The 57,536-nt window shown below is 66.2% G+C and carries 50 protein-coding genes (1 of these 50 running past the window's edge); 10 read left to right on the top strand and 40 right to left on the bottom strand.

What is annotated here, in order from left to right; genetic code table 11:
• Positions 1–454 carry the 3' portion of an ImmA/IrrE family metallo-endopeptidase gene (locus BFE01S_RS37240; RefSeq protein WP_052420779.1) on the top strand. Its footprint begins 230 nt before the window's first position, so 454 of the gene's 684 nt are visible here — the last part of the coding sequence; the start codon falls outside the window, past its left edge; its stop codon occupies positions 452–454.
• 259 nt (positions 455–713) lie between these two features.
• Here the strand turns inward: BFE01S_RS37240 and BFE01S_RS03835 are convergent, their stop codons facing one another.
• From BFE01S_RS03835 to BFE01S_RS37230, 3 genes are read right to left on the bottom strand one after another with little or no spacing between them, the layout of a single operon-like run.
• The gene (locus BFE01S_RS03835; protein WP_028224471.1) at positions 714–1,052 is read right to left on the bottom strand and encodes a hypothetical protein; all 339 of its coding nucleotides are present in this window, start codon (positions 1,050–1,052) and stop codon (positions 714–716) included.
• Positions 1,053–1,076: 24 nt separating this feature from the next.
• A complete protein-coding gene (locus BFE01S_RS41705) occupies positions 1,077–1,676 on the bottom strand; it encodes a helix-turn-helix domain-containing protein (protein WP_052420778.1) in 600 nt (199 codons plus the stop codon).
• Between the two features lie 33 nt (positions 1,677–1,709).
• Positions 1,710–3,248: a tyrosine-type recombinase/integrase gene (locus BFE01S_RS37230; RefSeq protein WP_156966898.1), complete on the bottom strand. Its 1,539-nt coding sequence runs from the start codon at positions 3,246–3,248 to the stop codon at positions 1,710–1,712.
• A 241-nt stretch (positions 3,249–3,489) separates the two neighbouring features.
• On the opposite strand from BFE01S_RS37230, the gene mutS reads away from it, so the two are divergent.
• Both mutS and BFE01S_RS37225 read left to right on the top strand, forming a co-directional pair.
• On the top strand, positions 3,490–6,207 hold the full coding sequence (mutS, locus tag BFE01S_RS03820) for a DNA mismatch repair protein MutS (protein WP_042337194.1): 2,718 nt from the start codon (positions 3,490–3,492) through the stop codon (positions 6,205–6,207).
• Positions 6,208–6,352: 145 nt separating this feature from the next.
• Entirely contained in the window at positions 6,353–7,594 is a 1,242-nt protein-coding gene (locus BFE01S_RS37225) for a hypothetical protein (protein ID WP_245621023.1), read from the top strand.
• A 90-nt stretch (positions 7,595–7,684) separates the two neighbouring features.
• Here the strand turns inward: BFE01S_RS37225 and BFE01S_RS03810 are convergent, their stop codons facing one another.
• Entirely contained in the window at positions 7,685–8,230 is a 546-nt protein-coding gene (locus BFE01S_RS03810) for an FKBP-type peptidyl-prolyl cis-trans isomerase (RefSeq protein WP_028224469.1), read from the bottom strand.
• A gap of 32 nt (positions 8,231–8,262) precedes the next feature.
• Here BFE01S_RS03810 and BFE01S_RS03805 point away from each other — a divergent pair, with 32 nt between their 5' ends.
• Both BFE01S_RS03805 and BFE01S_RS45300 read left to right on the top strand, forming a co-directional pair.
• On the top strand, positions 8,263–9,501 hold the full coding sequence (locus tag BFE01S_RS03805; protein WP_028224468.1) for a JmjC domain-containing protein: 1,239 nt from the start codon (positions 8,263–8,265) through the stop codon (positions 9,499–9,501).
• Positions 9,502–9,732: 231 nt separating this feature from the next.
• Complete coding sequence (locus tag BFE01S_RS45300; RefSeq protein ID WP_084169523.1) at positions 9,733–10,008, top strand: hypothetical protein; 276 nt, start codon at positions 9,733–9,735, stop codon at positions 10,006–10,008.
• Positions 10,009–10,279: 271 nt separating this feature from the next.
• On the opposite strand, the gene BFE01S_RS03800 is transcribed toward BFE01S_RS45300, so the two are convergent.
• From BFE01S_RS03800 to BFE01S_RS03790, 3 genes are all read right to left on the bottom strand, one after another.
• Positions 10,280–12,541 (bottom strand): ATP-dependent DNA helicase, encoded by a 2,262-nt coding sequence (locus BFE01S_RS03800; RefSeq protein WP_028224467.1) that lies wholly within the window; start codon positions 12,539–12,541, stop codon positions 10,280–10,282.
• A 75-nt stretch (positions 12,542–12,616) separates the two neighbouring features.
• Complete coding sequence (locus BFE01S_RS03795; protein ID WP_028224466.1) at positions 12,617–12,850, bottom strand: DUF465 domain-containing protein; 234 nt, start codon at positions 12,848–12,850, stop codon at positions 12,617–12,619.
• An 81-nt stretch (positions 12,851–12,931) separates the two neighbouring features.
• Entirely contained in the window at positions 12,932–14,020 is a 1,089-nt protein-coding gene (locus BFE01S_RS03790) for a hypothetical protein (RefSeq protein WP_245621021.1), read from the bottom strand.
• Between the two features lie 156 nt (positions 14,021–14,176).
• Between BFE01S_RS03790 and BFE01S_RS03785 the strand changes: the two genes are divergently transcribed.
• The gene (locus tag BFE01S_RS03785) at positions 14,177–16,534 is read left to right on the top strand and encodes a Tex family protein (RefSeq protein WP_028224464.1); all 2,358 of its coding nucleotides are present in this window, start codon (positions 14,177–14,179) and stop codon (positions 16,532–16,534) included.
• Between the two features lie 70 nt (positions 16,535–16,604).
• Here BFE01S_RS03785 and BFE01S_RS03780 read toward each other — a convergent pair whose 3' ends face one another.
• From BFE01S_RS03780 to ndk, 17 genes are all read right to left on the bottom strand, one after another.
• Complete coding sequence (locus BFE01S_RS03780) at positions 16,605–18,491, bottom strand: potassium transporter Kup (RefSeq protein ID WP_028224463.1); 1,887 nt, start codon at positions 18,489–18,491, stop codon at positions 16,605–16,607.
• Between the two features lie 302 nt (positions 18,492–18,793).
• The gene (locus BFE01S_RS03775; protein ID WP_028224462.1) at positions 18,794–19,369 is read right to left on the bottom strand and encodes a phosphoribosyltransferase; all 576 of its coding nucleotides are present in this window, start codon (positions 19,367–19,369) and stop codon (positions 18,794–18,796) included.
• A 27-nt stretch (positions 19,370–19,396) separates the two neighbouring features.
• Positions 19,397–20,743 (bottom strand): adenylosuccinate synthase, encoded by a 1,347-nt coding sequence (locus BFE01S_RS03770; protein WP_028224461.1) that lies wholly within the window; start codon positions 20,741–20,743, stop codon positions 19,397–19,399.
• A 169-nt stretch (positions 20,744–20,912) separates the two neighbouring features.
• Positions 20,913–22,064, bottom strand: a complete 1,152-nt coding sequence (locus tag BFE01S_RS03765) for an ATP phosphoribosyltransferase regulatory subunit (protein WP_028224460.1) — start codon at positions 22,062–22,064, stop codon at positions 20,913–20,915.
• Between the two features lie 108 nt (positions 22,065–22,172).
• Positions 22,173–22,364 (bottom strand): DUF2065 domain-containing protein, encoded by a 192-nt coding sequence (locus BFE01S_RS03760; RefSeq protein ID WP_028210024.1) that lies wholly within the window; start codon positions 22,362–22,364, stop codon positions 22,173–22,175.
• Between the two features lie 42 nt (positions 22,365–22,406).
• Complete coding sequence (gene hflC, locus BFE01S_RS03755; protein ID WP_028224459.1) at positions 22,407–23,309, bottom strand: protease modulator HflC; 903 nt, start codon at positions 23,307–23,309, stop codon at positions 22,407–22,409.
• 12 nt (positions 23,310–23,321) lie between these two features.
• Positions 23,322–24,785 (bottom strand): FtsH protease activity modulator HflK, encoded by a 1,464-nt coding sequence (gene hflK / locus BFE01S_RS03750; RefSeq protein WP_028224458.1) that lies wholly within the window; start codon positions 24,783–24,785, stop codon positions 23,322–23,324.
• A 120-nt stretch (positions 24,786–24,905) separates the two neighbouring features.
• Complete coding sequence (gene hflX / locus BFE01S_RS03745; RefSeq protein ID WP_028224457.1) at positions 24,906–26,078, bottom strand: GTPase HflX; 1,173 nt, start codon at positions 26,076–26,078, stop codon at positions 24,906–24,908.
• 73 nt (positions 26,079–26,151) lie between these two features.
• Positions 26,152–26,388 (bottom strand): RNA chaperone Hfq, encoded by a 237-nt coding sequence (hfq, locus tag BFE01S_RS03740; protein ID WP_028224456.1) that lies wholly within the window; start codon positions 26,386–26,388, stop codon positions 26,152–26,154.
• Positions 26,389–26,549: 161 nt separating this feature from the next.
• Entirely contained in the window at positions 26,550–27,887 is a 1,338-nt protein-coding gene (gene der / locus BFE01S_RS03735; RefSeq protein ID WP_028224455.1) for a ribosome biogenesis GTPase Der, read from the bottom strand.
• Between the two features lie 354 nt (positions 27,888–28,241).
• Positions 28,242–29,390, bottom strand: coding sequence for an outer membrane protein assembly factor BamB (gene bamB, locus BFE01S_RS03730; protein ID WP_028224454.1), 1,149 nt, complete (start codon positions 29,388–29,390; stop codon positions 28,242–28,244).
• 61 nt (positions 29,391–29,451) lie between these two features.
• Positions 29,452–30,081 carry a tetratricopeptide repeat protein gene (locus BFE01S_RS03725; RefSeq protein ID WP_028224453.1) on the bottom strand — a complete coding sequence of 210 codons (630 nt, stop codon included), beginning with the start codon at positions 30,079–30,081 and terminating at the stop codon, positions 29,452–29,454.
• A 101-nt stretch (positions 30,082–30,182) separates the two neighbouring features.
• The gene (hisS, locus tag BFE01S_RS03720; protein WP_028224452.1) at positions 30,183–31,520 is read right to left on the bottom strand and encodes a histidine--tRNA ligase; all 1,338 of its coding nucleotides are present in this window, start codon (positions 31,518–31,520) and stop codon (positions 30,183–30,185) included.
• 49 nt (positions 31,521–31,569) lie between these two features.
• Positions 31,570–32,901, bottom strand: a complete 1,332-nt coding sequence (gene ispG / locus BFE01S_RS03715; protein ID WP_042337184.1) for a flavodoxin-dependent (E)-4-hydroxy-3-methylbut-2-enyl-diphosphate synthase — start codon at positions 32,899–32,901, stop codon at positions 31,570–31,572.
• Positions 32,902–33,005: 104 nt separating this feature from the next.
• Positions 33,006–34,166 (bottom strand): helix-turn-helix domain-containing protein, encoded by a 1,161-nt coding sequence (locus BFE01S_RS03710; RefSeq protein WP_028224450.1) that lies wholly within the window; start codon positions 34,164–34,166, stop codon positions 33,006–33,008.
• Between the two features lie 217 nt (positions 34,167–34,383).
• Entirely contained in the window at positions 34,384–35,538 is a 1,155-nt protein-coding gene (gene rlmN, locus BFE01S_RS03705; protein ID WP_028224449.1) for a 23S rRNA (adenine(2503)-C(2))-methyltransferase RlmN, read from the bottom strand.
• A gap of 151 nt (positions 35,539–35,689) precedes the next feature.
• Positions 35,690–36,115, bottom strand: coding sequence for a nucleoside-diphosphate kinase (gene ndk / locus BFE01S_RS03695; RefSeq protein ID WP_027793532.1), 426 nt, complete (start codon positions 36,113–36,115; stop codon positions 35,690–35,692).
• A 327-nt stretch (positions 36,116–36,442) separates the two neighbouring features.
• Here ndk and BFE01S_RS03690 point away from each other — a divergent pair, with 327 nt between their 5' ends.
• Entirely contained in the window at positions 36,443–37,141 is a 699-nt protein-coding gene (locus BFE01S_RS03690) for a Bax inhibitor-1/YccA family protein (RefSeq protein ID WP_028224448.1), read from the top strand.
• Between the two features lie 138 nt (positions 37,142–37,279).
• Here BFE01S_RS03690 and BFE01S_RS03685 read toward each other — a convergent pair whose 3' ends face one another.
• The 10 genes from BFE01S_RS03685 to BFE01S_RS37205 all read right to left on the bottom strand — a co-directional run bounded on the left by BFE01S_RS03685 (position 37,280) and on the right by BFE01S_RS37205 (position 46,678).
• Positions 37,280–38,053 carry an MBL fold metallo-hydrolase gene (locus BFE01S_RS03685; protein WP_028224447.1) on the bottom strand — a complete coding sequence of 258 codons (774 nt, stop codon included), beginning with the start codon at positions 38,051–38,053 and terminating at the stop codon, positions 37,280–37,282.
• Positions 38,054–38,063: 10 nt separating this feature from the next.
• Positions 38,064–39,206 (bottom strand): outer membrane protein assembly factor BamC, encoded by a 1,143-nt coding sequence (gene bamC, locus BFE01S_RS03680; RefSeq protein ID WP_028224446.1) that lies wholly within the window; start codon positions 39,204–39,206, stop codon positions 38,064–38,066.
• 101 nt (positions 39,207–39,307) lie between these two features.
• Positions 39,308–40,213: a 4-hydroxy-tetrahydrodipicolinate synthase gene (gene dapA / locus BFE01S_RS03675; protein WP_028224445.1), complete on the bottom strand. Its 906-nt coding sequence runs from the start codon at positions 40,211–40,213 to the stop codon at positions 39,308–39,310.
• Positions 40,214–40,257: 44 nt separating this feature from the next.
• Positions 40,258–40,962 carry a class I SAM-dependent methyltransferase gene (locus tag BFE01S_RS37215; RefSeq protein ID WP_084169519.1) on the bottom strand — a complete coding sequence of 235 codons (705 nt, stop codon included), beginning with the start codon at positions 40,960–40,962 and terminating at the stop codon, positions 40,258–40,260.
• Between the two features lie 11 nt (positions 40,963–40,973).
• Positions 40,974–42,176 carry a tryptophan--tRNA ligase gene (locus BFE01S_RS03665; protein WP_028224444.1) on the bottom strand — a complete coding sequence of 401 codons (1,203 nt, stop codon included), beginning with the start codon at positions 42,174–42,176 and terminating at the stop codon, positions 40,974–40,976.
• A 4-nt stretch (positions 42,177–42,180) separates the two neighbouring features.
• Positions 42,181–42,846, bottom strand: a complete 666-nt coding sequence (locus tag BFE01S_RS03660) for a site-2 protease family protein (protein ID WP_028224443.1) — start codon at positions 42,844–42,846, stop codon at positions 42,181–42,183.
• Positions 42,847–42,860: 14 nt separating this feature from the next.
• On the bottom strand, positions 42,861–43,574 hold the full coding sequence (locus BFE01S_RS37210; protein WP_084169517.1) for an L-threonylcarbamoyladenylate synthase: 714 nt from the start codon (positions 43,572–43,574) through the stop codon (positions 42,861–42,863).
• Positions 43,575–43,762: 188 nt separating this feature from the next.
• Positions 43,763–44,593, bottom strand: coding sequence for a 3',5'-nucleoside bisphosphate phosphatase (locus BFE01S_RS03650; RefSeq protein ID WP_028224442.1), 831 nt, complete (start codon positions 44,591–44,593; stop codon positions 43,763–43,765).
• 144 nt (positions 44,594–44,737) lie between these two features.
• On the bottom strand, positions 44,738–45,622 hold the full coding sequence (locus BFE01S_RS03645; RefSeq protein WP_028224441.1) for an alpha/beta hydrolase: 885 nt from the start codon (positions 45,620–45,622) through the stop codon (positions 44,738–44,740).
• A 135-nt stretch (positions 45,623–45,757) separates the two neighbouring features.
• Positions 45,758–46,678, bottom strand: coding sequence for a ferritin-like domain-containing protein (locus BFE01S_RS37205; protein WP_084169549.1), 921 nt, complete (start codon positions 46,676–46,678; stop codon positions 45,758–45,760).
• Between the two features lie 255 nt (positions 46,679–46,933).
• Between BFE01S_RS37205 and BFE01S_RS03635 the strand changes: the two genes are divergently transcribed.
• The 3 genes from BFE01S_RS03635 to BFE01S_RS37200 all read left to right on the top strand — a co-directional run bounded on the left by BFE01S_RS03635 (position 46,934) and on the right by BFE01S_RS37200 (position 48,925).
• Positions 46,934–47,458 (top strand): gamma carbonic anhydrase family protein, encoded by a 525-nt coding sequence (locus BFE01S_RS03635; RefSeq protein ID WP_028224440.1) that lies wholly within the window; start codon positions 46,934–46,936, stop codon positions 47,456–47,458.
• Between the two features lie 62 nt (positions 47,459–47,520).
• Positions 47,521–48,483, top strand: a complete 963-nt coding sequence (hslO, locus tag BFE01S_RS03630) for an Hsp33 family molecular chaperone HslO (RefSeq protein WP_028224439.1) — start codon at positions 47,521–47,523, stop codon at positions 48,481–48,483.
• Between the two features lie 55 nt (positions 48,484–48,538).
• Positions 48,539–48,925: a hypothetical protein gene (locus BFE01S_RS37200; RefSeq protein ID WP_042337182.1), complete on the top strand. Its 387-nt coding sequence runs from the start codon at positions 48,539–48,541 to the stop codon at positions 48,923–48,925.
• Positions 48,926–49,092: 167 nt separating this feature from the next.
• Here BFE01S_RS37200 and ftsB read toward each other — a convergent pair whose 3' ends face one another.
• The 6 genes from ftsB to BFE01S_RS03595 all read right to left on the bottom strand — a co-directional run bounded on the left by ftsB (position 49,093) and on the right by BFE01S_RS03595 (position 57,504).
• On the bottom strand, positions 49,093–49,518 hold the full coding sequence (ftsB, locus tag BFE01S_RS03620; protein WP_028224438.1) for a cell division protein FtsB: 426 nt from the start codon (positions 49,516–49,518) through the stop codon (positions 49,093–49,095).
• A 102-nt stretch (positions 49,519–49,620) separates the two neighbouring features.
• Positions 49,621–50,904, bottom strand: a complete 1,284-nt coding sequence (gene eno / locus BFE01S_RS03615) for a phosphopyruvate hydratase (protein WP_028224437.1) — start codon at positions 50,902–50,904, stop codon at positions 49,621–49,623.
• A 364-nt stretch (positions 50,905–51,268) separates the two neighbouring features.
• Positions 51,269–52,123 (bottom strand): 3-deoxy-8-phosphooctulonate synthase, encoded by an 855-nt coding sequence (gene kdsA, locus BFE01S_RS03610; RefSeq protein WP_028224436.1) that lies wholly within the window; start codon positions 52,121–52,123, stop codon positions 51,269–51,271.
• The gene (locus BFE01S_RS03605) at positions 52,120–53,781 is read right to left on the bottom strand and encodes a CTP synthase (RefSeq protein ID WP_028224435.1); all 1,662 of its coding nucleotides are present in this window, start codon (positions 53,779–53,781) and stop codon (positions 52,120–52,122) included. The genes kdsA and BFE01S_RS03605 overlap by 4 nt, the downstream gene beginning before the upstream one ends.
• A gap of 177 nt (positions 53,782–53,958) precedes the next feature.
• Complete coding sequence (locus BFE01S_RS03600; RefSeq protein WP_028224434.1) at positions 53,959–54,762, bottom strand: alpha/beta fold hydrolase; 804 nt, start codon at positions 54,760–54,762, stop codon at positions 53,959–53,961.
• A gap of 111 nt (positions 54,763–54,873) precedes the next feature.
• Positions 54,874–57,504, bottom strand: coding sequence for a ComEC/Rec2 family competence protein (locus BFE01S_RS03595; RefSeq protein WP_028224433.1), 2,631 nt, complete (start codon positions 57,502–57,504; stop codon positions 54,874–54,876).
• Positions 57,505–57,536 lie beyond the last annotated feature (32 nt).

Below are 57,536 nucleotides of genomic sequence, written 5' to 3'. Positions count from 1 at the left end.
CATCTCTTTGTCGACCCGGTTCGGCGAACGGGCGATGCGCTTCACGGGAGCGCATGAGATCGGTCACTATATGCTTCACGAAGGCGAGACCTTCCATCGGGATCGCCCGCTGTCGCCAAGCGGAGACGAGGGGCACGGCCGCCATACAAAGGAGCAGGAGGCGGACTACTTCGCCGCGTGCTTCCTCGCGCCCCGGCGCCTAACCACCGAAGCTTTTGCCGCCCGTTTCGGCCCCCCGCCGCTGGTCTTGGATGACAATATTGCTTACTTTTTGAAAGGTCAAAAGGCCGACGAACTGATGCGCGCCGCGACCGGTTCGCTCGACTTCGCCGCCGCCGTTGCTGGCGCCCGCTCGTTCGCCGGCAGGCCCTTTCCGTCCTTGGCTGACAAGTTTGGTCTGTCTATCGGGGCGATGGCGCTCCGACTACATGAACTCGGATTGGTGGTCTCGTGACCAACTTCGTCGACGTCGATCCTGAAGACATGTATCACGCGCGGCGCCAGTCATGCGGTCTTGACAATCCGAAACTTTATGCGACTAATAGACAACCACGCATTGAACGTATGGAGGCGGCCCAATGAATGCTGAAAATTGGTGGACAGTGGTGTTTTTTGTCGGGGTTGCTTACCTGGTGGTGCGGGCAGTATATTTTTCCAATAAACCCGTCAGCCCCAGCTTGCTTGACAGTCTCTTTCAGAGACTGCGGATTGATCTAAGGCAGCTCACCCGCAAGAAGGAGCCCCCCCTTCAAGACCAAAAATGGAACTCCAACCACCACCGATAGCAGCATAAGGGACAAGAAAAATCGGACCACGCTTCCAACGCACTTATGCAACTCGCTTTTGGCGCCAATGCCAATTTTTATGATGCGAGCATTGTGGACGTCGATGGCCCATGTCGTCCCAAATCGAGCATAGACGAGTCCTACAAATAAGATAGCCAACGCCATCAAAGCGCGGAACCATGAATATGTGTAGCGCGCATCAATTACTAATGCATGAATCCAGAAAAATTCAAACGAAAGAAATCCACCCTCTTGATAAAAATTCATACCCCCTTTATGCGCCATTTCCGATCACTCTTTATGATGTATATAACTGATGCACTGTGAAAGCTCCGTGGCTTCTATAGCTGAATCAAGTTTGGCATTTTCCGTCCTAAAGACCTCGCGACAAGCAGTGGCAAGGCGTAGGTGAGCCCCCGCGTCTAGCCAATTTCTGCCGGCCGCTTCGATCACCGGTAGCCAGATCAATTCCCATGCGTCTGAGCCCAAACGGTTGATAATCGCACGCAACGATACCTCCTCCGCCTGGAGATCAAGCCGGCCCTCCGCATCTATATAAAACGGTGCGTCGACAACAAGATCAAAGATCGTGCAGAACGCTCGCCCTTTTCTGATCGCAGCCTCCATGGAGTTAGAAACCTTGTTTGCCTTTTGCCAGGCAAGCAAGTCCTCTTTCAAATAAAGGCATTTCTGGTTGCCACCGCGCGAACCACCACCTCCTTGGATGTATGGCGGTCCGCTGCCGTTCAGACGCATGCGCTCGACCGTCTTAGGTGACAAACGCAGGAAGAGCGCGGTCTCCGCCGTCGTGAGCGCAACCTTGTCAGGTAGCGCATGCAATGCGGCGAGCGTTTCAAAGATTTTCAACGCATCATCGAGCGACGGCATCATGTATTCCCTTAGCTACCCCTCTCTGCTGTTTGTTTATTCCGCAGTCCCCGCCTTAGCCTCACCGGCCGCAATTTTCGGTGGTCGACCAGAGCGAGGTTTCGGTGGTTTGCAAATATGCGGATCGGGTGCGGGCAACGGCGACCAGTCGATCGGTTTCAACGCATTGTAGACGTTCGGGGCCCTCGACAAAACCGCTTGCTCGATTCGCTCCATCCATTCGCGAAGCATGAGCCACTCCGGCTTCGTGTATGTGTCTGTGACGCTCGCGTCGGCGTGGTTGAGAAAACGCTTCTTCACGGCCTCGGGCGCGTCGAGCGAGGTCATCACCGCCCCGAAAGAACGGCGCAGGTCGTGAGGCGCAAGCTTTGCGATCTCGGACTCTTCACGCAGCGAGGCCAGCAATGCGGTTGCGTCGGAGTAGTGCCCGCTCTTGGAGAACTTGCTGCGCGCCGGGAAAACATACGCGCGCGACTTCGCCCCAAAACCTCTCCGCAATGTCTCCTCGACCGCGGCCTCCTGGCGGCGGCGAAGCAATTCTGTCGTCATGCGCCCGAGCGGAAGCCGATGGTTACGCCCATTCTTCGTTTTGTGCAAAAAGACATGCGGGCCGTATTCGCCGCCGTCGCCGAGCCACACGTGGCTCGTTGTTTTCAGTTCATCGACGGGCAACAGCTCGGCCCATTTGCACTTCGCGTGCTCCGACTTGCGACAGCCAAGCAAAAGCATGAGGATGAGAAAGTCGACGCCAGTGCGGTTGTCGTTCTCGAGCCTTTTGCTCCAAGCCACTTCGAGGAAAGGCCCGAGCGTCTCGCTCGGCGAAAGCGGATTGCGAGCGCCCCGCTCCTCGCGCTCGCGCGCGATCTGCGCGCGCGTGCGATACATGCCGTGCAGCGACAGTATCGTGAACGGATTGGCCGTCAGGGCCGGCGCGCGGCCCTCGTGTGCCGCGTCGAGCATCTCCTTGCCGATAGCCCATTTCGTCGCGGTCGACGCTAGGCGAAAGGTCTGCTCAGTCGCCGTCGGCGTCGCCGCGCCCTTGTGAAACTGCTCGACAATCTCGTCGGTCCTGAGCTCTTTGAGCTTGAGCGATGTCCAGTTCCATTGCTTGAACTTGTTGGCCGCGCGGTCAACAGCACGCAGCGTCTCAGCGCTCGCCCGGCGCTTCACGCGCGTCGCAAGATGGTTGCGGTAGGCCGCGACAACGGCGCCCAAAGTGGGCTCCAACGCGCCGGCCTCGCGCTTCATCTTGTTCGGATTCTTGCCCGTTTCGACCATCGATCTAGCGAGCTCCGCGGCCTTCTTTCGCGCGAGCCCCAGGTCGAGAAAATCCGCGACGTTTCCCACGGTCGGCATGATCGAAACCCCATCCACCTTTCGCCGAATGATGTAGGTTTTCTTTCCGGCGACGCGGACCCCAAATCCGGGCGGCGCGTCGCGGTTCGAATCCCATAGAATATAGGGCTTGTTTCCGACGTTCGCTTCGAAGACCAGCGCGCCCTTGGCGTCGAGCCCGACTGGCCGGTCGCTGATCTTCAAGCGCTTTATCAGCGCTAAATTCAGGTCTGCTTTCACGGTTGTTGTTCGCTTCGAGTGTATGAAAGGCCCCAAGCAGGGGGACTGGCGAAAAGCCGCCAAACCCTTGCCAGAAATGGCTTTGTCCGTTTGGTTTATACCCGGGGGACTGCGCTCGAAGTATAGTCAACAAGCGGAAGCTGAAGGTCCCCGTTTGCTCCCCCTTGACAACGGGGAACATGGCCGAAAACGAGGGCGAATGTCCGCAAATGTCCGAACACGTTTTTCAGCAACCCATTGAATGAAAACAGAATCTAGCGTCGAAGCCGTGCCCGACCAGACCCTCGCGAAGCACACGCCTTATATGCGCCAATACCTCAGCATCAAGGCCGACCACCCGGGCACGCTCGTGTTCTACCGGATGGGCGACTTCTACGAGCTCTTCTTCGAAGACGCCGAAAAGGCCGCGCGCCTGCTCGACCTCACGCTCACGCAGCGCGGCGCTTCGGCGGGCACGCCGATCAAGATGGCCGGCGTGCCGCACCACGCCGTGGAGCAGTACCTCGCGAAGCTCGTGAAGCTCGGCGAATCGGTGGCGATCTGCGAACAGATCGGCGACCCGGCTACCTCGAAAGGTCCGGTTGAACGCAAGGTCGTGCGCGTGGTGACGCCAGGCACCCTCACCGACGCGGCCCTGCTCTCCGACAAGAACGACGTCTACCTGATGGCCGTCTGCCCGGGCCACAACCGGCGCGGCGTGGCGGTGAACGTGGGTCTCGCGTGGCTCAATCTCGCGAGCGGCGCGCTGCGCCTCGCCGAAGTTGCGCCGGAGCAGGTGGCTGCCGCCTTCGAGCGCATTCGCCCCGCGGAAATCCTCGTGGCGGAGCGGCCCGCGGAATCGGCAGGCTGGGCACCGCCCGCCGCATCCGGGTCGAACGCCGGTGCGCTCACGCGCGTGCCGGCGTGGCACTTCGACGTCACGTCGGGCAAGCAGCGCCTGTGCGACCAGCTCGACGTGGCGAGCCTCGACGGCTTCGGCGCGCAGGCGCTCACGAGCGCGTGCGGCGCCGCAGGCGCCCTGCTGCTCTATGCGGCGGCCACGCAAGGCCAGCAGTTGCGCCACGTGCGCAGCCTCAGGGTGGAGGTCGAGTCGGAATACATCGGCCTCGACCCCGCCACGCGGCGCAATCTCGAACTCACGGAAACGCTGCGCGGCACCGAATCGCCCACACTGTGCTCGCTGCTCGACACCTGCAGCACGGCCATGGGCAGCCGCCTGCTGCGCCACTGGCTCCATCATCCGCCGCGCGACGCGTCGATCGCGCAACTGCGCCAGCAGGCCATTGGCGCGCTGCTCGAAGCACCGCCGCCCGCCAGCGTCGATACGCTGCGCGCCACGCTGCGCCAGATCGCCGACGTCGAGCGCATCACCGGCCGGCTCGCGCTGCTTTCGGCGCGTCCGCGCGACCTTTCGAGCCTGCGCGATACCTTCGCCGCCCTGCCCGCCCTGCGCGAGCAGGTGGCGGCGGCCGCCGCCGGTTCCAGCACCGGCGCCAGCGCCGCGCGCTCGCTCGTGCATATCGCCGAAGCGCTGGAGCCGCCCGCGGGCTGCGCCGACCTGCTGCAACGCGCCGTCACGCCGGAACCCGCCGCGATGGTGCGCGACGGCGGCGTGATCGCGCGCGGCTACGACGCCGAACTCGACGAACTGCGCGACATGTCGGAGAACTGCGGCCAGTTCCTGCTCGACCTCGAAACCCGCGAGCGCGCACGCACCGGCATCGGCAATCTGCGCGTGGAGTACAACAAGGTCCACGGCTTCTATATCGAAGTCACGCGCGGCCAGACCGACAAGGTGCCCGACGACTATCGCCGCCGTCAGACGCTCAAGAACGCTGAACGCTACATCACGCCCGAACTGAAGGTGTTCGAAGACAAGGCGCTGTCCGCCCAGGAACGCGCGCTCTCGCGCGAGAAGGCGCTCTACGATGCGCTGCTGCAGTCGCTCCTGCCATTCATCCCGGACTGCCAGCGCGTCGCTGCGGCGCTTGCCGAACTCGACCTGCTCGCCGCCTTCGCGGAGCGTGCCCGCGCGCTCGACTGGAGCGCGCCCGAGTTCTCGGAGGCGCCCGGCATCGAGATCGAACAGGGCCGCCATCCGGTCGTGGAGGCGCAGGTCGAGCAGTTCATCGCGAACGACTGCGCCCTCACCGCCGAACGCAAGCTGCTCCTCATCACCGGGCCGAACATGGGCGGTAAGTCCACGTTCATGCGTCAGACCGCGCTGATCGCGCTGCTTGCCTACGTGGGCAGCTACGTGCCCGCGAAGCGCGCGCGCTTCGGCCCGATCGACCGCATCTTCACGCGCATCGGCGCGGCCGACGACCTTGCGGGCGGCCGCTCGACCTTCATGGTCGAGATGACGGAAGCGGCGGCGATCCTCAACGACGCGACGCCGCAGAGCCTCGTGCTGATGGACGAGATCGGGCGCGGCACCTCGACGTTCGACGGGCTCGCGCTCGCCTGGGCCATCGCGCGCCATCTGCTCGCGAGCAACGGCTGCCACACGCTTTTCGCCACGCACTATTTCGAACTCACGCAACTGCCGGCAGAATTCCCGCAGGCGGCGAACGTGCATCTCTCGGCGGTCGAACATGGCCACGGCATCGTGTTCCTGCATGCCGTGCAGGAAGGCCCGGCCAACCAGAGCTACGGCCTGCAGGTGGCCCAGCTCGCCGGCGTGCCGGCGCCCGTGATCCGCGCGGCCCGCAAGCATCTCGTCTATCTCGAGCAGCTCTCGGCAGGTCAACCCACGCCGCAGCTCGACCTCTTCGCGGCAGCGCTTGCCGACGAGGCGCCGCTCGAAGCGCAGGATGCGCCCGGCCCGCAGGACCCCTCCGCCGCGCGCGTGGCCGAACGGCTGCGCGCGCTCGACCCCAACGAGTTGCGTCCGCGCGAAGCGCTCGATCTGCTGTACGAACTGCATGAGCTGGCCACGGCGCCGGACGCGAAGCACTGAGCGTCGCAGCACGACGCCAGGTCCGGCGCCACGCGCTGCGCGCCGGGGCGGCAGCGCATCGCGTGGCCGCCGGACCTGGCTCGGCATCGCGGCGGCCTGCGCCTTTGCGGTGCCGCTAGCACCATTGATCCCGCTCGGCCCGCTGATGCTGTGGGCCCCGGCCGCGCACGCGCAGTCGCCGCGCTACGCGTTCGCGGTCATCGCAAACGTCGTGACGTCGCCAGCCGACGAACCCGCGGCGCAGCGCCTCATCGACGCCATCGGCCGCGATCCGCAAAACGCGTTCGTGGTCTACGACGGCAACCTCAAGGGCAGCCACGAGGCTTGCTCGGACTCGCTCTACGACCGCCGCCGCACGCTGCTCGAAGCCTCTCGCCCGGCGCTCGTCTTCGTGCCGGGCCAGCGCGACTGGGCCGGTTGCGGCGCGAACGGTTCGGGCGCCTGGGACCCGGTCGAACGGCTCGACCTGTTGCGCCAGACGTTCTTCTCCGATCCCTCCACCCTCGGCCAGAACCCGTTCACGCTCACGCGCGAAAGCGAGGTCTCGCGATTCAGGCCCTATCGTGAAAACGTGCGCTGGCAACTGGGCGACACGGTATTTCTCGCGCTCAACGTGCCGGACGGAAACAACCATTATCTGAACGCGGGCGGGCGCAACGGCGAGTTCGAAGACCGCGTGATCGCCAACGGCTTCTGGCTCGAACATGCAGCCGAGTATGCGAAACGCCGCAACGCGCGTGCGCTCGTCATCTTCATCGAGGCCGATCCGTTCGCCGAACGCGAAGACCGGTCCGACCGCTTCGCCTGGCTGCGCTTCGGCCATCGTCCGCGCGATGGATATCTCGAATTCAAACGCAGCCTCGTGAAGCTGGCCGACACCTTCCGCGGTCCCGTCGTGCTCGTGCACACCACGGGCGAAAAACTCGCGCACGGCTTCGCGATCGATCAGCCGCTACGCAATGACAAGGGCGCGAAGATTGCCAACGTCACGCGCATCGAAGTCGCGTTGCACGACCCGCTCAGCCAGTGGTTGCAGATCGATGCCGACATGACGCGCCGCACGCCGTTGCGCGTGAGCGTGCGCGACGTCCCGAAGCACCTGCCGCTATTGCCGCCTACGTTGCCGCCGCTCTTGTCGGACGGCAGCGCGCCCGGGCCCGAAACACCTGCGATGCCCGAGGTATCGTCGATGCCCGACGTCACGGAAATTCCCGGCATGCCGCAGGCGCCCGATGTGGCGCCCGATGTAGCACCCGAGGGCACGGCGTCGTCGGCAAGCGGCACCGCGCCTGTACCCGTGCCTGTGCCGCAGCCAGGCGTGCCAAACCCGCAGGATGCCTTGCCCGGCTCGCAGCCCGCAGTCAAACCCATGCCCTGGAATCAGTAGTTCGCCGAAGGGCGCGGGCATCATGCCGCGCCTGGCGTCCGGTACGCCGGCGGAGTGCTTGCACCCGCCGGCGCCGGAGATCGATCAAGCTTAGTGAAGCGTCGGTTTCGAGCCGGCTTCGCCGTCGTCTTCCTCTTCGTCTTCATCGACGATTTCGAGGCCGTCCGCGCCGTGAGCGTGTTCGTGCTCGATCTCGTCTTCGGTCGCTTCGCGCACTTCCTTGACGGTCAGCGCAAAACGCAGCGCCATGCCGGCGAGCGGGTGATTGCCGTCGAGCACGACCTTGTCTTCGGCCACGTCCGTGACGGTATAGATGAGCGTGTCGAGATCTTCGTCGCCTTCTTCGGGCGTGCCTTCGAACTGCATGCCGACTTCGAGCGGCTCCGGGAAACGGTTGCGCGGCTCGATCTTCACGAGATCGGGATCGTACTCCCCGAAAGCGTCCTGCGGCTCAAGCTGGATCTGGGTCTCGAAGCCCGGCTCCTGCCCGTCCAGCACTTCCTCGATCTTGGGGAACGTGCCATCATAGCCGCCGTGCAGATAGACCATCGGCTCGTCGCTCTCCTCGATCAGATTGCCCTGCGCATCCGATAGCTTGTAAGCGACCGACACGACGGTGTCCTTTGCGATTTTCATTCGATCCTCCAGAATACAGCCCACATTATACGATGCCCAAGCGGTCCCCAGACCACGCGGTGCATGCCCGCAAGCGGCACGCCCCGCCCATTCCGGCACGTCCTGCGCCCGATGAACCGGCCCCGCTCCTTGGCGGCCTCACCCCGGCGCAGTTCATGAAGCGATACTGGCAGAAAAAGCCGCTCCTGATCCGCCAGGCGATACCCGACATCGAAGCGCCGCTCACACGCGACGAACTCTTCGCGCTCGCCGGCAACGACGACGTGGAGTCGCGCCTCATCACGCATTTGCGCCGCCGCTGGGCGCTCGAACACGGACCGTTCTCGCCCGACGAACTGCCCTCGCCGAAAACGCGCCAGTGGACGCTGCTCGTGCAGGGCGCCGATCTGCACGACGACCGGGCGCGCGCGTTGCTCGAGCGCTTTCGCTTTGCGCCGGACGCGCGCCTCGACGACCTGATGATCTCGTACGCCTCGGATGGCGGCGGCGTGGGCCCGCATTTCGATTCCTACGATGTCTTCCTGTTGCAGGTTCACGGCAAGCGGCGCTGGCGCATCGGCGCGCAACGCGACCTCTCGCTCGAAGAAGGCCTGCCGCTGAAGATCCTCGCAAACTTCGAGCCGGAAGAGGAATGGTTGCTCGAGCCCGGCGACATGCTCTACCTGCCGCCGCACATCGCGCACGACGGCGTTGCCGAAGGCGAGTGCATGACCTGCTCGATCGGCTTTCGTTCTCCTTCCACTTCGGAGCTGACGAGCCAGTTCCTCTACTGGCTTGCCGAGCGCGGCAGCGAAAAAGCGCTCGAAAAGAACGCGCCGACGCTCTACCGCGACCCGGACCAGCCGGCCGTCGCGCACCCGGCGCAGTTGCCGCCGGCGCTCGTGTCACGTGTGGGGGATGTGCTCGCAAAAGTACGCTGGAGCGAAGCTGATGTATCTTCCTTCGTGGGCTCGTGGTTGAGCGAACCGAAGTCGAACGTCGTCTTCGACGCGCCCGGGCGGCCGCTGGACGAGACCAGATTCGCCGCGCAGGCAGCAAAAAACGGCGTGGCACTCGACCGGCGGACGATCCTGCTTTACGATGCGCGCTCGTACTACCTGAACGGGGAACAGTACTTGCTCAGAGAGTCGAGAAAGTGGCTGCCGGCATTCGCCGACAATCGCTCGATGGATGGGAAACGCTTTGTAACACTCTCACACGATTCGTCAATGACAGCGTTACTGCACGAATGGTATTGTGCGGGCTGGATACGGGTGGGGGTGCTTGCCTGAGCGCTCCAGGCTGTTATTCCGTACTAATATAGCGCTTGTATGAGAAAGACAACGTATTGTCCCCGGATTTGTCGACGGTCGATACGAAAGTGCCTATAATTCCCGCCCAGGCCGTAGGGAAGATTCACGCTCTTGCAGTGCGTCTCCACCAGCGGCTCAGGTCGGTGTTGGGGCACATTACCGGTATTATTTTGCGCTGTTGCTTACCTTTAACCATAAAAGGACGTGATCATGAAGAAATCCCTCCTCGTAGCATCCCTGCTGGCAGCCGTTGCACTCGCTGCGTGCAACAAGAGCAGCGACCAGGCCGCTGCGCCGGCTAGCGACGCAACCGCTGCTTCGGCACCGGCTGCTGCCGCTTCGGACGCTGCTGCTGCTGCTTCGGGCGCTGCTGCTGCTGCGAGCGACGCTGCTGCTTCGGCTACCGCCGCTGCTTCGGACGCTGGCGCTGCTGCTTCGGACGCAGCTGCTTCGGCTGCTGCTCCGGCTTCGGGCGCAAGCAACTAAGCTGCATTCGCACCACACCCGCGCGGAGCCAGCCTCCAGCGGGCCTGGTGCGAACCGCCGTACCGCTTGGGCGCCTGTCGCTTGAGCGGGCAGCGGGCAAGCAAAAAAGCCACGAACTCGCGTTCGTGGCTTTTTTGCTTATGAGCGGCTCAACTGCTGGAGGCCATCTGCCTTCGCATGCAATCCGCATTCAATCCGCATGAATTGAAAAAGAATCGGCAAAATCGCCGACTGGCGCCGCACTCGGCAACCCCGGCCGACTTGACGTTCGTCAAGCCTCGCCTTCTTCTCCGTCGAAGAACGCCTTCACCACTTCGATTTCCCGCGTGCGCCTGAACGGCGGCAGGCTTTGCCAGATGCGCCGGCCATACGGTTTGTCGACGAGCCGCGTATCGCAGATCATCAGCACGCCGCGATCGGTTTCCGCACGAATCAGGCGCCCCGCGCCCTGCTTCAGCGTAATCACGGCCTGCGGCAACTGATGCACGGCGAACGGGCTCAAGCCCTTCTTCGTGAGCGCATCGAGCCGCGCCGCCAGCACCGGGTCGTCGGGCGGCGCGAACGGCAGCTTGTCGATCACGACGAGCGACAGCGCGTCGCCGCGCACATCCACACCTTCCCAGAAGCTCTGGCTACCCACCAGGATGGCGTTGCCGTAGGCGCGAAACCGCTCCAGCAGCTCCGTGCGGCTCGCATCGCCCTGCACGAGCAAGGGCGTCTTCCAGCCGCGCGCCTCGATCGTGTCGCGCAGTTTCGCGGCAATCCGGTCCACCGCGCGCAGCGTCGTGCACAGCATGAAAACCCCGCCGCCCGAAGCCTCGATGGCCGGCAGCGCCGCGTCGAACACGGCATCGGTGAACTGCGGCGACGAAGGCTGCGGCATATTGCGCGGCACGTAGAGCAGACCCTGTTCCGGATAGTCGAACGGGCTTGGCAGCGTCATCGAGCGCCGTGCGCTCAGGCCCATCTGCGCGGCATAGTGCGTGAAATCGCCGCGCACCGAAAGCGTCGCGGACGTGAAGATCCACGTGCGCGGCACACCCGCGCGCTGCTTCGCGAAGATCGGGGCAACCGAAAGCGGCGTCTCGTGCAACTGCACCGTGTGCGAGAACACTTCGACCCAGCGGACTTTTTCGTCGGCATCGGTGTCGGCATGTTCGTCGCCGGCAGCGTTCCTGGCGTCGCCAGCGGTTTGCGGCTTGCCTGCCTCGCGTGCGGGTACAGCGGCGCCCTGCGGGGCCGTCCAGCCCGCCAGAATGCCCTGCAATTCGCGCGCACGGCGAAGGCAGGCGCCCAACGACTCCGCACGCTCCGCCTGCCCCGCCAGCGCCGTGGCCAGCACGCCGAGTTCGGTCTGCAAGGCATCGAGCGCGTCGAAGAGCGGATGGTCGTCGGGCAACTGCGTGATCGAGAGCCGCAGCGAGTCTTCCTTGAAGGCAAGACGCACGTCGCGCGCCGCACGCTCCAGCCCCGCCGCGAGCTTCACCCACTCCACCGCGTCGCGCGCATGGCTCAGGCCCTCGGCCACGCAATCGCGCGCGAGTTCGAGGAACTGCGAGGTCGAAAGCGTCTCGCCGAAAAAGAGCGTTGCCGTTTCGGGCAGCTGGTGCGCTTCGTCGAAGATGATCGTGTTCGCGCTCGGCAAGAGCTCGGCCATGCCCGTGTCGCGCAGCATGATGTCGGCGAAGAACAGGTGGTGATTCACGACCACGATGTCGGCCTGCTGCGCCTCGCGGCGCGCGTGCATCACGAAGCAGTCCTTGTAGTGGGGACACTCCTGGCCGAGGCAATTCTCGCGCGTGGAGGTCACCATCGACCACACCGCCGCCGTTTCCGGCACGCTCGCAAGCTCGGCCTTGTCGCCCGAACGGGTGATCTTCGCAAAGCGCACGATCTCCTGCAGGTACGACGTTTCCTGGCGCGACGGCAGGCGGCCATTGTCGGCCGTGCGCTGCAGGTAGTAGTGGCACAGGTAGTTCGAGCGCCCCTTGAGCATCGCGACGCTCACGGGCACCGCGAGCGCGTCGCGCACCGTGGGAATGTCGCGCTGGAACAACTGGTCCTGGAGGTGCTTCGTGCCCGTGGAGACCACCACCTTGCCGCCCCAGAGCATGGCCGGCACGAGGTACGCGTAGGTCTTGCCGGTGCCGGTGCCCGCCTCGACGATCAGCGTGTTGTCGCCGGTCTCGGCGATGGCCTTTGCGGCTTCGTCGGCGCTGTCCTGGGGCGCGGCGCCTGCCCCGCCCTGGCGCCGCGCGGGACGCGACTGCAGCTCGAACGCCGAGGGGTCCGGCAGGGCCTGCGCCGCGGCTTCCATGGCGGCCGCCACCGCACGCGCCATTTCGATCTGCGAGGCGCGCGGGCGATAGCCGTCGATCTCGCGGGCGAGCAGCCCGTCGGCTGCGAACAGGTCTTCGAGTTCGGCGGCGCGGCGCGCGGTAAGCGGCGCCGCGGCACGCTGCGGACGTGCGTCATCGGCCGGCGCGCCGCCTTCGGGCGCTGGCCGGGATCGCGAAACAGTCGTTGAATTCAAGGCAAGCGGTTCCTGCTCGTTCCGGCGGCCGCGGCGTTCTGGATGCCGTGCCCCGGCGCCTGCCGGGACCCGGACTCAGCCGTGCCCGTCCGAAGTCTTCGTTGAATCGGGGTCCAGCTGCAGTTGCAGCAGGATGATATTGTCCTTGACCTTGAGCTTGCGCTTCTTGAGCCTCTGCAATTCGAGATCGTCACTTCCCGGCGTCTCGGCCATGCGGTCGATCATGCGATCCAGATCGCCGTGCTCGGACTCCAGCTGGAGTATCCGGTCACGAAGGACCGCGGCCTTGACTTCACGTTGCTCGCGCATGCTCGCCTCCTCGTTGTGAGCGGCGCGCCCCTGCACGATCAGGCGGCGCACCTGAGGTTGCTGTCTGGCCAAAAAAACGTGCTACTGGTCTTGCGGTTGCTGCTGCGGTTGCGCTTGTTGCTGTTCCTGCTGCTGCTTTTGCTGCGCCTTCTCGGCCGCCTGCTTCTGACGCTCTTCCACATCGGCCTTATGCTTCGCCGCATCTTCCTGCTTCTGCTGGTAGCGTTCGGCCTTCTGCTCCCGCTGCGCGGCCTCCTGCTGCCCCTGGCGGCGAGCTTCGTCCAGCTTCTGCTGGAAATCGGACTGCTTCTGGTCGTACGCCGCCTGGTTCGCCGAGCGCTGGGCCTGTGCCTGCTCGCCCTGGCGCTGCGCCTGATCCAGCGCGTGCTGCTGCAGCTTCTGCTGGTACGCCTGCTCGTTCGCGGCACGCTGCGGCGCTTCGGCGGCGCGCTGCTGCTGGTCGAGTACGTGTTGCTGCTGCTTCTGCTCGTAGGCCGCCGCATTGCGTGCGTCGTTGGCGGCGCGCTGCGGTGCGTCGGCCTCGTCCTGCGCGCGCTGCAGCGCGGCCTGCTCGTCGCGGCGCCGCGCGTGTTCCGCGCGCTGCTCTTCGTCGAGCTGCAACTGCTGGCTGCGGATATCGGTCTGCTCGACGCGCATCTGGTCGCGCGCCTTGCCAAGGCAATGGTTCACGAAAAACGTGCTATAGCAGTCATGCTGCGCGACGCCATAGCGGTAGTTGTTCTCCGCCGTGCGGCGGTCCAGCACCTTCTGGCGCGCATCGAACCCGGCCTGCACGCTGTCTGCCTTGCCGGCCGCCGCCGACGACGCCGATGCCAATGCGGCATCCAGCGGCCTCGCCGTGACGCCCGTTCCGGAAGCCACCCAGGGCGCCACCGCCCCGCCCGGCTGGGCTACGCCGCCGAGCGCCGCCGGCACCTCCGTGCTAGCCGGGAGCGCATTCTGCGCAGTCGGCGCCGTGCCGGCCGCACCGGATGCCGCGCTCTCCTGCGCCTGTACCGGCACACCTGCCGTAGCGCACCACGCGATGGCGCATGCCGTCAAGCGGGTGGCAATCCGCCAGTGGGCGCCGGTGCGCAAACTGGGCTTAACGAAGGGGAAACCGGGGAGCAAGCGCGAGATCGTCAACGTCTTCTGGTGGCAGCGGGACATGGCCGAAATTCTAACACCCCCCGGGTTGAGCGCTCCGGCATTTATGGCAAAATGCCCCGCTCCACCGGCCGGCGGGCCGCCCTGCGGGGCCGCTCCCGCACGGCCCGGCACGCGCAACCCGATGCAACCCGATCCTCGCAGGAATATCCAGACCCTATGACGGAAACCGTAGCACTCAAGATCGTCCAGCGTATCGCCACCGAACTGACCGTCCAGCCGCGCCAGGTGGCCGCCGCCGTGCAGCTTCTCGACGAAGGCGCGACCGTTCCGTTCATCGCCCGCTACCGCAAGGAAGTCACGGGCAATCTCGACGATACGCAGCTGCGCACGCTCGAAGAGCGGCTCCTGTATCTGCGCGAACTCGAAGAGCGCCGCGCCACGATCCTCGCGAGCATCGAAGAGCAAGGCAAGCTCACCGACGAATTGCGCAGCGCTATCGAAGCGGCGGACAGCAAGCAGGTTCTCGAAGACCTCTACCTGCCCTACAAGCCGAAGCGCCGCACGCGCGCGCAGATCGCGCGCGAAGCGGGCCTGCAGCCGCTCGCCGATACGCTCCTCGCGAATCCGCAGCTCGATCCGCAGACGGAAGCCGCGCAATACGTGGACGCCGAAAAGGGCGTGGCCGACGTGAAGGCCGCCCTCGACGGCGCACGCGACATTCTCTCGGAGCAATTCGGCGAAACGGCCGAACTGCTCGGCAAGCTGCGCCAGTGGCTGCAAGACGAGGGCATCGTGAGCTCGACGGTCGTGGAAGGCAAGGAAAGCGAAGAAGGCGAGAAGTTCCGCGACTACTACGACTACGCCGAAACCCTCAAGACCATTCCCTCGCACCGTGCGCTCGCCCTTTTCCGCGCGCGCAACGCGGGCGTGCTGATGGTCAAGCTGGGGCTGGGCGCCGAGCAGGACGCGCTCGCGCCGCATCCGGGCGAAGGCCGGATCGCGCGCCACTTCGGCATTGCGAACCAGGGCCGCCCCGCCGACAAGTGGCTCTCCGACGTCTGCCGCTGGTGCTGGCGCGTGAAGGTGCAGCCGCACCTCGAAAACGAACTGCTGACGGGCTTGCGCGAGCTGGCCGAAACCGAAGCGATTCACGTGTTCGCGCGCAACCTCAAGGACCTGCTGCTCGCCGCGCCGGCGGGCCCGAAGGCCGTGATCGGCCTCGATCCGGGCCTGCGCACGGGCGTGAAGGTGGCCGTCGTCGATCGCACCGGCAAGCTGCTCGCCACCGACACGATCTACCCGCACGAGCCGCGCCGCGACTGGGACGGCTCGATCGCGAAGCTCGCGCGCATTGCCGCGCAGACCCAGGCCGAACTCGTCAGCATCGGCAACGGCACGGCCTCGCGCGAAACCGACAAGCTCGCCAGCGAACTGATGTCGCGCCATCCGGAGCTCAAGCTGCAGAAGATCGTCGTGTCCGAAGCCGGCGCGTCGGTTTATTCGGCCTCCGAACTGGCGGCGAAGGAATTCCCCGAACTCGACGTCTCGCTGCGCGGCGCCGTCTCCATCGCGCGCCGCCTGCAGGACCCGCTTGCCGAACTCGTGAAGATCGAGCCCAAGGCCATCGGCGTCGGCCAGTATCAGCACGACGTGAACCAGCGCGAGCTGGCCCGCTCGCTCGACGCCGTGGTCGAGGACTGCGTGAACGCCGTGGGCGTGGACGCGAATACGGCGTCGGTCGCGCTGCTCGCGCGCGTGTCGGGGCTGAACGCCACGCTCGCGCGCAATATCGTCGATTACCGCGACGCGAATGGCCCCTTCCCCTCGCGCGAGCATCTGAAGAAGGTGCCGCGCCTCGGCGACAAGACCTTCGAGCAGGCCGCGGGCTTCCTGCGCATCAACGGCGGCGAGAATCCGCTCGACCGTTCGTCGGTGCACCCGGAGGCGTACCCCGTCGTCGAGCGCATGCTCGCGAAGATCAAGCGCACGATAGGCGACGTGCTCGGCAGCCGCGAGGCGCTCTCGGGCCTCTCGCCCGCCGAGTTCGTGGACGAGCGCTTCGGCCTGCCCACCGTGCGCGACATTCTCTCCGAGCTCGAAAAGCCGGGCCGCGACCCGCGCCCCGAGTTCAAGACCGCGACCTTCCGTGAAGGCGTCGAGAAGGTCTCGGACCTCGAGCCGGGCATGCTGCTCGAAGGCGTGGTGACGAACGTGGCCGCGTTCGGCGCGTTCATCGACATCGGCGTGCATCAGGACGGCCTCGTGCACGTCTCCGCGATGTCCACGAAGTTCATCAAGGACCCGCACGAAGTCGTGAAGGCCGGCCAGGTCGTCAAGGTGAAGGTGCTCGACGTCGATGTGAAGCGCCAGCGCATCGCGCTCACGATGCGCCTGAACGACGACCCCGCGAGCGCGAGCCAGCGCAGCAGCGGCGGTGGCGCGGGCAGCGGGTCGAACACCGGCTCGAACAGCCGCGGCGGCAACGCCGGCAATGCGAACCGCGGCCAGCGCTCGCGCGAACCGGAGCCGGGCGGCGCCATGGCAGCGGCCTTCGCGAAGCTCAAGCAGCGCTGAAACCGCAGACCCCAACAAAAAACGGCACCTCGGTGCCGTTTTTTGTTGCCTTGAAGAACAAAGCCCGCGTTCAGATTTCGATCTTCGTCCCCAGCTCCACCACGCGATTCGCAGGAATACTGAAGAAGTCGGTAGGCTTCGCCGCGTTCTGATGCATCCACGCGAACACGCGCTCGCGGAAGATCGACATGCCCGGCAACTGCGTCGGCACGACGGTCTCGCGCGCGATGAAGAAGGAGGTGTCCATCATCTCGAAGTTCGTGCCCTCCGCCTTGCCCACTTCCTGCAGCACGGCCTTCACGTCCGGCGTTTCGTTGAAGCCGTAGTCGGCCTTCACGAGATAGAGGCCCCCGCCGATGTCCTTCACGCTCAGGCGCTCCGCATCCGGCACATAGGGAATGTCGCGGATCACGAAGGTCAGGAAGATCGTGCGCTCGTGCAGCACCTTGTTGTGCTTGAGGTTGTGCAGGAGGCTCACCGGCACCATCGTGTCGCTGCCGGTCAGATAGATCGCCGTACCCGAGACGCGATGCGGCGGATGCGCGAGCAGCCCTTGCAGGAACGGCATGAGCGGGATGCCGTCGGCGGCCGTGCGCTCCTTCACGATCATGCGGCCCTTGTACCAGGTCATGAGCAGGAAGAACAGCAGCGCGCCGATGCCGAGCGGCAGCCAGCCGCCCTCTTCCACCTTGAGCAGGTTCGCGCCGAAGAAGCCGAGATCGACCGCGAGGAAGATGCCGATGATGAGCGCGACGAGCGCCTTGTTCCACTTCCAGATCTCGGTCATCACGACGCTCAGCAGCACCGTGGTGATCACCATGGTCGCGGTGACCGCGATGCCATAGGCCGCCGCGAGATTGTCCGAGCTCTTGAAGCCGACCACGATGCACAGGATGATGAAGAGCAGCAGCCAGTTCACCACCGGAACGTAGATCTGCCCGATCGCGAGGTCGGAGGTGTGCAGCACCTTCATGCGCGGCACATAGCCCAGCAGGATCGCCTGGCTCGTGAGCGAGTAGGCGCCCGAAATCACGGCCTGCGAAGCAATCACGGTGGCCACCGTCGACAGCACGACGAGCGGCAGGAGGGCCCAGTCGGGCGCGAGCAGGAAGAACGGGTTCTCGATTGCCTTGTGGTTCTGCATGAGCAGCGCGCCCTGGCCGAAGTAGTTCAGCACGAGCGACGGCATCACGAGCACGTACCACGCCACGCGAATCGGCCTGGCGCCGAAGTGGCCCATGTCGGCATAGAGCGCTTCGGCGCCGGTCAGCACGAGCACGACCGAGCCGAGCACCACATAGGCCTGCAGCATGTGCTCGCCCATGAAGCTCACCGCATAGTACGGATTGAGCGCGGCGATCACGCCCGGCGTCTGCACGATATGCGAGAGGCCCAGCACGCCGATGGTCACGAACCACAGCACCATGATCGGCCCGAACAGGCGGCCGACGAGCGCCGTGCCGTGGCGCTGGATCCAGAAGAGCGCGACGAGGATCACCATCGTGAGCGGCACGACGAGATGCGCGAGCTTGGGCGCCGCGATTTCGAGACCTTCGACGGCCGAAATCACCGAGATCGCGGGCGTGATGACCGCGTCCCCGTAGAACATGCAGGCGCCGAAGATGCCGAGGCCCGTGAGCACCAGCGCGGCGCGGCCCGAGCGCTTGAAGGTGCGCAGCGCCAGCGCCATCAGCGCGAGCACGCCGCCTTCGCCGTTGTTGTCGGCGCGCATCACGAACAGCACGTACTTGACGCTCACGACGATCATGATCGCCCAGAACAGCAGCGAAATGACGCCGAGGATGGAGGTATCGTTGAGCGGAATCCCGTGGTCCGGGCTGAACGCTTCCTTGAGCGAATAAAGCGGGCTGGTGCCGATATCGCCGAACACCACGCCGATCGCCGCAACGGCTAGAGACGGCATGGACTGCTTTGCCACGTGTGTGCTAGTTGTCATAGACGCGGAAATCCGTTTTCGAGGCGGCAAAAAAAGCGACCGCTATTCTAAACCGGGCACTCCACCGCGATGGGCACCCGTTGTGGCAGTGCCACGTCGTCCGTTCGGGCGAAGTGTAGCATCCACCCCTTGTCGCGTCTGCCCGCTTTTGTGCGCACTTGATCGCTCTTGACTGCGCTTGGCCGCCGCGCCCCGGACACGAAACCGTCACACAGGACATTCGCGCAAAAAAAAACGGAGCCTCGAGAGGCTCCGTTCTGCGTTCGTGGCGTTCGCGGCACGCGCTGTGCACCGCCGCGACGTTACGACTGCGGTCCGTTCGCACCCGCCTGCTGCAGGCCGCGCTTGATCCACGCACCCAGGTTGTGGGGGCGCACCGTGTCCCATTCCTCGAAAGGCTGGTGGATCCACGGATTGGTCGGCAGGTGCTGTACGAAGTAGTCGGGCTTCACCTTCGAGCAGCCCTTGTACCAGAGCACCGCCGAGCGCACGCCGGTCACGGCCGGATAGCGCTCCTTGAGGTGCTGCTGCACACGCGCGAGCGTGACGCCCGAATCGACCAGATCGTCCACGAGCAGCACGTTGCCCGAGAGTTCGCCGTGCGTCATCGTGATGTACTGGGCGATGTCGAGCTCGCCCTGCTCCGTGCCCGCCGCTTCGCGATACGAACTCGTCGCGAGAATCGCGAGCGGCAGGTCGTAGATGCGCGAGAGCTGGTCGCCCACGCGCAGGCCGCCGCGCGCGAGACACAGGATCTGGTCGAACTTCCAGCGCGACTCGTGGACGGCGAGCGCGAGGAGCTCGATCAACCGGTGATACTCATCCCAGCCGACCCACAGGTTCTTGTCGTCGTTGCGCGGGTCCATCATCTGAATCATTCTGCACTACCCCTCATTGACCTTCTTTCACACCTTGAACGGATGGCGCAGCAGGATCGTCTCGTCGCGATCCGGGCCCGTCGAGACCATGTCGATCGGCACGCCCGCCACTTCCTGCACGCGCGCGAGATAGGCCTGCGCGCTCTTCGGCAGCGCGTCCCATTGCGTGATGCCGATGGTGCTTTCCTTCCAGCCCGGGAACGTCTCGTAGACCGGCTCGCACGCAGCCACCTGCGACGAGCCGCGCGGCAGGATATCGACGTCCTTGCCGTCGACCTTGTAGCCCACGCAGAGCTTCACTTCTTCGAGGCCGTCGAGCACGTCGAGCTTCGTGATGCACAGGCCCGTCACGCCGTTGATCTGGATCGAGCGGCGCAGCGCGGCGGCATCGAGCCAGCCGGTGCGGCGCGGACGGCCCGTGACCGAACCGAATTCCTTGCCCACCTTCGCGAGCGTGAGGCCCACTTCTTCCTGGCGGTCCGCGTTGTCGGCGTCGTAGAGCTCGCTCGGGAATGGGCCCGAGCCCACGCGCGTGCAATACGCCTTGGTGATGCCGAGGATGTAGTTGAGCTGCTGCGGACCGACGCCCGCGCCGGCCGAGGCGGCACCCGCCACGCAGTTGCTCGACGTGACGAACGGATAGGTGCCGTGGTCGATGTCGAGCAGCGTGCCTTGCGCGCCTTCGAACAGCAGGTTGCCGCCCTGGCGGTTAGCGTCATAAAGACGACGCGAAACATCCGTTACCATCGGCTTCAGACGGTCGGCGTACGAGCGCATCGTGTCGAGCGTCTGCTGGAAGTCCACCGAGGGGGCGCCCAGGTACTGCGTGAGCACGAAGTTGTGATAGTCGAGGTTCTCGCGCAGGCGTTCGGCGAAGACTTCCGGCTCGAACAGGTCCTGCACGCGCAGGCCGCGGCGCGCCACCTTGTCTTCGTAGGCCGGGCCGATGCCGCGGCCGGTCGTGCCGATCTTCGCGGCGCCGCGTTTGGCTTCGCGCGCCTGGTCGATGGCGATGTGGTACGGCAGGATGAGGGTGGTGGCTTCGGAGATGAAGAGGCGCTTCTGGACGTCGATGCCCGCTTCTTCGAGCTCGCCGATTTCCTTGAAGAGTGCCTCGGGAGAGAGCACCACGCCGTTGCCGATGTAGCAGGCGGTGCCGGCGCGCATGATGCCCGACGGGATCAGCCGGAGAATGGTCTTCTTGCCGCCGATGATGAGTGTGTGGCCGGCGTTGTGACCGCCCTGGAAACGCACCACGCCTTGCGCGTGGTCCGTCAGCCAGTCGACGATCTTGCCCTTGCCTTCATCGCCCCATTGGGTGCCCACGACGACGACGTTGCGCCCCGGGGTTACATTCACTGCGCTGGCAGACATGGTGTTTCGTTAGCTGGTTAAAAACGTATTCTACCTGGGTTCGGGCGCACGCCTGCCTTTTTTTCCCGAAATAGCGGGAATTTTCCTTTGGACTCAAGGAACTGCGCGGTTGGCGCCGCCGCACGGGGAGGCGCTTGCGCGGCCCGCCGCGGGGCCGCTGCCGCCCCGTTCAGTCGCGGGTTTCGACGAGCCAGGCGCCGTTGCGCTCGACCAGCACGCGGTCGAACGCGAACTCGTCCATATCGTGCTCGTGGCCGGGCAGCGCCTGGATCACCACCTCCCCCGCGTCGCGCAGCGCAGCGACGGCGGTGCGCAGGGCTTCGTCGTGGCGCCACGGGGCGAGAATCGCACTGCTGCGCGCCTCGACGGGCGAAATACGGGCCACTTCGCGCAGGTCGAGCGAGAAGCCCGTTGCGGCGCGGGCGCGGCCATAGGCCTCGCCCACCTTGTCGTAGCGGCCGCCCCGCGCTACCGCGTTCGGCACGCCATCCACGTAGGCCGAGAACATCACGCCGCTGTGGTAGGCATAGCCGCCCAGATCGGCGAGATCGATCATCAGCTCCGCTCCGCCGATCTCGCCCACGAGGAACGCGAGGTCGTCGAGTGCGCGGGCGATGCCCGGCAGCGCCGGCAGGCGCGTGCGCGCTTCTTCCAGCACGCCAGCGTCGCCGTAGAGCGAGGGCAGTGCGCGCAGGGCGTCGCGCGTGAGCGGTGCGAGGTCCGCGGTCAGTTCGGCAAGGCGCGGCACGTCCTTGCCCGCGAGCGCCTCGTAGAGCGCGTCGCCGAGCGCGGCCGCGGCCGGATCGGCTTCGAACAGCGCCGCCAGCACGCCCGCGTGGCACAGGTCGAGGCGCACCTTGGCGAGACCCGCCAGGCGCAGCGCGTCGAGCATCAACTGCTGGATTTCGAGGTCGGCTTCGAGCCCCGCATGACCATAGATTTCTGCGCCGATCTGGATCTGCTCGCGCGTGGCGTGCAGGCCGCGCGGACGCGTATGCAGCACGTTGCCCGCATAGCAGAGGCGCGTCACGCCCTGGCGGTTCAGAAGGTGGGCGTCGATGCGCGCCACCTGCGGCGTCATGTCGGCACGCAGGCCGAGCGTGCGGCCCGAGATCTGATCGACGAGCTTGAACGTGCGCAGATTCAGGTCACGCCCGCTGCCCGTGAGCAGCGACTCGAGATACTCGAGCAGCGGCGGCATGACCATCTCGTAGCCGTACGCGCGAAAGCGGTCCAGCAGGCGCCGGCGCAGCTCTTCGATCTTGCGCGCCTCGGAAGGCAGCACGTCGGCAATATTCTCGGGAAGTAACCAGGTCGACATCGGTTGAGTCCTACCACTATGAAGGCGGCGCGCAGCGCGCGAAGGGCGCCCGCGCGGGCCGGGGAACCGGAACGCACGGCCAGGAGCGGCGCGTGCGTTCGTTTGCAATCAGGTTGCGAGCATCAGGAGCACGAGGCCGAGCCCCATCACGATCAGCCCGCCGATCCGGATGTGATGCGGCGGCCTTTCCGCGATTTTACGGAAGGTATCGCGCCATGCCGTCGGAAAGACGAATGGGAACATGCCCTCGATAATCAGCATCAGCGCGATCGCGAGCAACAGGGATCCAGCAATGTCCATGCTAAAGGAACGCGCCGCAAGCGGCGCGGCGTCTCGTTTTGTCTAGTGTTTGCGCGGGGCGGCCGGAGCCGGCGTGTTCTCGCCGCCGTTCGGGCCGCGCATGAAGCGGAAGAAGTCGCTCGACGAATCGACCACGATCACGTCGCCCGGCTTGAAGCTGTCGCGCAGCGCCTGCATGCTCTGATAGAACTGGTAGAACTGCGGGTCGTGCCCATAGGCTTGCGCGGCGATCGCCGCCGCCTTGCCGTCGCCCTCGCCCTTGATGCCCTGAGCTTCGGCGTAGGCCTGCGCAACGGCGTCCTGCTGCTTGCGCTGCGCGTCGTCCTTGATCTGCTGCGCTTCGGCCGCGCCCTGGGCCCGCTCGTCGGCGGCCATCTGCTCGCGGGCGGCGCTCATGCGCTTGTAGACCGCGTCGGCGAGTTCCGGCGGGTAGTCCACACGCGTGAGCTCGATGTCGATCACGTCGATGCCAAGCGGTGCCGCCGCAGTGCGCAGCGCGTCGCGCGCGTCGTTGGCGATGGCTTCCTGCTGCGCGAGCGCGGCGCTCAGTGCGACCTTCGAAAATGCGTCCGCCAGCGCGTCGCGCGAGAGCGATGCAAGACGGTCGGCAAGCGTCTGCGGGTCGCCCTTCGTCGCGGCGAAGAACTTGAGCGGGTCGGCAATGCGATAGCGGATCACCGGGTTCACAAGCAGTTCCGTTTTGTCCGCGGTCGTGTAGCGGTCGGCGTCGGGGGCGTCGAACGCCTCCACGCGCGTATCGATGAACGTCGCGGTCTGGAACGGCGGCGGCAGCTTCACGTGCATGCCGGGGCCCGCGAGCGTGGCCGAGCTGCCGCCCGAGGACGAAATGACGGCCACGTGGCGCGGATCGACGACGAACACCGACGACGATGCGACCAGCACGGCCACGACAACCACAACGACGAGCGCAATGATTCGGTTCATGAGAGCGCTCCGTTATTGCACGTCGTCTTCGCGGCCGCGGCTGCGGAACGCGTCGCGCGAGCGGAATGCATCGCTCGCGGCGGCAGCGGCATCGCTGGCCGTGGGTGCGGGAGCGGCGCCGGACTGGGCACCTTGCTGCGTGCCCTGCTGTGCACCTTGCTGTGCACCTTGTTGATCGCCCTGCTGCAGCGTGTCGCCCGAGGCCGGCGCGGCGGCCGACGAGGTATCGGGCGTCGCTACGCCGGGCGTCGCCACACCCGGCGCAACTGCGGCAGACGCGCCCGATGCCGCCGCAGCGGCCGCGGCGCGCTGGCGCGTAGCATCGACGAGCTTGTCGAGCGGCAGATAGATCACGTTGTTGCCGGACTTGCTGTCGACGAACACCTTCGTCGTATTCGAGTAGATGTGCTGCATGGTTTCCAGATACATGCGCTCGCGAATCACGGCCGGCGCCTTCGCGTATTGCTCATAGACTTGCATGAAGCGCTCGGCGTTGCCTTGCGCCTCGTCCACCACGCGCTCGCTGTAGACCTTCGCATCGTCGATCAGGCGTGCGCCGTCGGCCTGCGTGCGCGGCAGCAATTGATCGGCCCAGGCCTGCGCGTCGCGCGTCGCGCGCTCGCGGTCCTGATGCGCCTTGGCGGCGTCGTCGAAGGCGGCCTGCACCTGGTCGGGCGCCTGCACGCTCTGGATCGTCACGCCGGTCACGGCGAGGCCCGTCTTGCAGGCGTCGAGCGAATGCTGGATCGTGTCGGCCAGTTGCGCGCGGATCGGCTCGCGGTCCGCGTAGAGCAGATCGTTCGTGCTGCGTGCGCCGACCACCGTGCGCACCGCCGCCTGGGCGGCCTGCGTGACGGCGAGGTCGGGATCGACGCTCTGGAACAGGTAGTCGGTCGGCTGCTTCACCTGGTACTGCACCGTGAAGCGCACGTCGAGAATGTCGCCGTCGTGCGTGATGACGGACGCGTCCTTGACGTTGGCCGGACGCACGAGATTGTTGCGGCCGATCTCGACCGAACGGATCTGGCCGATGTTCACCACTTCGTGGGTCTGGAGCGGATACGGGAAGCGCCAGTGCACGCCCTGGCCGACGGTGTAGCGATACTGGCCGAACTGCAGCACGACGCCGGCCTGCCCTTCCTGGATGACGTAGACGCCGCTGCCCACGTAGATCGCGATCAGCACGCCGATCACGATGCCGACGCCGATGCGGGCGCTATTGCCGTTGTCGGGACGCGAACCGGGATTGCCCGGCCCCTTGCCCTTGCCTTTGCGGCCGAAGAACGTGGAGAGACGGCGATTGAAGTCGCGCCACATCTCGTCGAGGTCGGGCGGACCGTCGTTGTCGCTGCCCTTGCCCGGGGGACGGCGCGAGTCGTCCGGGCGCTCGCCGTCGCCACGGCCCCAGCGCGGGTCGTTCAACGAGAAAATGGCGCGCGCGCGCTGCCAGCCAGACCGCTTGTTGTAATCGTTCACCTGAGTTCGTTCACCAGAGTAGACAGCGGGTCAATGCGTGCGGCTTTCGCCGGCCCCCGGCACTGCGCCCGAACCGGGGCCGGCGTGGCCGCACGGATCGAATGGCGCCGGGGCGCGGCGTCAGTGGCCGTGTTCCGGCTCCCTGCGAGGTTCGTGGGGCACCGCGTTCCAGTCGGCGGCGGCAAGCGGCTGCGACACGTCGGCGATCGGCTCGGCAGTCGCAATTTCGGCGATGGCGGCGCGCAGCGCATCCAGTCCGACGCCCGTGCGCGCGCTCAAAAAGACGCGCGAAATATTACCATACTCGTCCCGCTCGACCGTGCCGCCGCGGGCCGCCAGTTCGGGCACCGCATCGATCTTGTTGAACACCAGCACCTGGCGGATCGTGTCCGCGCCGATGTCGTGCAGGACTCCGTTCACCTGGTCGATCTGGTCGAGACGCACGGCGCTCGACGCATCGACCACGTGCAGCAGCAAATCGGCCTGCACGGTTTCTTCGAGCGTCGCGCGAAACGCGGCGACGAGCTGGTGAGGCAGCTCGCGGATGAACCCCACCGTATCGGACAGCACGATCTGCCCGACGTCGCCGCCCAGCCAGACGCGCCGCGACGTGGTGTCGAGCGTGGCGAACAGCTGGTCGGCGGCATAGGCCTGGGCCTTCGTGAGCGCGTTGAAGAGCGTGGATTTGCCCGCGTTCGTATAGCCCACGAGCGAGACCGACAGGGTCTGGTTGCGCTGGCGCTGGCGGCGCTGCGTGCCGTGCTGGCGGCGCAGTTTCGCGAGGCGTCCCTGCAGCATCTTGATGCGATCGCCGAGCAGCCGGCGGTCGGTTTCGAGCTGCGTTTCGCCGGGGCCGCGCAGGCCGATACCGCCTTTCTGGCGCTCGAGGTGGGTCCACGCGCGCACGAGGCGCGTAGCGAGGTATTGCAGTTGCGCGAGCTCCACCTGCAGCTTGCCTTCATGGCTGCGGGCGCGCTGCGCGAAGATGTCGAGAATCAGGCTGGTGCGGTCCACCACGCGGCGATTGAGCACGCGCTCCAGATTGCGCTGCTGGCCGGGCGACAAAGCGTGATTGAAGATGACGATTTCGACGTCGTGGGATTCGCAGGCAAGGCGCAGCTCTTCGGCCTTGCCGCTGCCGATGAACATGGCGGCGTCCGGGCTCGAACGTCGGCCGGTGAGCGTGACGGCGGGATGAGCGCCCGCACTCTGTGCGAGCAGGCTGAGTTCTTCGAGGCTGGCTTCGAAATCGGTCTTGCCGAAGTCGATGCCGACAAGTGCGGCGTTGGTCAAATTAGCGGATGTCAAAATGGAAACGGCCGGTCCGGTTCGCCTTTGCGGCGCCCCGGACCGGCCGCACCGTGGGTCAGGACGTTTCCGAATCCGGGTGGAAATTCACCGGACGGGCGGGGACGACCGTGGAAATGGCGTGCTTGTAAACCATCTGCGTAACCGTATTACGGAGCAACACGACGTACTGGTCGAACGATTCAATGTTCCCTTGAAGCTTGATGCCGTTGACCAGGTAGATCGAAACAGGCACGTGCTCCTTGCGCAGCGCGTTCAAAAACGGGTCTTGTAACAGTTGCCCTTTGTTGCTCATAGCAAACTCCGTATTTTTTTGCAGGTTTAACTTGGATTGCTGCCGAAGAAAAAGAAATCCGGCACCAATCGCTACACTATAGCCGATTCTCGTTCACAGGCGCTGATCCGGACCGCCCCGCCAGGACTGGCGGCGCGGCCGTGTGCGCCAGCGAACACTGCTCAGCTTTTCTCGGTGTAGGGGTTCGTCGAAGAACGAAACTCTATGCGCAATGGAGTCCCGGTCAGCGAGAAAGTTTCCCGGAAACGGTTCTCCAGATAGCGCTTGTAGGTCTCCGTCACGGCGTCGAGCGCATTGCCGTGAATGACGATGATCGGGGGGTTCTGTCCCCCCTGGTGCGCATAGCGCAGCTTCGGGCGCACCGGGCCGCGGCGGCGCGGCTGCTGGAACTCGACGGCTTCGATCAGCGCGCGCGTGAGCTTCGGCGTGGGCAGCTTCGCCATGGCGGCGGCATAGGCCGCGTCCACCGAGCGCATCAAGGCGCCGATGCCGAATTTTTCGGTTGCCGAAATGAAGTGGAACTTCGCGAAGTCGAGGAACTTGAGCTTGCGCAGCAGGTGATGCTTGATCTGCTCGCGCGCGTGCTCGTCGAGACCGTCCCACTTGTTCACGGCGACCACGAGTGCCCGGCCCTGCTCCACCACGAAGCCCGCGATGTGCGCGTCCTGGTCGGAGATCTCCTGGTGCGCGTCGAGCATCAGGATCACGACGTTCGCATCGGAAATCGACTGCAGCGTCTTCACCACCGAAAACTTCTCGACGGCCTCGAACACCTTGCCGCGGCGGCGCAAGCCCGCCGTGTCGATGAGCGTGTACTTCTTGCCGCCGCGCTCGAAGTCGATGTAGATCGAGTCGCGCGTCGTGCCGGGCATGTCGAACGCGATCACGCGGTCTTCGCCGAGCAGCGTGTTCACGAGCGTCGACTTGCCCACGTTCGGGCGCCCCACGATCGCAATCTTGATGCCGTGCTTTTCGGCATCCTCTTCACTTTCTTCGGGCTGCTCGGCGTAGGCCAGGTCGAGCGCCTCGTTGATCATCTCGGTTACGCCGTCGCCGTGCGCGGCCGAAATGGCGCGCGGGTCGCCGAGACCCAGCTCGTAGAAGTCGGCCGCCACGGACGTGTACTTCATGCCCTCGGCCTTGTTCAACACGAGGAAGATCGGCCGGCCGGTCTTGCGCAGGTAGTCGGCAATATGCTTGTCCTGCGGCGCGAGGCCATTGCGGCCATCGCAGATGAACACGACGATGTCGGCTTCCTCCACCGCCTGGCGGGTCTGACGCGCCATCTCGTGCAGGATGCCGTCCTTCGCGACCGGCTCGAACCCGCCCGTATCGACGACGAGGTACGGCCGGTCGCCCGTGCGTCCCTCGCCGTAGTGGCGGTCGCGCGTGAGGCCCGGCAGGTCGGCCACCAGCGCATCGCGCGAGCGCGTGAGCCGGTTGAACAGCGTGGATTTCCCCACATTGGGGCGCCCGACGAGGGCGATGACGGGTTTCATCTGATCTTTTCTACGGTAAGGCGCGGCGCCGGAACTCCGGCGCGCTGCGCGGCAACGGCCTGCGCCTGCGGAGGCTGCATCAGTTGCAAATTAGCACGAAATATCACGAAACGGACACGTCGCCGAACCGGCGTGCGGCCCCCACGGCCACCGCCCGCGGGGTACAGGGCTGCCCGCGGCAGCGGGGTCCATCGCGATTGCGTCCGTTCAGAACGCATGCGGCCGGCGCAAGCCGGCCCAGGGAAGGCATCGCACGGCGCCAGCCGCGGCCCTTGGGGGAGAGGTTCGAAAAGCCGCTCGAAAACGGCTGCGGCGCAGCCACCGGGCGGGGCCCGGGGTGCGTCGAACGTCGCTTTACTGCTGCGGACGCAGACCGAACAGGTCGCCGTCCTTCGTCTGCACGACGAGCGTATTGCCGGCCAGCACCGGCGCCGCGACGATCGGGCTGCCGTCGGTCTTCACGCGCGAGACGAAGCTGCCGTCGTCGAGCGAGAGGAAGTGCACGTAGCCCTGATAGTCGCCCATCACGACTGCGTGGCCCAGCAGCACCGGCACGCTGAGGTCGCGGTTCTTGAGCTTGTCGGAACTCCACGTCTGGGCGCCGTTGGCCACGCTGTACGCGTGCACGACCGACCAGTCGTCGGCGCCCACCACCGTGGTGTCGTCCTGGGCGATGCCGCTCACGCTCGAGAACGGCTTTTCCCACACCGCACGGCCCGAGTTCGCGTCGAAGCAGCCCAGCTGGCCCTGGAACGTGACCGCGCAGGTGGTGGCGCCCACCAGCGTGGGCGGACCGCTCACGTCGTTAATGCGCTCGACCTCGGTCACGCCCTTCGGATAAGAGACCGGCGTTTCCCAGAAGGCATCGCCCGTCTGCAGGTTGATCGCCGCGAAGCCGCCGCCCGGGAAGCCCGCGAGCACGGCCTGGTCGCCGGCGAACGTCATGCCGGCGGACACGCGCAGGTTGAGCGGCACGGCGCGGTTGCGATAGAGCCACTTCTGCTCGGCCGTCTGCGCGTTGAACGCGACGATCTGGCCGTCGATCGTGCGCACGATCACGAGACCGTTGCCGACGAGCGGCGGCGAGATGATCTCGCCCGGCGCCGTGGCCTGCCACAGCAGCTTGCCGTTGTTGTCGAGCACGTAGACCTGGCCCTTCAGGCCGCCGACGGCCGTGAGGTTGCCGTCGCTGCCGACGCCGGCCGAGAGGTCGTCCTTGAGCTTGACCTTCCAGATTTCCTTGCCGGTCTGCGCGTCGAACTTGCCGACCGAGCCGTTCTCGCCTGCCGCATAGACGGCGTCGCCGACGGCAACCGGCGAGAACAGGTAACGGCCGGCCTTGCCGACGCTCGCCTTCCATACCTGCTGGACGTTGAGCACCGGCTTGAACTCGGTGAGCGGCACCGGCGTGCGGCGCTCGTCGTTGTGCGACGAGCAGGCCGCGAGCGCAAGGAGAGTCATCGCACAGGCGGCGGGCACAACGTATCGTTTCAGCAGATTCATCGGTGAGCGAAGCATGAATGAATGGGATTGATGGGAAAGCACCCGGGCGTTCGAAGGCGCCTTAGCCGCCCAGCGCGTCCAGCTTGAACTGGATCAGTTGGCGTTCGGAGGCGTCGCTCTTCGGCAGGCTGTCGAGCGCGAGCTGATAGGCCGCACGTGCGTCGTCGCGCTTGCCGGCTGCCGCGAGCAGGTCGCCGCGGCCGTCGGCCACGACGCCCTTGAACGGGCCCGAATCCGGCTGCGGAATCAGCGCGAGACCCTGATCGTAGGCCTTTTCGTCAAGCAGCAGCGAAGCGAGGCGCAGCTTCGCGATCTGGCGGAATTCGTCGTCCTTCGCATGGTCGGCGGCCCATTGAAGCTGCGCCTTCGCACCCGCTTCGTCGCCGTTCATGTAGAGCGCCTTGGCTACGGCGAGCGCCGTCATCTGCGCGTAGGCCGTGCCGCCGAAGCGGTCTTCCATGTCGGTGGCGATGCGCGTGAGCAGCGCCTTGTCGCTGCCGTTCGCGGCCTGCTGCACCTGGTCGTACAGCACGGACGCTTCGGCCGCCTGGTGGCGCTGCCAGTAGTTCCAGCCGTTCCACGCCGCGAGGGCGAGCAAGGCGATCAGCACGATCCACGTCGAGACATTGCCCCACTGCGCCCACCATGCCTTGAAGCTCTCGATCGATTCCTGTTCGTCGTGGTAACTCATCGCGAAGCGATTCCTTGTTCTTTATCTAGCCTGTCGGCAGGCGCGCGGACGGCCGATTGTGCCGGAACGCGCCGCCCAGATTGTCAAAACGGCCGCGACCCTTAGTCGTCGCCGTCTTCGGCGGATGCAACCATCGCATTGATCAGATATTCGGTCAAGTCCTCGAACGCGACCGTCTGCTGCTCGTTGCGCGCGTCGGCAGCCACGCCGCGCAGGGGCTTCACGCCCGCCACGCCCTGCGCCACCTCGTCCTCGCCGAGCACCACGGCAAACGCCGCGCCGCTTGCGTCGGCTCGCTTCATCTGCGACTTGAAGCTCGCCGTCTGGCCGTCGGCGCTGCAATGCAGGATCACGTCGAGACCCGTGTCGCGCAGCCGCTCGGCCACGATGAAGGCCTGGTCGCGCGCGGCATCGCCCTGGTGGACAACGTAGACGTCGCAACCTTCGGTCTCCGGAACGAGGTCTTCTTCCTTGAGCAGTTCGAGAATGCGCTCGATGCCCATGGCCCAGCCGCAGGCGGCCGTCGGCTTGCCGCCCAGCTGCTCGATCAGCGGATCGTAGCGGCCGCCCGCGGCAACCGTGCCTTGCGCGCCGAGCTTGTCGGTGACCCACTCGAACACGGTCAGATTGTAGTAATCGAGACCGCGCACGAGACGCGGATTGATCGTGAACGGAATGTTGTTCGACTTGAGGATGCGTTGCAGCCCCTCGAAGTGCGCGCGCGATCCGGCGCCGAGGAAGTCGATCAGCTTCGGCGCGTTGTTCGCGATTTCCTGCAGCGCGGGGTTCTTCGTGTCGAGCACGCGCAGCGGATTCGTATAGAGGCGGCGCTTGCCGTCTTCATCGAGCGCGTCCACGTGCTGCTCGAGATACTTGATCAGTTCCACGCGATGCGCGGCGCGCTCTTCGGCCACGCCCAGCGTGTTGATTTCGAGCTTGATGCCAGTCAGGCCGAGGTCGTCCCACAGGCGCTGGCACATCAGGATGATTTCCGCGTCCGCATCCGGACCCGCGAAGCCGAGCGCTTCCACGCCCACCTGATGGAACTGGCGATAGCGGCCGCGCTGCGGACGCTCGTGACGGAACATCGGGCCGATGTACCACAGGCGCTTCGGGCCGTCGTACAGCATGTTGTGCTCGATCGACGCGCGCACGGCCGCGGCGGTGCCTTCGGGGCGCAGCGTGAGGTTTTCGCCGTTGAGCGCGTCGGTGAAGCTGTACATCTCCTTCTCGACGATGTCGGTCACCTCGCCGATGCCGCGCGTGAAGAGCTGCGTGTGCTCGACGATCGGCGTGCGGATATTCTGGTATCCGTACGAACGCAGCATCGACTTCACGGTGGTTTCGAAGAAGTCCCACAGCCCCGCGTCCTGCGGCAGGATGTCGTTCATGCCCTTCACGCCGGTGAGCTTTTCGGGCTTTCTTTTCTGTTCAGTCATCTGGTTGCGGTAGACGATGTTCGGTTGTGCGTACGGTGCGGCGCGCGGATCAATCGGCCACTGCGACCGGGGCGGCAGCCTTGCCGTACTTGCGGGCGACGTAGTCGCTCACGATCTGCTGGAAGTCCTGGGCGATATGCTCGCCGCGCAGCGTCTTGACCTTCTCGCCGTCGATGAAGACCGGCGCGGCCGGGTTCTCGCCCGAGCCCGGCAGGCTGATGCCGATGTTCGCGTGCTTCGATTCGCCGGGGCCGTTCACGATGCAGCCCATCACGGCCACGTTCATCGTCTCGACGCCCGGATACTCTTCGCGCCACAGGGGCATCTGCGCGCGCAGATAGTTCTGGATCTGCGAGGCGAGTTCCTGGAACAGCGTGCTGGTGGTCCGGCCGCAGCCCGGGCACGCGATGACCATCGGCGTGAACGAGCGCAGGCCCATCGTTTGCAGGATTTCCTGGCCGACCACCACTTCGCCCGTGCGCGAAGCGCCCGGCTCCGGCGTGAGCGAAATGCGGATCGTGTCGCCGATACCCTGTTGCAGCAGCACCGAAAGCGCCGCCGTCGAAGCGACGATGCCCTTCGAGCCCATGCCCGCCTCGGTCAGCCCGAGGTGCAGTGCGAAGTCGCAGCGCTTCGCGAGTTCCTGATAGACGGCGATCAGATCCTGCACGCCGCTCACCTTGCACGACAGGATGATCTTGTCGCGGCCGAGGCCGAGTTCGACGGCGCGCTCGGCCGAGCCGATCGCCGACTGGATGAGCGCTTCGTACATCACGCTCTGCGCTTCCCACGGCTCGCTGCGGGCGCCGTTCTCGTCCATCATCCTGGCGAGCAGGTCCTGGTCGAGGCTGCCCCAGTTCACGCCGATGCGCACCGGCTTGTCGTACCGGGCGGCCGCTTCGATCATCTGCGCGAACTGGGTGTCGCGCTTCGCGCCCTGCCCCACGTTGCCCGGGTTGATGCGGTACTTCGAGAGCGATTCGGCGCAGCCCGGATAGTCGCGCAGCAGCAGGTGGCCGTTGTAGTGGAAGTCGCCGACGAGCGGCACGGCCACGCCCATGCGGTCGAGCTGCTCGCGGATCGCGGGAACCGCGGCGGCCGCTTCGGGCGTGTTGACCGTGATGCGGACGAGCTCGGAGCCCGCCTGCGCGAGTTCCTTGATCTGGATGGCGGTGCCGATCGCGTCTGCGGTGTCGGTGTTCGTCATCGACTGCACGCGCACGGGCGCATCGCCGCCGATCGTGACGAGATTGCCGCCCCAGCGCACATGCACGCCATGCGACTTGCGGCGCGGCGCGTGGCCGCCGAGGACCGGTTCGTTCGAACAGATCTGGCTGATGCGGGACGAAGATTGCTGGTCGGTTTGCATCGGGAAACCCATTTACGCCTCACGCGCGCCGCGGCCTGACTGCGCCTTGCATGCCGCGCGAATTGAAAAAGCGCCGCGGCCGGTCAATTCCGGCCGCGACGCATGCCATGTCCTGATCAGGGCAGCACGAAGCGCGCAACGTTGCCACGCGCCGACGCGTATTTCGACGCGTCCACCGGCTGGCCGTCGATCGTCATCGACGCGATGCCGGCCTTGTTGCCCACGGTAATCTTCAACGGCTCCGTGCCGGCGATCTCACGCGCGTCGCTGCCGTGGATCAGGCCGGAGAACACTTCCTTGCCGTCCTTCTGGCGCACGCTGACCCAGGTGTCCTGCGTCACGCGGATCGCGAAGGTCGAGGTATCGCCGCCGGCCGCCGCCGCGCCGCTTGCGCCCTGGGACGCCGAAGCTGGCTGCGCCGTCGTCGCCACGGCCGGTGCGCTTGCTGCGGTTGCCACGTTGGCCTGCGCGGGGCCGCTGGCCGCCGCAGCGTTTGTCGCAGCGTTTGCCGGCGCGTTTTGCACGTTCTGCGCGGCCTGCGGCGCACTGCCCGCGGCAGCCGGCGCCACGTCGGACGGCGCGTTGGTCTCGGTGCCGGAAGCGACACCGGCCGCGGCGTCGCTTGCCTGCGCCGCTGCTGCCTGGTCGCCCTGTGCCGCCGAGGCGTTGTCGGCCCCCGCGGTCTGCCCCTCTGTCACGGTAGCCGACGAGGCGCCGGCTTGCGCACCCGCGCCGTTGGCCATCGACTTGAGCCGCGCGAACCACGCCGACGACTCGCCGCTATTCGTATGCCACATGCCCAGCGCGATCACCGCGACGATCACGGCCGCCAAGCCCCACAGCCACGAACGGCGGCGCGGCGCGCCGCTGCCGCCCAGCGTGAGCGAAACGCGGCCGCGCGGCAGGTCGGCGCCGGCCGAAGCGGGCATCGACAGATCCGGCTGCGGCACGCCGCGCTCCTGACGCAGGGCCTGCGTGAACGGGGCCGGATCGGCGCCGAGCATCTTCGCGTAGCTGCGCACCACGCCGAGCGCGAACGTCGTATCCGGCAGGTGGGACAGATCTCCCGCCTCGAGCGCCCGCAGCTTCTGCACGGAGACTTTCAGCCGCGCCGAGACATCCTCGACCGACCACCCTTTCGCCTCGCGCAACTGCGCGAGGCGCGCACCTGCCGCGGCCACCGTGTCGGGCACGGGCTGCACCGACGACGGTGCGCCGCCGGGCGCCGGCCGGCCTGCGTTGGTGTCTGTCCCGAAAGGGTGCTGCGGCTCGCTCATCCCTAAATCCTTGCGTCGATTCTTTTCAATCCTGGAACCGGCCGGGCACGATGCCCCGCCCCGATTCGCAGACCGTTTATAACAAAATGCGCGGCGTCTGTGCCGCTTCCGATCGCTTCTGCAACTGACTTTCTTCAATACAACCGATGACAGTACGTGCCCCCGCGCATCTGCCCCGGCGCCTGCTGCTACCCGCGCCCCGCCGCAGCGGCCGCGCTCAATGCTGCACCGGCCTCACTTCGATCACCTTGCGCGCGGTACGCTCCGCGAGGCGGGTCCGGTCCTTCACTTCGCCGGCGAGCTGTCCGCACGCCGCGTCGATGTCGTCGCCGCGCGTCTTGCGCACGGTGGTGACGACGCCCGCGTCCATCAAGATCTGCGCAAAGCGCTTGATCGCCTCCGGCTTCGAGCGCAGGAGCCCCGACTCGGGGAACGGATTGAACGGGATCAGATTGAATTTGCACGGAACGTCACGCGTCACCGCGAGCAACTCGCGTGCGTGCTTTTCCGTGTCGTTGACGCCGTCGAGCATGCAGTACTCGAACGTGATGAAGTCGCGCGGCGCGACTTTCAGATAACGCTGGCACGCGGCCATCAGCTCGCGCAGCGGGTACTTGCGGTTCAGCGGCACGAGGTCGTCGCGCAACGCGTCGTTGGGCGCGTGCAGCGAAACGGCGAGCGCGACCGGCAGGTCCGCGCCGAGGCGATCCATCATCGGCACGACGCCCGAGGTCGAAAGCGTGACGCGCCGGCGCGACAGGCCGTAGGCATTGTCATCGAGCATCAGGCGCATGGCGGGCACGACCGCGTCGTAGTTCAGGAGCGGCTCGCCCATGCCCATCATCACGACGTTCGTGATGACGCGCTCGCCCTTGCCGTCACCACCCGTGGCCCGGCCGCCCGCTTCGCCCAGCAGCGAGGCGCGCAGGGCGAATTCCGCCATGCGCAACTGGCCGATGATCTCGGCGGTGGAAAGATTGCGTGAGAAACCTTGCTTGCCGGTGGAACAGAACCGGCAGTTGACCGCGCATCCCGCCTGCGAGGACACGCACAGCGTGCCGCGGGTTTCTTCGGGGATGAACACGGTTTCGACGGCGTTGCCGTTGCCCATGTCGACGAGCCACTTGCGTGTGCCGTCGGCGGAGACGTGATCGCTGACGATGCCCGGCATGCCGATGGTGGCGCGCCCCTTGAGCTTCTCGCGCAGCGATTTGGCCAGATCCGTCATGCCGTCGAAGTCGGCGGCGTTGTACTGATGGATCCAGCGTTGCAACTGTTTGGCGCGAAACGGCTTCTCGCCGAGGCTCTCGCAATACGCGACGAGCCCTGCGGCGTCGAGATCGAGAAGGTTGACGGTGGAACTGCTCGTCATGATCAATCCTGCCATTCCGGTACGGAAACCAGCATGCCCGCGGGCTCACCGCCCCATCCCTGCTGCAGTTCGCGCGCGCTGCGCGAGCCTTCTGGACGGACGGTGAACGCCATTGCCGTTTCGCGACCGGGTGCTACTGGCGTTTGCCCGCTTAGCGCGAGTAAACGTTGACTTGCGGGAAGAAGAACGCGACTTCCACGGCAGCCGTTTCCGGAGCGTCCGAGCCATGCACGGCGTTCGCGTCGATGCTGTCGGCGAAATCGGCGCGGATCGTGCCCTTTTCCGCCTTCTTCGGGTCGGTCGCGCCCATCAGTTCACGATTCTTCAGAATCGCGTTCTCGCCTTCGAGCGCCTGCACCATCACCGGGCCCGAGATCATGAAATCGACGAGATCCTTGAAGAACGGACGCGCTGCGTGAACAGCATAGAACTTCTCGGCGTCGGCGCGCGAGAGGTGCACCATGCGGGCGGCAATGATCTTCAGGCCAGCGTTTTCGAAGCGGCTGTAGATCTGGCCGATCACGTTCTTTGCCACTGCGTCCGGCTTGATAATCGACAGGGTGCGTTCGATCGCCATAAAAACTCCAGAAAATTAACGGTTTACAAGTTCAAACGAATCGGCAATTGTAGCATGTTCCCATGTATCATTGCGATTGAACCCTCTTTGGCCGCCAAAGCGGGCCGAAGCGGCGGGAGAGCGGGCAAAAATCATGGAAAAGCCGTGCGCGAGGCCGCGCCGCCAAGCCTTTCAGCAAGATTTAAGGAAGGCGGCTTAGGCTCCATGACAATACGAAAAGCGTGTGGCAACCCGTTGAAACTCTGGGCCACCGCGCATATCTTACGAAGTAGCGGGCCGCGCATCGGTCGCGTGCCGCCAACCACGCGTTTCACGCAAGGAGAAAGCATGAACGAGTACCCCTATAACTTCGGCCGCGGCGGCTCCGTCACCACGGCGGAGACCCGCAACCGCGTACTGCGCAACACCTACTGGCTGCTCGCGCTGTCCATGGTGCCGACGGTGCTCGGCGCGTGGGTGGGCGTCACCACGGGCTTCACGCTGTTCGCGGCCACCAGCCCGGCCATGAGCCTGCTGGCGTTCTTCGCGATCGCCTTCGGCTTCATGTTCGCCATCGAGCGCACCAAGGACAGCGCGGTCGGCGTGTTCGTGCTGCTCGGCTTCACGTTCTTCATGGGCCTGATGCTCTCGCGCCTGCTGTCGTTCATCCTCGGCTTCTCGAACGGCCCGTCGCTCATCATGCTCGCTTTCGGCGGCACCGGCATCATTTTCACCGCCATGGCCACCATCGCCACGGTCAGCAAGCGCGACTTCTCGGGCCTCGGCAAGTGGCTGTTCATGGGCGTGATCGTGATCCTGCTGGCCGGCGTCGCGAACATGTTCCTGCAACTGCCCGCGCTGATGCTCACCGTTTCGGTGCTGGCTATCGCGATCTTCTCGGCCTACATGCTGTTCGACGTCCAGCGCGTCGTGAACGGCGGCGAGACGAACTACATCAAGGCCACGCTCGCGATCTACCTCGATCTCTACAACGTGTTCGTGAACCTGCTGGCGCTGCTCGGCATCTTCGGCGGCAACCGCAACTAAGGCACGGGGGGGCGCCGGGTCTGCCGGCCCCGCCAGTCCGCCGGATTTCAGGCACAAAAAAGCCCATGACCTCGGTCATGGGCTTTTTTTCGTCCTGCGCGGCCATCGGGCACATCCCGTCCGTCAGACGCAGTACTGTCAGAGCGCGACCCAGTCGAACCCCTCGGCCTGCGAAGCCACCCCGATTTCGGTGGCGGCGTTGCCGAGCACCGCGGCCATCGCCGCGCGCGCCAGTTCCGGGGTGTTGTTCTGCTGGCTCAGGTGCGCCGCGATCAGGTGCCGCAGCTTCGAGCAGTCGAGCCCCGCGAGTATGGCGCCCGCCGCCTCGTTGTTCAGATGCCCGTGCGATCCGCCGATGCGCGCCTTGAGCGAAGGCGGATAGCGGCTCGCCGCGAGCATGGCGAGGTCGTGATTGCATTCCAGCACGAGCGCGTCGCAGCCGCCCAGCACCGTAGCGATATGCGGGGTCGATTCGCCGACGTCGGTCAGCACGCCAAGGCGCGCCGCGCCGTCGCTGAACGCGAACTGGAGCGGTTCGCGCGCATCGTGCGGCACCGTATAGGGCAGCACGCCCAGCGCACCGATTTCGACCGTTTCGTCGCCCCACAGCACGCGCAGATCGACGCCGGCTTCGTCGGCGCCCACGGCCTGCGCCGTGCCCCAGCTCATGTAGAGCGGAATCGACCAGCGGCGGGCGAGCGTGAGCGCGCTGCCGATATGGTCGCTGTGTTCGTGGGTGATGAGAATGGCGTCGAGGCCGTCGGCGGCTAGGCCCGCTCGCGCGAGCCGCCGCTCGACTTCCTTGCCGGAGAATCCGCAGTCCAGCAGCACGCGCGTGGGGCGCGCACCGCTGCCTGCTTCTACGACCAGTGCGTTGCCCTCGCTACCGCTGCCGAGGCTCGCAAAGCGCACGGCGGCCGCGTCAGTTGAGCTGGGCGTGCAGCGCGGTCACGATGCGCTGGGCGTCCGACGACGTGTCGATCTGGCCGTTCTGGTCCACCACGGCCACCTGCGTCTGCGAGTCGCTCTTCGACCGCACGGCAACCATGAACTCCGGCCCCTGGTTCTTCGCAGCCGTCTTCGGGTTGTAGAAGAGCCTGCCGAGAAGGCCGTCGCCCTTCAGCTCCTGCATCGAATCGGCATAGCGCACGTAGTAGATGCCCTTCTCGCGATCGCGGTTGTCGACCGTGAAGTTGGTGCGGTCGAGCGCGAGGCCCACGCGCAGCCAGGCGCGGTCGAACGACTCAGGCAGGTCGAGCGTGACGCCGCCCGCCGTGTGGTCGATCATCGCCGCGTCGCTCGACGCGCGGGCATCGGTCAGAAGCTGCTTCGACTGAGGATCGGTCAGGCCGAACTTCTGCATCAGCTTCGCCAGGAACAGCGCTTCGAGGGCCGGATCGCGCGGGCGCTCGACCCACTTCGACGAGGCCTTGTCCTGCCCCGTGAGCACTTCTTCCATCGCGCTATGCGTGATCGAGATGTCGGTCTGGCCTTCCGGGCCGCGCGTCACGAGCGTGCGGAAGCGGTCGCGCGTGCCCGACGAGTACGCGAAGTCGATCACCTTGCCGATCGTGCGGCGGAACCAGTCGTCCGGAATGTTGGCACGGTTTTCGGCCCAGTCCGTCACCATGATGCCGGTGCCGGCCGAATCGGTGGTGAGCGTAAAGCCGTTGTCCTGCCAGAAGGTTTGCAGGATCGGCCAGACGTCGTCCGGCGTGCGGCCGTCCACTACGAGCCAGCGGCGGTCGCCGTCGCGCTCGACGTGCATGCCGAGCGGGTCCTGCGCGGTGGGCGTGCCGAGCGTGGTGTTGCCCGCGCTCGTCACCGTGCCCTTCGGTGCGCCGCCGAGCGCCAGCGAAGGCGGCGGTGCGACGTACTTCTGGCCGCCCGGCGCCGCCGAGAGATCCTGCGGCACGGCGAGCGGCGGCGCGCTCGGCGTGTCCTTGTAGTTGACGCGATCCGACGCGAACCAGTCGTTCAGCGATTCGCAGCCTGCAAGCGGGCCGATAGCCAGCGCCAGCACCGCCAGGCGGGTTGCGTGGAGGGAGAGAGCAGAACGTTTCATGGGGTCCTTCGTGATGCTGGAGCGCAAAGCCGGGATCGGTCGTGGATTCGGGCGGGGATGGCGTCGGTTGAAAAAACGGGCTCTTCGGCGGATCAGCGAGATCAGCCGATCAGGCCGGCTTCGCGCATCGCCGTGCGCACCACCTCGTGGTAGCGCGCGTCGAGCGGCGTGAGCGGCAGGCGAATGCCGCCTTCCATGCGGCCCAGTTCCTGCAGTGCCCACTTCACCGGAATCGGGTTCGATTCGATGAACAGGTTCTTGTGCAACGAAAGCAGCTTCATGTGAATCGCGCGCGCGGTCTTCGCGTCGCCTTCGAGCGCAGCGCGGCAAAGCTCGCTCATCTGGCGCGGCGCGACGTTCGCGGTCACCGAAATATTGCCGTGGCCGCCCAGCAGCATCAAGGCGATCGCGGTGGGATCGTCGCCGCTGAAAATACTGAAGCCTGCCGGCGCGTGCTTGATGAGATGGGCGGCGCGGTCGAGATTGCCCGTCGCTTCCTTCACGCCCACGATGCCCGGCACCTGGGCGAGGCGCAGGATGGTCTCGTTCGCCATGTCCGCCACAGTGCGGCCGGGCACGTTGTACAGGACGACCGGCAGGTCCACCGCTTCCGCGATCTTCGCGAAGTGGCGGTACATGCCTTCCTGGGTCGGCTTGTTGTAATAGGGCACGACCTGGAGCGACGCCTGCGCGCCCACGGCCTTCGCGTGCTTCGTGAGTTCGATCGCCTCGGCCGTGGAGTTGCCGCCGGCGCCGGCGATGATCGGCATGCGGCCCGCGGCGTGCTCGACCGCCGTCCGTACCATCAGAATGTGCTCTTCGACGTCCAGCGTGGCGGACTCCCCGCTCGTGCCGACCACGACGAGGGCATCCGTCCCCTCCTCCACATGCCAGTCGATCAGTTTGCGGAAGGCCGGCAGATCGAGACTGCCGTCCTCGTGCATGGGGGTGACGATCGCGGGAATGCTGCCGCGCAGCGTGATGCCGTCCTGAATGCCGTTAGCCATGAAACGTCAAAGAAATGAGTACGTTAAACCGCGATTGTAGCGGATTAGCCAGCCAGATCGTAACGCGGTACGGGTAGTACCTGAGTCGCACCTCCATTACGGCGCTTTTCGGCGGCTTTCTCTTCTGCGCTTTCGTCTGCCCGTTCGCCTGCTTTAGCGGAATTTTCTGCTTCGTCCGTGGCGCCCCCCTGCAAACCGCGCACTTCGCGCACGGCGCAGATTCGCTGGATGAACGCCTCGCGCGGTTCGGCGAGAAATCCGTCCTGGTAGGCAATGACGCGCAGCGCCGGCGTGCAGACCGCGAGCAGTTCGCCCGGCGCCAGCAGGAACGCCGGATTGGACGGTTTGCCGACCGTCTCGTTCCCTTGCGCGAACGTTTCGTAGATCAGCACGCCGCCCGGTGCGAGCGCATCGATCAGTTGCGCCATGAGCGGCCGGTGCAGGTAGTTCGTCACTACGACGCCCGCATAGCGCCGCGCCGCCGCGAGCGGCCATGGGGCGCCTTCGAGATCGCATTCGAGCGTTTCGATGCCCGCCACGCCCTGCATCGTCGCGAGTGCGGCGGCGTCGCGGTCGAGCGCCGTCACGCGGTGGCCGCGCTGCGCGAAAAAGCGCGCGTGGCGGCCGCTGCCCGATGCCACGTCGAGCACGTCGCCGCCCGGCGCGACCAGATGCGCCCAGCGCCGCACCCAGCGCGAAGGGTCGGCCAGCGCCCCGTGGGTCGCAGCGGCGGGAGGCGTCGCGCTCAACGCAGCGGCCCTCAGTTGTACGAGAGGCCCATGACCTCGCGCACGTCGCGCATGGTCTCGTTCGCGAACTTGCGCGCCTTGTCGCAGCCGTCCGCGACGATCGCGCGCAGCAGCGACGGGTCGTCCATGTACTTCTGCGCGCGCTCGAGCATCGGCTGCTGCTCGCGCAGGATGCCCTCGATCACCGGCTGCTTGCATTCGAGGCAGCCAATGCCCGCCGAACGGCAGCCCTTCTGCACCCACTCGTGCGTCGCTTCGTCGGTATAGACCTGGTGCAGTTGCCACACCGGGCACTTGTCCGGGTCGCCCGGATCGGTGCGGCGCACGCGCGCCGGGTCGGTCGGCATCGTGCGGACCTTCTTCTCGATGGTCTGCGCGTCCTCGCGCAGGCCGATCGTGTTGCCGTACGACTTCGACATCTTCTGGCCGTCGAGGCCCGGCATGCGCGACGCTTCCGTGAGCAGCACCTGCGGCTCCGGCAGGATGATCTTGCGCGAGCCTTCGAGGTAGCCGAAGAGGCGTTCGCGATCGTTCATCGACAGGCTCTGCGACTCCGACAACATCGCGCGCGCCTGTTCGAGCGCCTCTTCGTTGCCCTCCTGCTGGTACGCGTTGCGCAATTCGTGATAGAGCTTCGAGCGCTTGCCGCCCAGCTTCTTCGCCGCTTCGTTGGCCTTCTCTTCGAAGCCCGGCTCGCGGCCGTACATGTAGTTGAAGCGCCGCGCCATCTCGCGCGCCATCTCCACGTGCGGCACCTGGTCCTCGCCCACCGGCACGAGCGAGGCGCGGTACAGCAGGATGTCGGCGGCCATCAGCACCGGATAGCCGAGGAAGCCGTAGGTGCCGAGGTCCTTGTCGCGCAGCTTCTCGATCTGCTCCTTGTAGGTCGGCACGCGTTCGAGCCACGAGAGCGGCGTGCTCATGCCGAGCAGAAGCGCCAGCTCCGCATGCTCGGGCACGCGGCTCTGGATGAAGAGCGTGGCCTGGTTCGGGTCGATGCCCGAGGCGAGCCAGTCGACCAACACGTCCCAGACGTTCTTCTCGATGACCTCCGGCGTTTCGTAGTGCGTGGTGAGCGCATGCCAGTCCACCACGCAGAAGAAGCACGGGTACTCGGACTGGAGCCGCACCCAGTTTTTCAGCACGCCGTGATAGTGGCCGAGGTGCAGCGACCCGGTGGGCCGCATGCCGGAGAAGATACGGTCTGGGAACATGATGTTATGAAAAGAGCGAAACGAGTGGGGTAAGGATGGCCGTCACCACGTCGTAGCCGATGGAGACGAGCGGGCGCAGCCAGAATCGGGTGAAGATGCCGCTCACGAGGAGCGCCATCACGATGATGAAACCATAGGGCTCGAGGCGCGAGAGTGCAATGCTCGCGCGCGTGGGCAGCAGCGCCGCGAGCACGCGCCCGCCGTCGAGCGGCGGCAGCGGAAAGAGGTTGAGCACGCCGAGCACGAGGTTCACGCCCACGCCGGCCGCGGCCATGCGCGTGAAGAACGGCTCGTCGATGCCGAGCACCGCGAGCGCGACGCCGAACACGCCCCACACCAGCGCCTGCACGAAGTTGCACGCGGGGCCCGCCGCCGCGACCCACAGCGTGCCCCAGCGCGGATTGCGCAGATTGCCGAACGCGATCGGCACGGGCTTGGCGTAGCCGAACACGAACGCGCCGCTCGTGAGGAAGTACAGGATCAGCGGCATCGCGATCGTGCCGATGGGGTCGATGTGCCGCATCGGGTTGAACGACACGCGGCCGAGCACGTAGGCGGTGTTGTCGCCGAGCGCGCGCGCAACGTAGCCGTGCGCGGCTTCGTGCAGCGTAATGGCGAAGATGACCGGGAGGGCGTAGACGACGATCGTCTGTATCAGTGAAGCATCCATGGCGCGGTATTGTATCAATGCGCCGGCGCGCGGCCGGCAAGGGCGCCTGCGGCAGCGCCGCGGCAACGCAGCGGGGGCAGGCTCAGACTTCTTCCTCGGCGAGGCCGAACGGCGCGAGGCTGCCGCGCCCCGCGCCCCGCGCGCACGAGCACCGGCTCGCTGCCCGTGAGGTCGATGATCGTGGAGGGCTCGCGCGGGCACGCGCCGCCGTCGATCACGAGGTCGAGCTGCTTTTCGAGGCGCTCGCGAATTTCCTCGGGGTCGTTGAGCGGATCGGGGTCGGGCGGCAGGATCAGCGTGGTGGCGAGGAGCGGCTCTCCCAGTTCCTCGAGGATCGCCAGCGGGATCGCGTGGCCCGGCACGCGCAGGCCGATGGTCTTGCGCGAAGGGTGCGACAGCCGCCGCGGCACTTCCTTCGTTGCCTGCAGCACGAACACATAGGGCCCCGGCGTCACCGACTTGATGAGGCGATACCGCTGGTTGTCCACCATCGCGAAATTCGCCAGTTCCGACAAGTCCCGCACCATCAGCGACAGCAGCGCCTTTTCGTCGAGCCCGCGGATGCGGCGCAGGCGTTCGGCGGCCTGCTTGTCGTCGATGCGCGCGGCGAGTGCGTAGCTCGAATCGGTGGGCAGCGCGATCACGCCGCCGTCGCGGATGATCTGCACCGCCTGCTTGACGAGGCGGGGCTGCGGGTTTTCGCAATGAAGCCGAAAGTACTGGGACATGGCAATGATCAGCTAACGGGGGACCAGGGCGGACGACAGTCTGGGCGGTCGTTCGTCAAAGCGCGCATGGCGGGGCGCGCGCACGTCAAAGCAATCAGGCAAGCGCAACTATAAGCGCAACGCGGGGCAACGATGGAAGCGCTGCAGGGGTAACGCGCGGCAGCGCACAGGCACGAGACGCGAAGCGCCTACAGCCATCGCTCCCAGACGGGCTTGAGATCGGACGGCAGCGGCGGCAGGCTGCCCGGTGCAATGGTGCCCGGGCCCGGCGCATGGAAGTCCGAGCCGCGCGAAGCCTCGAAACCGAAGCGGCGCGCCACCGCGGCGTACTCGCCGTACTGGTCCGGAGTATGGCTGCCGGTGACGACCTCGATGGCCTTGCCGCCCAGATCGATGAATTCGCCGAAGAGCGTGTCGAATTCGAGCCGCGTGTAGCGATAGCGGCCCGGATGCGCGATCACCGCCTCGCCGCCCGCGGCCTTGATCCACGAAACGGCGTCGGCGAGCTTCGCCCAGCGATGCGAGATATAGCCCGGCTTGCCTTCGCCGAGCCAGCGCGAAAACGCGTCCTGGATGTTCCCGGCGCGCCCCGATTCGACGAGATGGCGAGCGAAGTGCGTACGCGAGATCAGATCGGGATTCGAGACGTAGCGCAGCGCGCCTTCGTAGGCGTCGGGAATGCCGAGTTCTTCGAGCCGCTCGCCGATCGCCTCCGCGCGCGCGGCCCGGCCGTTGCGCGTACGCGCGAGACCTTCGAGGAGCGCCGGGCAGGCGGGATCGACGTTGAGCCCGACCACGTGCACCGTGCGCGAGGCCCACGTCACCGAGATTTCCACGCCGCACACATAGCGCATGCCGAGCGCCGCGGCCGCCTCGCGGGCCTCGCGCTGGCCGCCCACTTCGTCGTGATCGGTGAGCGACCAGAGCGCCACCCCGCCCGACTGCGCGAGTTGCGCGACAGCGGCGGGCGCCAGTTGGCCGTCCGATACGGTGGAGTGGCAGTGCAGATCGGCGTTCATCGCTATCCAGTCAAGAACCAGCCTTTATTTTACTGCAATGCGGTGTGGCCGTCCGGGCGCCGCCCCCTGGCAGGCTACCCGGCGACGTCATGCGGGGGGATGCCGACGTTATGCGCACAAACCCGGGCCGGAACACGAAGAGCGCTACGAGCAGAACGCCTCGATCAGTTGCGCGACGACTTCCGGCTGGTCGTGATGGATCATGTGCCCCGCGTCGTCGATCACGCGCTCGCGCCAGTCGGGAAAGGCCGAAAAGCGCGACTTGAATTCGCCGATCGGCACTTCGCCCGCGAGCCGCGCGAGCGTCTCCGAGCCTGCGGCCTCCACGTGCAGCACCTTCGCGCGCACCTGCGACCAGATCGCCATGACTTCGTCGATCCGGTAGAGGAGCGGGCTGCGCATCTTGTGTGCGGCATCGGCGAGCAGCCTGTAGCCGCCCTCCCCATCCGGCTTCGACCAGTGCTGCGCGAGAAAGCGCGCGCGCCCCGCCGCGAGGCGCGGGTTCGTCTTCACGAGCCGTGCCGCCACGTCGTCGAGCGTCGCATAGCGGCGCAGCGCGGGCGGATCGCGCAATTCGTCGAGCCAGGCGCGCAGGCGCCGCGGCGCCTGCGCGACCGGCGGCGCGGGCATGCCGAAGCCTTCGAGATCGACCACGCGGCGCACACGCTCGGGCCGCGCGCCCGCATACAGACACGAAATGTTCGCACCCATGCTGTGGCCCACCAGATTGACCTCGCCTTGCGGCGCGTAGTGCGCAAGGAGGCCGTCCAGATCGGCGAGATAGTCGTAGAACCAGTAGTTGCCGCCGCCCTGGTCCGCAACCGGCCAGTCGGACAGGCCGAAGCCGCGCATGTCGGGCGCGATCACCTGCCAGTTGCCGCCCAGCGCATCGACGACGAACTGGAACGAAGCCGCCACGTCCATCCAGCCGTGCAGCATGAACAGGATGGGCGCGTCGGCGGCGCCCCAGCGGCGCACGTGCAGCCGCACGCCGTTGACCTCTACGAATTCGGATCGGGAAACGTTCATGCGCGCACGCCAGAAAAGAATGATCGTTCGATTATATCGGGATGCGCTGTCGGACGCAGTCAGCCGCCGACGAGACCGGCGATGGCGGCCCTCAGTCGGCCCTCAGTCGGCCCGTAGCCAGCCCTTAGGCTGCCCTCACTGCCGGGCGCCGCCCGGGCGCTTGCGGGCCTCGGCCGCCGCCTGCGCCTCGGCATCCTGGGCGGCCAGCGTTTCAAGCTCGGTCTCGTCGAAGCCCGCCGAGCGGCGCGCCTCGAAGTTGAACGGTCCGCGCATCTTCGGCGCGTCGTACTGCCCGGCGAGCGCGAGCCACGCCGCGTGCGGATCCAGCCCGCGCGCCTCGCACAGGTAGCGGAACCAGTGGTTGCCGATGCGCACGTGCCCCACTTCGTCGTGCAGGATCACGTCGAGGATCGCCGCCGATTCGTCGTCGCCCGCCTGCTTGAGCCGCGCGCGGATGGGCGGCGAGGCGTCCAGTCCGCGCGCCTCCAGCACGCGCGGCACGAGCGCCATGCGGGCAAGGACGTCGTCGCGGGTGCGCTCGCACATCTCCCACAGGCCGTTGTGCGCGGGGAAGTCGCCGTAGACGTGGCCGTAGTCCGCCAGACGCATGCGCAACAGGGAGAAGTGATAGGCCTCCTCCGCCGCGACCGTGAGCCAGTCGGCGTAGAACGCTTCGGGCATGTCCGCGAAACGCCAGACGGCGTCGAGCGCGAGATTGATCGCGTTGAATTCGATGTGCGCCAGAGCATGCAGCAGCACCACGCGGCCCTGCGGCGTGCTCATGCTGCGACGTTGCAGCAGACGCGGCTCGACCAGTTCGGGGCGCTCCGGGCGGCCCGGCAGATCCGCGGGGGCCTCGATCCGCTGCCCCGGGTTCCAGCGCTCGTCGCTCTGTGCCCCTTGCGCCTTCACCAGGGCGTCGAGCGCGCGCACCGCCTCAACCTTGGCGACGGGATCGCGCTCGCGCAGCGCGTCGAGGGCGGCAATGCGCCAGTTTTGGGGCGGACTGTCCGTACCGGCAACCGCCGCGGCAGGGTTGGGAACAACGGAATTCATCGGAAAAAGCGGCAAAAAACGGAAAACAGGGACGAAAGTCGGCGCAGGGCTCGCTGGGAACCCAACCTGGGTGCAGAAAGGACGCACTGCGCGGACCCACTGCACGGACCCACTGCGCGGACGCACTGCGTGGCCTGGCCCACCAGGCAGCCCGCGCGCAACCGTTTACAATACGCGATTCACCTGTCCCGCGCCGCAGGGCCATGCCCGCCGCGGCGCCGCAGACGCCCCACATCACCGAGGAGACGCAGCACCGTGGCCATCTACAAACTTGGCGAAGCCGCACCCAACATTCACGAAAGCGTGTTCGTCGCGGATAACGCAACCATCGTCGGCAACGTCACGCTCGCCGAAGACTCGAGTGTCTGGTTCGGCGCGACGCTGCGCGGCGACAACGAGCCGATCTCGATCGGCGCACGCAGCAATGTCCAGGAAGGCGCGGTACTGCACACGGACCCCGGCTACCCCCTCACGATCGAAGCCAGCGTGACGATCGGCCATCAGGCGATGCTGCACGGCTGCACGGTGAAGGAAGGCGCGCTGATCGGCATTCAGGCCGTGGTCTTGAATGGTGCGGTAATCGGCCGCAACTGTCTGGTTGGCGCGGGAGCCGTGGTCACCGAAGGCAAGGTGTTCCCCGACAACTCGCTCATTCTCGGCGCACCAGCGAAAGTGGTGCGCGAACTCACCGAGGCCGACATCGCAGGCCTCAAGCGCAACGCCGACGTGTATGCGGAGCGGTGCGCGTATTTCAAGGCGCAACTCGTGCGGATCGGCTAGGACCTCATAGGCCCGCCCGCCACCCGGACCACGCCGCGCGATTCGAAACGAAGGAAAAGATTGTGAACGACCAGTTGCAGAAATTCATGTTCAGCGCCGCGCCGGTGCGTGGCGAAATCGTCTCGCTACGCAACACGTGGCAAGAGGTGCTCGCGCGGCGCCGCTATCCGGCGCCGGTGCAAACGGTGCTCGGCGAAATGATGGCCGCGTGCGCGCTGCTTTCGGCAAACCTCAAGTTCGACGGCACGCTGATCATGCAGATCTTCGGCGACGGTCCGGTGCGCATGCTGGTCGTGCAGTGCGGCTCGGATCTCTCGATGCGCGCCACCGCGCGGCTCGCCGATGGCCTCACGCCCGAAGCGGCCGAGGCCCTGCCCGCCGACACCACGTTCGCCGGGCTCATCAACCCGAACGGCAAGGGCCGCTGCGTGATCACGCTGGACCCGGCCACCAGGCAGCCCGGCCAGCAACCCTACCAGGGCATCGTGCCGCTGAACGGCGAAGACGGCCCGCTCGCTTCGATCGCCGAGGTGCTGGAGCATTACATGCACCACTCGGAGCAGCTCGATACGCGCCTGTGGCTCGCCGCCAATGGCGAGCGCGCGGTGGGCATGCTGCTGCAGAAGCTGCCGGGCGACGGCGGCATCGTGCCGCACGCGAACGAACTCGATACGGACACGTGGGGACGCGTGTGCACGCTCGGCGGCACGTTATCGCGGGAAGAACTGCTCGAACAGGAATCGGAAACGCTGTTCCGCCGCCTCTTCTGGCAGGAGAACGTGCGGCACTTCGAGCCCGTGCAGACGCGCTTCCAGTGCACCTGCTCGCGCGGCAAGGTGGGCGCGATGCTGAAGATGCTGGGCCGCGAGGAAATCGACGGCGTGCTGGAAGAGCGCGGCCACGTCGAGATTCATTGCGACTATTGCAACCAGCGCTATGAGTTCGACCCCGTAGACGTGGCGCAACTTTTTAGCGCGCCGGGGCTCTCAGAAGGAGTCGCCCCCGCGGCGGACCGGCGGCACTGAACGCCGCGCGGTCCGGCTCGCAGTTGCTTAGGCGTACGACCGAAGGGAGAGAAGCATGAAGAAAAATACGGGCTTCACGGGGCCGCGCGTCACGGCGGTGGCCGTGCTGGCCACGCTCAGCGCGGGCATCGCGCTCACGAGCGGCTGCACGCTGGAACCGCCGGGGCCGTCGCCGATCTATAGCCGCCTGCCCACGGACCAGTCGGGCGTTTCGACCGGCGCACAGCCGCTCACCCCCGAAGAACGCGCACGCTACGACGCCATCGACCGCCAGGTGATGGCCGACCAGGACCGCGCCATAGCCGCCGAGGCAGCGGCCGAAGCGTGGTCGCGCTATTACGCGCCGCCCGTTACCGTGTACGGCAGCTACTACAGCGGCGGCTGGGGCCATGGATGGGGAACGGGTATCGGCTATGGTCCCGGGTGGGGTTGGGGCTGGTAGGAGGCTGCTTTCTCGTGTGGCTGGATGAGTCGAACTGTCCGAACACCTCGCCGTCCTTAACCATGACCATGCCTATCTTCGAAGCTTGAGCAGATCTCCCAAACCAGGCGAGCGTCGAAAAAAAAGCGCGGCATGTGCCGCGCTTTTTTGTTGCGATCCCCAGGATCTCATCCCGCCGTCTTCTTCCCATCCTTCGCGGCGTGCCCCTTCTTCCTCTCAGGCACCCGCGACACCGGATTCGGCACGACCTTCACAGGCGCATCCGACATCACGCCGCGCGTAGACGTATTCGACGACCCCACCGGCGCCGGCAGCGGCTGGTTCGGCGAGACGAACTGCACGAACACTTCGCCGTCCTTGACCATGCCCATCTCGTAGCGCGCCCGCTCTTCGACGGCGGCCGTGCCGTTCTGCAAATCCTGCACTTCGCCCGCGATACGCTCGTTGCGCGTTTTTTCGTCGTCGTTCTGCTTGAGCTGCGTGGCGAGCTGCCCTTGCAGTTCGTGCACGCGCAACCATCCGCCGTGGCCCCACCAGAGCGGATACTGGATCAGCGCCAGCAGAATGATCAAAACGACAGTGACAAGCCGCATGAAAGGTGCCGGATAAATACACGCCGCCCTGCGCTAAACGCAGGGCGGCGGAGAACGGAATCGAAGAGGGTCAGCAAGGCTGTTGCCGACGTCTGCCTGGTTTTAGCGCAGATTGTAGAACGCCGACTTGCCCGGGTAGCTGGCGATATCACCAAGATCTTCCTCGATACGCAGCAACTGGTTGTACTTCGAGATGCGGTCGCTGCGCGAGAGCGAACCGGTCTTGATCTGGCCGGCGTTCAGGCCGACCGCGATGTCGGCGATGGTCGAGTCTTCGGTTTCGCCCGAACGGTGCGAGATCACGGCGGTGTAGCCCGCACGCTTGGCCATTTCGATGGCGGCGAAGGTTTCCGTCAGCGTGCCGATCTGGTTGATCTTGATGAGGATCGAGTTGGCGATGCCCTTCTCGATACCTTCCTTCAGGATGCGCGTATTCGTGACGAAGAGGTCGTCGCCCACGAGCTGGACCTTCTTGCCGAGCTTGTCGGTCAGCGTCTTCCAGCCTGCCCAGTCGCTTTCGTGCATGCCGTCTTCGATCGAGACGATCGGGAACTTGTCGGCGAGGTTCGCCAGGTAGTCGGCGAATTCGGTCGACGACAGTTGCAGGCCTTCGCCCGCGAGCTGGTACTTGCCGTCGTGGTAGAACTCGCTCGCCGCGCAGTCGAGCGCGAGCAGCACGTCTTCGCCGGCACGGTAGCCGGCCTTCTCGATGGCTTGCAGGATGGTCGAGAGGCATTCCTCGTTGCTGCCGAAGTTCGGCGCGAAGCCGCCTTCGTCGCCCACGGCCGTGCTCATGCCGCGATCCGAGAGGATCTTCTTGAGCGCATGGAACACTTCCGCGCCGCAACGCAGCGCTTCGCGGAAGGTCGGCTGGCTCACCGGCACGATCATGAATTCCTGAATGTCGAGGCTGTTGTTCGCGTGCGCGCCGCCGTTGACGATGTTCATCATCGGCACCGGCAGTTGCATCGCGCCCGAGCCGCCGAAGTAGCGGTACAGCGGCAGGCCGGCTTCTTCAGCGGCAGCCTTGGCGACGGCCATCGAAACGGCCAGCATGGCGTTGGCGCCGAGGCGCGACTTGTTGTCGGTGCCGTCGAGCTCGAGCAGGGTCTTGTCGAGGAAGGCTTGTTCCGACGCGTCGAGGCCCATGATCGCCTCGGAGATTTCGGTGTTGATGTGCTCGACAGCCTTCAGCACGCCCTTGCCGTTGTAGCGGCCGGCTTCGCCGTCGCGCAGTTCGATCGCTTCGCGCGAGCCCGTCGACGCGCCCGACGGCACCGCTGCACGGCCCATCGTGCCCGATTCGAGCAGCACGTCGCATTCGACGGTGGGATTGCCGCGCGAATCCAGAATCTCGCGACCGATGATATCTACGATTGCACTCATGGTTTCCTCAGGAAATGACAGTAATTCTTTACCGACGAAAAACGCGCACCGTCTGCGCTCGCCTCGGGCACATCCGCTTCAGGATCCGCCCTCGGCACACCGTCACGTGGGACAGGCGGCGCGGTCGCCGGGTTCAACTTGCCGCAATGCGCGGTTCGGGTCCGATCCTTCGCCGCTGCACTGCCACGCTGCCTTGCACATCGACGCGGGGCGCGAGCCGTTGTCCGCACAGCATGATGCCCGCGTGTGACATCTGCTGCGCGTTCGGCCCTGGCGCCGCGCTGCTCCTCCATCGCGCCGCTCATGCAATCCATCGAAGCGGCGCGCACTGCCTGCTGCGCTGATCGCGCGGGTTCTGCGCGAATCAGTTGAAGTCGTTCTCGAGGAACGGCGCGCGCTTGACCGCACGGTCGAGCGTCACGAGCGTTTCGAGCAGGTCCGCCATGCGATTGAGCGGCACGGCGTTCGGACCGTCCGACTTCGCCTCGGCGGGCTTCGGGTGCGTTTCCATGAACACGCCGGCCACGCCCGTGGCCACGGCCGCGCGCGCGAGCACCGGCACGAATTCGCGCTGGCCGCCCGAGCTCGTGCCCTGCCCGCCCGGCAACTGCACCGAATGGGTCGCATCGAACACGACCGGCGCGCCGGTTTCGCGCATGATCGCGAGCGAGCGCATGTCCGACACGAGGTTGTTGTAGCCGAACGAAACGCCACGCTCGCAGGCCATGAAGCGGTCGTCGGAAAGGCCCGCTTCGCGCGCGGCCTCGCGTGCCTTGTCGATCACGTTCTTCATGTCGTGCGGCGCGAGAAACTGGCCTTTCTTGATGTTGACCGGCTTGCCCGAGCGCGCGCACGCGTGGATGAAGTCGGTCTGGCGGCACAGGAACGCGGGCGTTTGCAGCACGTCCACCACCGATGCCACGGGCCCGATTTCCTCTTCCGAGTGCACGTCGGTCAGCACGGGCAGCCCGAGCTGGCGCTTGACCTCGGAGAGGATGCGCAGGCCCTCGTCCATTCCGAGGCCGCGAAACGACTTGCCGCTCGAACGGTTGGCCTTGTCGTAGGACGACTTGTAGATGAACGGAATGCCGAGCTTCGCGGTGATTTCCTTCAGGCGCCCGGCCGTGTCGATCGTCATCTGCTCCGATTCGACGACACAGGTGCCGGCAATCAGGAAGAACGGCTTGTCGAGACCAATCTCGAAACCGCACAGGTTCATGCTTTCTCCTCGGCGCGCGAGAGCTGGTGCGCGAGCGCCGCTTCGACATACGCCTTGAAGAGCGGGTGGCCCTCGCGCGGCGTGGACGTGAATTCCGGGTGGAACTGGACGCCGACGAACCACGGGTGCATGTCGCGCGGCAGTTCCATCATTTCGGGCAGGTCTTCGGTCGGGGTACGGGCGCTGATGATAAGGCCACCCGCCTCGAGCCTGGGCACGTAGCCGTTATTGACTTCATAACGGTGACGGTGACGCTCGTTCACGTCCTTGCCATAGATCTCGGCCGCCAGCGTGCCGGGCTTGATCGGGCAGCGTTGCGAGCCGAGGCGCATCGTGCCGCCGAGGTCCGAGTCTTCGTCGCGCTTTTCGACCTTGCCTTCGCGGTCTGCCCATTCGGTGATGAGCGCCACCACGCGGTCCGGCGTGTCCTGATCGAATTCCGTGCTGTTCGCGTGCGTGAGGCCCACCACGTCGCGCGCGAACTCGATCACGGCGAGCTGCATGCCGAGGCAGATGCCGAGGTACGGCACCTTCGCCTCGCGCGCATACTTGATCGCCTTGATCTTGCCCTCGGTGCCGCGGCGGCCGAAACCGCCCGGCACGAGAATCGCGTCGAGATGCTTGAGGCTGTCCACGCCCTCTGCGTCGATCTGCTCGGAATCGATGTACTCGATGTTCACCTTCGTCGAGGTCTTGATCGACGCATGGCGCAGCGCTTCGATGAGCGACTTGTACGACTCGGTCAGATCGACGTACTTGCCGACCATGCCGATCGTGACTTCGTGCTGCGGGTTTTCGAGCTTCTCGACCATTTCCGACCAGATCGACAGATCGGCGGGTTTCGCGGAAAGCTTCAGTTCGTCGCAGACGATCGAGTCGAGGCCCTGGTCGTGCAGCATCTGCGGAATCTTGTAGATGCTGTCCGCGTCCCACACCGAAATCACGGCGTCTTCGGGCACGTTCGAGAACATCGAGATCTTCGAGCGCTCGTCGTCCGGAATGCGGCGGTCGGCACGGCACAGCAGCACGTTCGGATAGATACCGATTTCGCGCAGCTTCTGCACGCTGTGCTGCGTGGGCTTGGTCTTGAGCTCGCCCGCCGTGGCGATGAACGGCACCAGCGTCAGATGCACGAAGCATGCGCTGTTGCGGCCGAGGCGCAGGCTCATCTGGCGCGCGGCTTCGAGGAACGGCAGCGATTCGATGTCGCCCACCGTGCCGCCCACTTCGACGATCGCCACGTCCGGCTCGCCGCACGTAGCGGATGCCGCGCCGCGCTCGATGAATGCCTGGATTTCGTTGGTGATGTGCGGAATGACCTGCACGGTCTTGCCCAGATAGTCGCCGCGGCGTTCCTTGCGGATCACCGATTCGTAGATCTGGCCCGTGGTGAAGTTGTTGGCCTTGCGCATCTTCGTGCTGATGAAGCGCTCATAGTGGCCGAGGTCGAGGTCGGTTTCCGCTCCGTCTTCCGTCACGAACACTTCGCCGTGCTGAAACGGGCTCATCGTGCCGGGGTCGACGTTGATGTAGGGATCGAGCTTGAGGAGGGTGACTTTCAGACCGCGCGATTCGAGGATCGCGGCGAGGGAGGCGGCGGCAATACCCTTGCCAAGGGACGAAACTACGCCGCCGGTGACGAAAACATATTTGGTCATCGCTGAATGCTCGCGGGAAAAACGGATTATACCGTAAAGGCAGGGCTAACCCTGCTTTTTGCGCGAGCTGCATGCGGGTCGAACGACGGCGGTATCGCTGCCCACTGCCGGACCGGTTCCGGGGTTGAAACCGGGGCCTGGGCCCGGCGCCGACAGCACCGCGCCGCCCCCTCCCGCTCAACCGCCGTTGTCCATGGCGTAAAGGAGACGCTGGACCGCGCGGGCCGTTTCGATGGGCCGCTCCATCGGATAGAGATGGCTGCCCTCGATCCACTCGAAGCGCTCGCCGGCAATGCGCTGCGTGGCGCCCAGCCCCACCTGGCGGATCTCCTTCGACTTCGTGCCGGCAACGAAGCTGACCGGCACCGGCGAGCCGTGCACGAGCCGCGTGCCGAGCGTATGCGGCAGCGTGCGGTAGATGAGGTACTCGGTGCGGCGGTCGAAGGCGAGCGTGCGCGTGCCGTCGGCCGAGGTCTGAGGAATGCCGAAGTCGATGTAGTCGGACAACACCCGCTCGTCCCAGCGCGCGAAGGCGGGCTTCGAGTGGAAATGCCGCCACGCCTCGTCGCGGTTCGCCCACGAGGTGCGGCGCGTGCGCGTGGCGGCCGCCGGCGAGAGATGCTCGTCGAGCCCGGCCCATTGCGACATCATCAGCATGCTGCTGCGCCAGCCCGCGATCACCGGCGAGTCGAGCATCACCACGCCGCGTACCCACTGCGGCTTTTTCAGCGCCGCCATCAGCGAGAGATAGCCGCCGAGCGAATGGCCGACGAGCCACACCGGGTGCTCGTAGCCGCGGCCGATATCCTCCAGCAACTGATCGACGAGATGCGGCCAGTCCCGCGTGACCGGAAAGCGCGTGTCGTGACCGAAGCGCTCGACGTAGCGCAGCTCGTAGCTGTCGCCCAGTTCGGCGAAGAGCGTCCGGTACGTCGAGGCGGGAAAGCCGTTGGCGTGGGAAAAATGGATGACGTTCTTCAAAGGCCTGTTGTCTCCGTATTCGTTATGCACTCTGTGGCTGGCGCGCGGGCACCGTGCGTCCGGTGGGGGCACGGCCGGGGGGGGCACGGCCAGGTGCCGCGTCCGGCGGTGTCATTCATCGGCTGCGTCCATCCAGTAGCGCCGTTGCGTGTCGCCGTAGCGTTCGACAGCGAGGCCGCCGGGGCTCGCCTCGATGCGCACGGCTCCGTTTGCGTCGCTGCGGGCGAGGACGATGTGGCGAGCGGCGTAGCGCGCGAACACGCCCGGATTGGGATGGTGGAAGCGATTCAGGAAGCCTACCTGAAATATCGCCACGCGCGGCCCGACAGAGTCGAGGAACGGTTCAGTCGAGGAGGTGCGGCTGCCGTGGTGCGGCACGACCAGCACATCGGCGCGCAGATCGATGCGGGCCGCGCCCTCGGCGCGCGAGCGGGCCACGAGCGTGCGCTCCTCGGGCGCCTCGATGTCGGCGGCGAGCAGCGCGGCCGTGGCGGCACCGGAAGGCCCTCGCGCCGCCGTCGAAACGCGCAGCACGCAGCAATGCGCGTTCGGCTTGCCGACGAGCGGCCCGGGGTTCGGCCACAGCACTTCGAAATCGATCCCGTCCCAGCGCCAGCGTTGGCCCGCGGCGCACTGGAGCGTCTGCGCCCCGGCTCGGCGCGCGTGCGCCCAGAGCGGATGGGCAGGCATGATCCCGGCCACGAAATGACCCACGCCGATGGCGTCCAGCACGGCCGGCGCGCCGCCCGAGTGGTCGGAATCGTCGTGGCTCACCATCACGGTGTCGAGCCGCAGCACGCCGTGCGCCTCCAGATACGGCACCACGATGCGCTCGCCCGCGTGGGTCGATTCGGGCCCCGGACCGGTATCGAACAGCAGTGCGTGGCGCGCGGTTTCCACGAGCACGGAGGTGCCCTGCCCGATATCGAGCGCGGTGAGGCGAAAGGTGCCGGCCGGCGGCCCCGTGGGTGCGGGCACGAGGAGCGGCAGCCACATGAACGGCGCGAGCCAGCGCAAGGGCCAGCCGCGCGGCGCAAGACACCAGGCCACGCCCAGCGCGGCACAGGCGAGCGCCCAGCCATCCGGTTGCGGCAGGCGCAGCATGGCCCAGGGCAAGCCCGAGAACCCGGCGAGCACTGCCGCCAGGCGATCGAGCATGGCATGCGCGAGGTGCAGCGCGTACGCATCGAGTGGCGCGGGCAGCGCAACGCCCACCAGCACCGTGGGTGCGATCAGCATGCTCACGAACGGAATGGCCACGGCGTTCGCAAGCGGGCCGATCAGCGGAATCTGCGCGAACCAGAGCGCCGTGAGCGGTGCGAGTGCTACCGTCACCGCCCATTGCACGCGAGCGCCGTCGGCAAACCTGGAGACGGCGCGGCGGGCAATATCGCGGATATATGCGAGGAAACGTCGTTTGAAGCCCAATGTCCGCGCAGTATCGCTCATCGGATCGAACCGATCGCCCGGATCGCCCGGATCACGCCCGGCGCCGGCGCGGTCCGGACCGCGCGTTGCCGGCACGCCGGATGCTGCAAAGAGAATGGCGGCGACCGCACAGAACGAGAGCCAGAATCCCGCTGCCGTCACCGCCCACGGGTCGCGGATCAGCACGAGGCCGAGCGCCCACGCCAGCACCTGCGAGCGCGCCACATGGCGCCCGCTCAGGAGCGCGAGCGCTGCGACCGCAAGCATCCAGAGTGCGCGCTGCACGGGCACGTTGAACCCCGCCAGCGCGGCATAGGCGGCGGCCGCGCAGAACGCACCGGCCACGGCCACCTTTTGGGCGGGAAGGATGAGCGGCGCTTCCACGCCGCGCCAGCGCATGCGCCGCCAGAGCGCGCCCGCCGCCCAGCCCGCGAGCCCCGCGACGAACGCGAGATGCAGCCCCGAGATGGCGACCAGATGGCTCGTGCCGGTACTGCGCATGAGACGCCAGTCGTCGTCGCTGACTGCGTCCTGCGCGCCGGTTGCGAGCGCAACCACAATGCCGCGATGCGGCGCCCCGGCAAGAACCGTATCGATCCGTGCATGAAGCCGCGCGCGCCAGCGCTCGATCAGTACACCGGGGCCACCCTCGTCGCCGGGAAGGCGTCGTGCACGCCCGGCGTCGCTGACATAGCCCGTCGCGCGGACGCCGCGTTCGAGCAACGAAACCCCCGCGTTGCGAAGGCCGAAGTTGCCCTCGCCGTGCGGGCGTTTGAGTCGCACCGGCAAGCGCCAGCGCGCACCGGGGACGAGTGGCGGCAGCGGCGCACCTCGCACGACCCAGTCGAGCTGGACGATGCGCGGAAGTGAGGCGGCGGTACCCGGCTTCCCCCACGACTGGACGGCGAAGAGAAAGCGCGCACTGTTCGGGTTCGCCGTGCTCAGGGCCGGCAAGCCGGCCACATAGCCGGTCACTTCGATATCGCGCGCCTGCCAGTCGAAAGGCAGCGCTTCGGCGAGGCGCAGGTCCGCGCGCCACGCCGCGTAGCCAAAGCCCACGCATCCGGCCGCGAGCCACACGGCCAGCCAGCCGCTCAGGCGCCGTGCGGCACGAAACGCCGCATCCAGCGTCTGCGCATCGCCCGGCGCCGGAGCGCCGTCGTCGACCTCGCTGCGCGCAAGCATGCACACGGCCCACGCACCGGCACCGGCCAGCGTCAACGCCAGTGCAAGCCAGCCTCGCCAGCCCGGCAGCGCCACCTGTTGCTGCAGCCAGAAAATGCCCAGCGCAAATCCACCCCATACGGCCCGCATCCGCCCTCCCTGGATCGAGGCGGCCTTACGGG

The organism is Paraburkholderia ferrariae NBRC 106233, assembly GCF_000685035.1.
GTDB lineage: Bacteria > Pseudomonadota > Gammaproteobacteria > Burkholderiales > Burkholderiaceae > Paraburkholderia > Paraburkholderia ferrariae.
Note: the sequence above shows the minus strand (reverse complement) of the source record. Positions and strands in the feature narration are given on the sequence as shown.

Bases quoted from the DNA above. Each gene is read 5' to 3' on its own strand.
- BFE01S_RS03835 (WP_028224471.1), bottom strand. From the start codon at position 1,052: ATGAATTTTTATCAAGAGGGTGGATTTCTTTCGTTTGAATTTTTCTGG.
- BFE01S_RS41705 (WP_052420778.1), bottom strand. From the start codon at position 1,676: ATGATGCCGTCGCTCGATGATGCGTTGAAAATCTTTGAAACGCTCGCC.
- mutS (WP_042337194.1), top strand. From the start codon at position 3,490: ATGAAAACAGAATCTAGCGTCGAAGCCGTGCCCGACCAGACCCTCGCG.
- BFE01S_RS37225 (WP_245621023.1), top strand. From the start codon at position 6,353: ATGCTGTGGGCCCCGGCCGCGCACGCGCAGTCGCCGCGCTACGCGTTC.
- BFE01S_RS03810 (WP_028224469.1), bottom strand. From the start codon at position 8,230: ATGAAAATCGCAAAGGACACCGTCGTGTCGGTCGCTTACAAGCTATCG.
- BFE01S_RS03805 (WP_028224468.1), top strand. From the start codon at position 8,263: ATGCCCAAGCGGTCCCCAGACCACGCGGTGCATGCCCGCAAGCGGCAC.
- BFE01S_RS45300 (WP_084169523.1), top strand. From the start codon at position 9,733: ATGAAGAAATCCCTCCTCGTAGCATCCCTGCTGGCAGCCGTTGCACTC.
- BFE01S_RS03795 (WP_028224466.1), bottom strand. From the start codon at position 12,850: ATGCGCGAGCAACGTGAAGTCAAGGCCGCGGTCCTTCGTGACCGGATA.
- BFE01S_RS03790 (WP_245621021.1), bottom strand. From the start codon at position 14,020: ATGTCCCGCTGCCACCAGAAGACGTTGACGATCTCGCGCTTGCTCCCC.
- BFE01S_RS03785 (WP_028224464.1), top strand. From the start codon at position 14,177: ATGACGGAAACCGTAGCACTCAAGATCGTCCAGCGTATCGCCACCGAA.
- BFE01S_RS03780 (WP_028224463.1), bottom strand. From the start codon at position 18,491: ATGACAACTAGCACACACGTGGCAAAGCAGTCCATGCCGTCTCTAGCC.
- BFE01S_RS03775 (WP_028224462.1), bottom strand. From the start codon at position 19,369: ATGATTCAGATGATGGACCCGCGCAACGACGACAAGAACCTGTGGGTC.
- BFE01S_RS03770 (WP_028224461.1), bottom strand. From the start codon at position 20,743: ATGTCTGCCAGCGCAGTGAATGTAACCCCGGGGCGCAACGTCGTCGTC.
- BFE01S_RS03765 (WP_028224460.1), bottom strand. From the start codon at position 22,064: ATGTCGACCTGGTTACTTCCCGAGAATATTGCCGACGTGCTGCCTTCC.
- BFE01S_RS03760 (WP_028210024.1), bottom strand. From the start codon at position 22,364: ATGGACATTGCTGGATCCCTGTTGCTCGCGATCGCGCTGATGCTGATT.
- hflC (WP_028224459.1), bottom strand. From the start codon at position 23,309: ATGAACCGAATCATTGCGCTCGTCGTTGTGGTTGTCGTGGCCGTGCTG.
- hfq (WP_028224456.1), bottom strand. From the start codon at position 26,388: ATGAGCAACAAAGGGCAACTGTTACAAGACCCGTTTTTGAACGCGCTG.
- der (WP_028224455.1), bottom strand. From the start codon at position 27,887: ATGAAACCCGTCATCGCCCTCGTCGGGCGCCCCAATGTGGGGAAATCC.
- bamB (WP_028224454.1), bottom strand. From the start codon at position 29,390: ATGAATCTGCTGAAACGATACGTTGTGCCCGCCGCCTGTGCGATGACT.
- BFE01S_RS03725 (WP_028224453.1), bottom strand. From the start codon at position 30,081: ATGAGTTACCACGACGAACAGGAATCGATCGAGAGCTTCAAGGCATGG.
- hisS (WP_028224452.1), bottom strand. From the start codon at position 31,520: ATGACTGAACAGAAAAGAAAGCCCGAAAAGCTCACCGGCGTGAAGGGC.
- ispG (WP_042337184.1), bottom strand. From the start codon at position 32,901: ATGGGTTTCCCGATGCAAACCGACCAGCAATCTTCGTCCCGCATCAGC.
- BFE01S_RS03710 (WP_028224450.1), bottom strand. From the start codon at position 34,166: ATGAGCGAGCCGCAGCACCCTTTCGGGACAGACACCAACGCAGGCCGG.
- rlmN (WP_028224449.1), bottom strand. From the start codon at position 35,538: ATGACGAGCAGTTCCACCGTCAACCTTCTCGATCTCGACGCCGCAGGG.
- ndk (WP_027793532.1), bottom strand. From the start codon at position 36,115: ATGGCGATCGAACGCACCCTGTCGATTATCAAGCCGGACGCAGTGGCA.
- BFE01S_RS03690 (WP_028224448.1), top strand. From the start codon at position 36,443: ATGAACGAGTACCCCTATAACTTCGGCCGCGGCGGCTCCGTCACCACG.
- bamC (WP_028224446.1), bottom strand. From the start codon at position 39,206: ATGAAACGTTCTGCTCTCTCCCTCCACGCAACCCGCCTGGCGGTGCTG.
- dapA (WP_028224445.1), bottom strand. From the start codon at position 40,213: ATGGCTAACGGCATTCAGGACGGCATCACGCTGCGCGGCAGCATTCCC.
- BFE01S_RS03665 (WP_028224444.1), bottom strand. From the start codon at position 42,176: ATGTTCCCAGACCGTATCTTCTCCGGCATGCGGCCCACCGGGTCGCTG.
- BFE01S_RS03660 (WP_028224443.1), bottom strand. From the start codon at position 42,846: ATGGATGCTTCACTGATACAGACGATCGTCGTCTACGCCCTCCCGGTC.
- BFE01S_RS37210 (WP_084169517.1), bottom strand. From the start codon at position 43,574: ATGTCCCAGTACTTTCGGCTTCATTGCGAAAACCCGCAGCCCCGCCTC.
- BFE01S_RS03650 (WP_028224442.1), bottom strand. From the start codon at position 44,593: ATGAACGCCGATCTGCACTGCCACTCCACCGTATCGGACGGCCAACTG.
- BFE01S_RS03645 (WP_028224441.1), bottom strand. From the start codon at position 45,622: ATGAACGTTTCCCGATCCGAATTCGTAGAGGTCAACGGCGTGCGGCTG.
- BFE01S_RS37205 (WP_084169549.1), bottom strand. From the start codon at position 46,678: ATGAATTCCGTTGTTCCCAACCCTGCCGCGGCGGTTGCCGGTACGGAC.
- BFE01S_RS37200 (WP_042337182.1), top strand. From the start codon at position 48,539: ATGAAGAAAAATACGGGCTTCACGGGGCCGCGCGTCACGGCGGTGGCC.
- ftsB (WP_028224438.1), bottom strand. From the start codon at position 49,518: ATGCGGCTTGTCACTGTCGTTTTGATCATTCTGCTGGCGCTGATCCAG.
- eno (WP_028224437.1), bottom strand. From the start codon at position 50,904: ATGAGTGCAATCGTAGATATCATCGGTCGCGAGATTCTGGATTCGCGC.
- kdsA (WP_028224436.1), bottom strand. From the start codon at position 52,123: ATGAACCTGTGCGGTTTCGAGATTGGTCTCGACAAGCCGTTCTTCCTG.
- BFE01S_RS03605 (WP_028224435.1), bottom strand. From the start codon at position 53,781: ATGACCAAATATGTTTTCGTCACCGGCGGCGTAGTTTCGTCCCTTGGC.
- BFE01S_RS03595 (WP_028224433.1), bottom strand. From the start codon at position 57,504: ATGCGGGCCGTATGGGGTGGATTTGCGCTGGGCATTTTCTGGCTGCAG.